Here is a 57,671-nt window from a genome sequence, read left to right as displayed (position 1 = left end):
TTATTAATGGTAGGAGATGGGCCAGAACGTACTTCAAATGAACAGCTTTGTAGACAATTGAATATCTGCGAAAACGTAAGGTTTTTAGGTAAACAAGATGCTGTTGAAGAAATTTTATCGGTTTCTGATTTATTTATCATGCCATCAGAATCTGAAAGTTTCGGTTTAGCTGCGTTAGAAGCTATGGCGTGTAAAGTTCCGGTAATTACATCTAATGCTGGTGGGTTACCAGAATTAAATATAGATGATTATTGCGGCTATATGTGCGAAGTAGGTGATATTGAAGATATGGCGAATAAAGCAATCACTATTTTAAGCAATGAAGATACGTTGAATTATTTTAAAGAAAACGCACTAAAAAGAGCTCAAGATTTTGATTTAAAGAAGATATTGCCAATGTACATTGATTACTATAAAGAAGTAATAGAAAAATCTTTAGTAGCTAATTAAGTTATTTGCTAAAAATCAAACAAACAGGTACACCTACACTAATTCTTTTGCTACTATCTTTTAAAGTGCCGGTAATTTTATTTCTATTAAAAATTACCACATCATTAGTGTATTGATGCGCCACCAATACATGGTTGCCGCTTGGGTCAATCGCGAAATTTCGAGGCCCTTTGCCTAATGTACTTACTCGTTCTATAAATTTTAGTATCCCAGTGGGAAGAATAGAAAATACAGCAATTGTATTTGCATCACCACGATTGGTTTCATACAAAAACTTGCCATCGGGAGATATATGAATATCTGCACCATCTATTTTGCCAGTAAAGTCTTTTGGAACAGTAGCAATTTCATGAAGTTTTTTCAAATTTCCATTTGCATAGCTAAATGCAGTAATGTTACCATTAAATTCATGAGCTAAATACGCAAACTTACCATTCGGACTAAATACTAAATGTCTTGGACCTGTACCTGCATTTGTTTTAATAACTATTTTTATGGTTAATATCTTGTCAATACTTGCAGCATTGTAATTGTAAATGTAAATAAGATCTTCTCCCAAATCATTGCTGATTAGATATTTATGATCTGGTGTAAATTGAACTTGGTGCACATGTGCACTTTCTTGTCTCTTCTTGGGGTCAATGCTTCTACCAGTATGCTGTATAATTTGTTTTGCATCAGATAATGATCCATCTGCATTGCGGCCAAAAACTGAAATTGTTCCGCCACTATAATTTGCTAAAATTACATTTTTATCATCAATAGCAATATAGCATGGATCAGCTCCTTCAGAAGATTTTTTATTTAAGAAGGACAAATCTCCACTTTGAGAATTAAAGCTAAATGCACTAACAGCACTATTTTTTCCATCTTCATTAACACTATAAACAAATTTTTTATTTCCGCTAACCGCTAAATAACTTGGGTTAACTACGTTTTTAGCAATGCTTTTTAAGCTCGTTTCTGCAGTTAAACCATTATAAGAATAAACATAAATTCCTTCGCTATTTCCCTTATTTGTATATGTTCCAATGAGTAAATTATAGTTTTGAGCTTGGGTTTGAAAAGTTAAAAAAATAGCTAATAAAATGAAGAAATATTTTTTCATGAGATTGGATTCAATTTTAATGCAAAGTACACAAAGAAAAAGACCTAAAGAAAAATTTTGGATTCCGCTAAAAAACAAAAAGTCGCTAGCATTAACTAACGACTTTTATAACTTTTATGCTTTGCAGCATTATTTGATCAAATGTTTAATTTGAATTAATTCATGTTCTTCTAAAAAACGCCATCTGCCTCTTGGCAAATCTTTTTTAGTTAAATTACCATATACTACACGATCAAGTTTAACCACATCGTAACCTAAATGTTCAAATATTCTACGTACAATACGGTTTTTACCACTATGAATTTGAATGCCAACCTCACGTTTTGATGCGCCCGCTACGTAAGAAACATTATCTGGCTTGATCAAACCATCTTCTAATTCTAAACCGAATTGAATTTTATTGAAATCGCCTTGGCTTAAACTTTTGTTTAATTCTACATGGTAAATTTTAGTAATGCCATTTTTAGGATGCGATAATTTATCTGCCAATTCTCCGTCATTAGTCATCAAAATTAACCCTGTTGTATTTCTGTCTAAGCGACCAACTGGGTAAATACGTTCACGACTTGCTTTCTCTACCAATTGCATTACCGTTCTGCGTTCTTGAGGATCATCTGTAGTAGTGATATAATCTTTAGGCTTGTTTAATAAAACGTAAACTTTCTTTTCACGTTTTAGCAATTCGCCATTGTAACGTACTTCGTCTTTGTAAGGATCAATTTTATGACCTAATTCAGAAACTGGAGATCCATTTACAGAAATTACACCTGCTTCAATCAATTCATCCGCCTTGCGACGAGAACAAATGCCAGAGTTTGCGATGTAACGATTTAAACGAATTAAGCCATCATCTTTCGGTTCTTGAGTTTTTCTTGCTCTAGTAGCAGGAGCTATCCTTTCGCCACGATATTCTTTACCTTTATAGCCTCCTTCATCGCGTTTTCGGTATGGGCGGCTATCTGTACTTCTAGATGTGCCACTTTTTTTATCAGCGAACTTCGATTTGTCGCCGTCTGTTATGAAATTATCTTTTTTAATGTAGCTACGTTTACCTTCCGTATTCTCATCTCTTGAGCTACCTTCTTTATATGCCCTTGGTTTATATCCGGCATTGCCACTTTCTTTCTTTTCCCAAGGTTTAAAACCGCCTTTACTATCACTTTTAGATTCGTCTCTATCGGTTCTAGGTTTGAAATCTTTTCCAGCTGATGTTCTAGCTTTAAAATCTTTCCCAGATGCTTGTTTTGAGTATGGCTTCGAATCGCCATCGCGAGATGTTCTTGGTTTGTATTCTTTTCTGTCGCCAGCCGCAAAACCAGATTTGCGTTTTTCTTTATCTTCTTTTTTGTCAAATCCAGAATTTTCTTTTCCGTCTTTGTCGTTAAATCTACTCTTAGGTTTATCAGTGCCTGCAGGTCTTCTGCTTGTACTTCTATCGCCCGATTTGGACTTGTCATCGCGACTGTTCCTGTTATTGTTTTTTATCATGATACGCTTTTAGCCACATAAAATATGCGGGTGCAAATTTAATAAAAATGTATCAATCTATTTCGTAAAAATTGAGCTAAAATCACAAAAATGGAATCTGTGTTTAAGTAGGTTTAAACCTTGATTTTAACAGAAAAATACGTAACTATTTGATAATTAACTAAATGTATTGTATCTTTGCCGAACCAATTATATTTGTTCACCAAAAAAAGGAGGAAGATGATAAAGAAACACCTCATTCCATGTACGGTAATTTTAACATTACTGGTTATGGCAAAAGTGTTTGCTTATAAGCTGCCAGAAGAAAAAACAAGTCGAAAAGAAGACAACAATACCACCATAAAAAAAGAAGCTGAAGAGCCAGCATTTACATTAGCTCAACTAGAATTTGCAGATGAAAATTTGCCCTTGGGCGATGCGAGGATTAACGGTAAAATGAAGAAAATTTTAGCTTCTTATGCCTACCAAAATTTGCAAACCAATCGTTTACACCGTAAAGCGGCAGAATGGTTCCCTATTATTGAACCGATTTTAGCAGCTTATGGTATCCCGAACGATTTTAAATACATGCCTTTAGTAGAATCAGGATTACAAAGTGGTACGTCTCCAAAAGGTGCATCGGGTTATTGGCAATTTATGCCAGGAACCGCTCGTACTTATGGATTGAAAGTAAATGGAAAGATAGATGAACGTCAAAACTTGAGGAAATCTACTATTGCAGCTTGTAAATACATTAGAGAGCTTTATAGTATTTTTGATAGCTGGACTTTAGTTGCGGCAGCTTATAATGTTGGCGATGTACACATGAAAAGACAAATTAACAAGCAAAATCAAGATAATTATTTTAAAATGAAATTGAATCGTGAAACAGGTGGATATGTTTACAAACTCATTTCAATGAAAGAAATTCTTGAAAATCCTGCTCGTAACGGTTACAAAAGTCAAAAAGCATTAATTGCATATACTGAATCTCAACCTACAACAATAGAATAAGATTTAGTAGTTAAAATTTATTAGCCATTCGTACAACACGAATGGCTTTTTTGATTCTCTTGAATGACAAATGTTTCCTATTTTAGTTGCATGTCGCTGCAAAAACTCCGTGTTATTTCTGTAATTAAACAAGCTTCTGAAGTTTTAAGTATAAATTTCGAAACCATAAATGGTGAAAAGTTGAATTACAAAGCAGGTCAGTTTTTGCCACTGGTTTTTCAAGTAAATGGGAGAGAGTTACGACGTTCGTATTCTTTTTGTAGTTCGCCAGATGTTGATGAACCTATTTCTATTGCAGTTAAATTAGTTGAAAATGGAGAGATATCAAGATTTATTCATCATCAAATAGCTATAGGCGATACTGTAGAAATAGCAAAACCAAATGGGCAATTTATTTATCAGCCAAATGCTAAAGCTAAAAGAACCGTTTTTTTATTTGCTGCTGGAGTTGGAATTACGCCTCTTTTATCCATTTTGAAAACAGCATTAATTACCGAAACAAACTCTAAAATTGTATTGATTTATAGTAGCCGCTCTGCGGAAGATACTTTGTTTATAGAGGAAATTGCTAAATGGCAAGTCGAACATTCTGCTAGATTGGAGGTTATTCATCTTTTTAGTAACTCGAAAAATTTATTTAGGGCAAGATTAAATGGTTTTCTCATCAACCAGTTGGTAAAAGAAAATATGGAATTTGATGCTAAAGATGCTTTGTTTTATACGTGTGGACCAGTAGATTATATGGATGTTTGTCGCATTACCTTATTAGGTGCAGGTTTTAAACCTAACCAAGTTAAACGCGAGACATTTGTTTTGCCGGAAGATGAGGCAGATGAAGACGATGCAACTGAAAAAGTTGTAGATAAAAATACGTATTCGGTTAATCTACATTTCAAAGGGAAAATACATCATTTGCTAGTTCCTTGGCCTAAAAGGATTTTAGAAATAGCGCTTGAAAATAAAATTAATTTGCCTTACAGTTGTAGTGGTGGAGTTTGTAGTACCTGTACGGCAACTTGCATTTCTGGTGGTGTTAGAATGGATTATAATGAGGTTTTAACGGATGATGAAGTTGCAAAAGGTAGAGTTTTAGTGTGTACAGGGCATCCGACAGTTAATGATACAACAATTACTTGGGGATAGTTTAACTACATAGTTAACATAGCAAACCAAAAACCATTAGATTCTTCTTTCAGGCAATGGTACAAAATCTGTTTCTCCAGGCACTGGTGGATATTCTTGATTTAACCATTTTGTTTTAGCTTCTCCAATTAATTCTTTGCTAGATGCTACGAAATTCCAATAAATAAACCGTTCTTCGGGAAAGGGTTCGCCGCCAAAAATGTAGATAGTGGTGTTTTCTTGCATGGTAAACTCACAAAGAGAACTGTCTTTTGCTACTAATAATTGTTTTGGTTGAAAAGTATTGCCATCGTTTTCAATAGCACCTTCTAAAATATAAATTCCGCTTTCGCCAAAAAGTTCCTCGCCAATTTTAACTGTGGTTCGAGTTGTACTTTTCAATTCCAATAAATATAAAGAACTATAAACTGGAATAGGAGATTTGTGTCCTAAAACTTCACCAGCAATTAATTTATAGTGGATGTTGTTATTTTTCCAAGTTGGAATTTCGTCCGCATCTGCGTGAAAAAATTCGGGTTCCATTTGTTCTAGATCTTTTGGTAGGGCAACCCAAATTTGTAAACCATGCAACATTTTAGTAGAGTGACGAAGATACTCAGGAGTTCTTTCTGAGTGAACAATTCCTTTTCCTGCTGTCATCCAGTTTACTTGACCTGGTTTAATTTCTACTTCGGTTCCTAAACTATCTTTGTGCATAATATTTCCCTGAAAAAGATAGGTGAGCGTAGATAAGCCAATATGTGGATGAGGTGGAATATCTAAATTTGCATGGTCGCTCATTATCGTTGGACCCATATGGTCTATAAAAGAAAAAGGGCCAACCATTCTTTTTTCTCTAAATGGCAACAATCTACCAACCATAAAATTCCCAATATCACTTGGTCTTTCTTCAATAATGAGCTTAATATTCGACATCAGATTATTTTTATTTAAAGATAATAATAATTTGGATGGTATAAATCTTTATCGTAATATTGCAATATTAAAATATAAATATGGGCGCATCTAAAACAGCACACTTTACACAAAAGCAAAATGAAATTGCGGCATTAATGAAAGCTTTAGGTCATCCGGCTAGGGTTGCAATAATTGATTATTTGTTAACGGTAGATACCTGTATTTGTGGAGATATTGTAAACGAATTGCCTTTAGCCCAACCAACTGTTTCTCAGCATTTAAAGGAGTTAAAGAACGCGGGGTTAATTAAAGGAAGTATTGAGGGAAATGCAATCTGTTACTGTATTGACGAAGAAACATTTAGTAAATTTCAAAATTTCCTGTCGGAGGTTTTTGGGAAAATTAAAGTACAAAAGAATAATTGTTGTTAATTAAATCGTAATAAAATGAAATTATCAGAAATTAAAACTATGCTAGCTACAGCTGAAACTGTAAATTTTATATTGGAAGATGGTACATCAGTACCTGAACATTTTCATGTAACTGAAATAGGTGTGGTAAGCAAACACTTTATAGATTGTGGTGGAACTGTTCGTACAGAAAAGAAGGCTAATTTTCAGTTGTGGGACGCTAATGATTTTGAGCATCGCCTAAAACCAGGTAAACTGTTAAACATTATTGGGCTATCAGAAAAGGTTTTGGGAATGGAAGATTTGGAGATAGAAGTAGAATATCAAAGTGATACCATTGGTAAATATGGATTGGACTTTAATGGAAAAGATTTTGTGCTAATAAATACTCAAACTGCTTGTTTAGCTAAAGATGCTTGTGGAATTCCGACAGAAAAACAAAAAATAAACTTGGTTCAATTGCCAACAGCAAATGCTTGTACACCTGGTGGCGGTTGCTGCTAATTAGGAAAATGAAGAAGATATTAGTGCTCTGTACAGGCAATAGTTGCCGTAGTCAGCTAGCAGAAGGTTATTTACGATATTTTGCAAAAGGTACTGCGGAAGTTTATAGTGCCGGAATTGAAACTCATGGTGTAAATCCAAAAGCTATAGCCACTATGGCGGAAGATGGAATTGATATTTCTAAACATACTTCAAGCCACGTTGATGAATATAGCAATATAGATTTTGATTACGTGATTACAGTTTGTGATAATGCTAAAGAAAACTGTCCATTTTTTTATAGCGAAGCGAAAAAGTTTCATTACAATTTTCCAGATCCTGCAAAGGCGAAAGGAACGGAAGAAGAAATTGAAGCGGAGTTTAACAGGGTTAGGGATTTAATTAAAAGCTATTGCTATCGTTTTATAAAAGAAAACCTCATTCAACTAATTTTGAATGAGGTTTTTTATTTTAGGCTAGATTCTTACTCTCCTTCTTCAGTCTCAACTAATCCTGGTATATCTACCATTTCGTTTACATCTGCTTTGTAATTTACGCCAGCTACATCAAAACCAAATAGGTTTAAGAAATCTGTTTTGTAACCTGCTAAATCGCCTATGGCTGGTAAATTTTCTGTAGTTGCTTGTTTCCATAAGGTAGCTACCTGATCTTGCACGTCATTACGCATTTCCCAATCGTCAATTCTGATACGCCCTTCATCGTCTACTGGAACATCACCATTGGTATATAATCTATCTTTAAACAATCTGCCAATTTGCTCAATACATCCTTCATGAATGCCTTCTTCTTTCATTATTTTATACAGTAATGAAATGTATAAAGGGATTACAGGAATTGCGGAGCTTGCTTGTGTAACTAAGGCTTTGTTTACTGAAACATAAGCTTTTCCGTTAAGATCGGCTAGTTTATCGCTAATGGTAAATGCGGTCGCTTCTAAGTGGTTTTTTGCCATGCCTATTGTTCCTTTGCGATAAACTGCTTCGGTAACAGCAGGGCCGATGTATGAATAAGCGACAGTTGTAAACCCATCAGCTAATAGGTTTTCTGCTTTTAATGCATCAATCCACATGCTCCAATCTTCACCTCCCATTACAGCTATTGTGTTTTCAATTTCTTCTTCATTAGCTGGCTCAATAGATACTTCAGAAACAATGCCAGTATGGAAATCGACTGTTTTATTGGTAAATGAACCGCCAATTGGTTTTAGAACAGAACGGTGTGTAATACCTGTATTTGGGTTAGTTCTAACTGGCGATGCTAAGCTATAGATGATTAAATCGATTTGACCTAAATCTGCTTTAATTAAATCGATGGTTTGTTGCTTTACTTCGTTTGAGAAAGCATCTCCATTAATACTTTTAGCATATAAACCAGCTTTTTGAGCTTCAGTTTCAAAGGCTGCGGTATTATACCAGCCTGGTGATGCAGTTTTGCCTTCTTTTGGTGGTTTTTCGAAATAAACACCAATTGTTGCTGCACCAGAGCCAAATGCACTAGTTATTCTTGACGCTAAACCAAAGCCTGTTGATGCACCAATTACAAGCACTTTTTTAGGTCCATCTATTTGGCCTTGAGATTTGATATAGTTAATTTGATTAATTACGTTTTGCTCACAACCTTTTGGGTGTGCGGTTAAACATATAAATCCTCGCATTCTAGGTTCAATAATCATAATTTTTTAAAGCTATTACTTAACTAATTAACGCTGGTTTAAATTACTGCGTTCTATTCTTCAAAACTATCCTTAATTTCTTTCCATTCCAAATATATAGTTCATTTGTTCAAATAGTACGCTATGTGCTGCTTAATCACACTCGGTTTTGATTTCCAGTTTTATATGATGTCAACCCAAGATAAGCGGGACTTAATAATAGTAAAATCCCCAGTATTTACTTAAAGTTTCAATTATGTTTTAAGGTAAATAGTTTGACAAAAAGCTGTGTTTTAACTATTGAAGATCAATAGCTTTTCTGCTTAAAATTTGTTATTTTTGCAGGCTGTTTTTTACTACCGAGAATTACAAAATTTATGAGCAAAAAGAACATTGACCTAGGTGAGCAAAAAGATGTTGAAGTGTATGGTGCTAGGGTGCATAATCTTAAAAATATTGATGTTAGTTTCCCTCGAAATAAGCTGGTAGTAATTACTGGTTTAAGCGGTAGCGGCAAGTCCTCGTTAGCTTTTGATACAATTTATGCCGAAGGACAACGTCGCTACATGGAAACATTTAGTGCATATTCTCGTCAGTTTATGGGAGGTATGGAACGCCCTGATGTTGATAAAGTTTCAGGCTTAAGTCCGGTTATAGCAATTGAGCAAAAAACTACCAGTAAAAACCCTCGCTCTACTGTAGGTACGATCACCGAAATTTATGATTTCATGCGTTTGCTTTATGCTCGTGTAGCAGATGCTTTTTCTTACAATACTGGTGAGAAAATGGAGCGAATGAGTGAGGATCAAATCCTTAAAAATATTTACAATAAGTTTAATACGATGCCGGTAAATATTCTGGCGCCTGTAGTAAAGGGTAGGAAAGGTCATTACCGTGAATTGTTTGAGCAAATTCGTAAACAAGGATATGTAAAAGTTCGTATTGATGGAGAAATACAAGATTTAACTGCTAAAATGCAGGTAGATCGCTATAAAATTCATGATATCGAGATTGTTGTTGATCGTTTAATAATTGATGAAAAGGATCATAAACGTTTATTAGATAGTATTCAAACTGCAATGCGTTTGGGTAAGGGAATTATTAAAATAAGTGATAAGGATAATAACGTAGCACATTTCAGTAAGTTTTTAATGTGCCCAACGACAGGTATTTCGTACGATGAACCCCAGCCAAATAGTTTTTCGTTTAATTCGCCCTATGGCGCATGTGAGCGTTGTGATGGTTTAGGTTATATTTTTGTGGTGGATAAGGAATCGGTGATGCCGAACATGAAATTGAGTATTTTAAATGGTGGTTTGGCTCCATTAGGTGAATATAGAGATGTTTGGATGTTTCAGGTGTTGAAAGCATTAGCTAAAAAGTATAATTTCTCACTTTCTACACCATTAGAAAAGTTAGGAGATGAAAATATTAATCTCATATTAAATGGTACACATGATTTATTGAGTGTAGCTGTTGAATATAATAAATGGAATGTCCAAAATTACCAAATCACTTTTGATGGCATTATTAAGTTATTAGAAGAACAGCAGGAGAAAAGAAGTGATACCGCAAATGCGGATGACATGGATGCTTTCCGCAAATTAAAAACTTGTCCAGAGTGTCATGGCGCTCGTTTAAAAAAAGAAAGCCTTCATTTTAAAGTAGATGGTAAGAATATTTTTGAGCTTGCCGAAATGGACATCTTTAGTTTAAAAACTTGGTTTACCGATGTTGAAAATCGCTTAAATGAGCGTCAAAATATAATTGCAAAAGAAATTTTAAAAGAGATTAGAGCTCGTATTGGTTTTTTAACTGATGTTGGTCTAAACTATTTATCGTTAGATAGAACTGCTAGAACACTTTCTGGTGGCGAGGCGCAACGTATTCGATTGGCTACTCAAATTGGTTCGCAGTTGATGAATGTAATGTACATTTTGGATGAGCCAAGTATTGGTTTGCATCAGCGTGATAACGAGCGTTTGATTGGTGCTTTGAAAAATCTTCGCGATTTAGGAAATACAGTTTTAGTGGTAGAGCACGATAAAGACATGATTTTAGAAGCCGACCATGTAATTGATATTGGTCCGGCGGCAGGTGTACATGGAGGAGAAGTTGTTGCTGAGGGAACACCTGCTCAGATTTTGAAATCGGGCACATTAACAGCTGCCTATTTGAATGGGAAGAAAGGAATTGAAGTTCCGAAGAAACGTAGAAAAGGAAATGGACATAAGTTATCTATCATTAAAGCAACTGGTCATAATTTAAAAGAGGTTTCGGTTGATTTCCCTTTGGGTAAATTTATTGCCGTTACTGGAGTTTCGGGTAGTGGAAAATCAAGTTTAATTACAGAAACACTATATCCAATTTTAAATCATCATTTTTTTAGAGCGAAAAAACATCCGCTTCCATACGAGAAAATTAATGGTTTAAAGGAAATTGATAAGGTAATAGAAATCGACCAAGCGCCAATTGGTCGTACACCAAGATCAAATCCATCTACCTATACAGGCGTTTTCTCTGACATTAGAAACTTGTTTGTGTTGTTGCCAGAAGCGAAAATTCGTGGTTACAAACCTGGTCGTTTTTCTTTCAATGTAAAAGGTGGCCGTTGTGAAACATGCCAAGGTGCAGGAATGAAGGTTATTGAAATGAATTTCTTGCCAGATGTTGCTGTACCGTGTGAAGAGTGTGGAGGTAGAAGATATAACCGTGAAACATTAGAGGTTCGTTATCGTGGTAAATCGATTAGCGATGTACTGGATATGAGTATTGAAGAGGCTTGTGCTTTTTTTGATCAGATGCCGGCGATTTACCGTAAAATAAAAACGTTAAATGATGTTGGGTTAGGGTATATCAGATTAGGGCAGTCTTCTACAACCTTATCTGGAGGGGAAGCGCAACGCGTAAAGTTGGCTACCGAACTTTCTAAAAAAGATACCGGAAAAACCTTTTATATTTTAGATGAACCTACAACTGGTTTGCACTTTGAAGACATTAATGTTTTATTGGGTGTGCTGAATGAGTTGGTTGAAAAGGGAAATACAGTTTTAGTAATTGAGCACAATTTGGATGTGGTAAAAGTTGCAGATTGGGTAATTGATTTAGGTGAAGAAGGTGGTGCTGGTGGTGGTCGGATTATTTTTGAAGGTACGCCTGAAGGGTTAATTCAAAATCCAATTAGCTTAACTGGTAAATTTTTGAAGAAGGAGATGGAAGGGTAGTTTAATCTAAGTGGTCGTCATGCTGAATTTATTTCAGCATCTGGCTTGCAACACAAACTTAGGTAGAAAAAAATATTCGAAAATCATATACAGAAGCCTGATTATTGTTAGTCGGGCTTTTTGCTGCAATCTTTTTGTACTTCGACAAGCTCAGCTTTACAAAAAGGATTTTCGCTTCAATCCCGTTTAGTTAACAATTGTCATTGCGAAGCATGAAGCAATCCTAAAGCGAATATTTAATATTTAGAAGTGTTTTAAGATTGCTTAGTCATTCTTCTTCTCAATGACGAACGAAACAATAGCTAAGTATTTTCCATGATGACTAATAGAAGCAAAATGCTTTTTCCCGTTAATTTTATCTACTAAATTCGGAACTCCATAGATGTCTTTCTCTAATACATAATGTTTAGAATTCGAATTAAAATCAGATAGGTAATTATGAGTATTTTCGAAATAGGTAGTTTGTATACTGCCAAGATCTTGGCTTGTTATTGAAGCAATGGTGTGAATGAAATCTAGATTGATGAGGCTTTTAGTATGAACTATTTTATCCTCAAAATTCACAAGCCCATTATTTCCATTAAATTTACAACTAAACCTTTTTGGGTTATAAAATCGTTCTTCAGTTTCTCTGTTGACGATTTTGTAAGCTGCTTCTTTCATGCTCCAAAATAACCAAACAGTTATTTCTGGATTTGTTGAAGTAAGAATTTGCTCTTGCTCATCTGCAGTAAAAAGTTTGTTTAAATATCCCTTTCTACGCCAATTACTTTCTAAACTTGCTTTTTGCAAGTCTACAATGTCATTACCCAGCATTTTGTGCTAGTTTTTCTTCTATTACAGCAATGGTTGCTTTTACAGTTAACATTTTATTCATAGATGCATCATCTATCGTTATTCCAAATTTCTCTTCAACATCTAAAACAATATCAACCAAGTTAGCTGAATTGATGTTGAGGTCTTTTAATAAATCGGTGTCTTCTGATATATTCTCTAGTGCAATTTTATTCTCTGTATAAGGTTTAATAATTTCTTTTAGATCGTTTATTATAGACATTTTATTAGTTTTTAAATTTTTTAAAGATAACACAAGCATTTACATCGCCAAAACCAAAATTGGCTTTCGCTAAAATAGTAAGTTCTTTATTTATTAATTGTGTAGGGATACAATGTGGATCAATTATAGTTGTTATTTCAGAATGTAAATCTTCACAATTAATATTTGGAAAGATAAAATCATCAGCTAATTGCAAAACCGAAGCCACACATTCCATACTTCCAGCTGCGCTCAGTGGATGACCAATCATACCTTTTAATGAATTTATAAGTGGAAAATCACTGCCAGATCGGCCAAGAGCATTTGCCCAATTTTCTATCTCGAATGCATCTTTTGTTGTTGCTGTTAAATGGCCGTTAATGATATCGATATCTTTTGATGATATTCCGGCATTTTTTATTGCATCCGTAATACATCTTTGAACAGCTAGCGGATTTGGAGCAGTCATTGTCCCTAACCCACGTTGTCCTCCAGAATTTACATTTCCACCTAAAACTTCAGCATAAATTTTAGCGCCTCTTTTTAAAGCGCTTTTTAAAGATTCGAGCACTAAAGCGCCAGCACCACTTGAAGGTACAAAGCCACTTGCAGAAGCACTCATTGGCCTACTTCCTTTTTCTGGTTCGTGGTTGTGCCTAAATGTACACACTTTCATAGCATCAAAACCTCCCCAAATGTAAGGTCCACTATCTGTTGTACTGCCAGCTAACATTCTGTTGGCTTGCCCTGATTTTATTCTATCGTAGGCCATCAATATACTTTCGGTTCCTGTTATGCAGGCTGATGAGTTAGTGGTCGTTTGATTCCCTAATCCTAATTTACCACCTATATAAGCACTTACCCCACTGGCCATAGTCTGTGCTACGGCGGTACTACCTAATCGTCTAACTTGTAAATCATCTAATTTATAAATAGATGATCTAACTTTTTCTATTCCTGATGTTCCAGTGCCGAAGATAGTGCCGCTTTCCCAATCTGGATTTTCATTGTTTTCTATCGATAAGCCTGCGTCTTTCCATGCTTCTAACGCTGCAATAACACCGTATAAAATTGCAGTACTTTCTAAAGATTTTAGTTCGAGTTCTGTAAAAGAAGCATGTATAATTTCATCCGTTAATTCGGGTTTGCCAGAAATCTGACAAGAAAACTTTAAGGCTTCTAATTGTTCATCGTGACGAATGCCAGAAATACCATTTTTTATCGCTTCCTTAAATTGTTTAAGATGTATGCCATTTGGCGAAACTATGCCTAAACCAGTAATTACAACACGATTATTCATGTGATTTTTCAGTTATCATTCCGGCAATAGTTCCCTTGCAAACAATTTCTCCAGCTTCGTTTTCCATCTTAACGTTACAACTTAATTTATTAAAGCGAAAATAAACTTTTTCACTGGTTACTATCACTTTTTCCAATGGGAAAACTGGTTTTAAAAAGTCTATATGATTTGAAGTCATCACAACAGCAGTTTTAGCGTGTGTATTTTGATCTCCTAGAAGGTAAATCCCTAAACATACTAGCCCTATTTGCGCCATTGTTTCAGTTAGAATGACCCCAGGAGTAATAGGGAAATCTCTAAAATGACCTTTATAAAAATCTAGCTCTTCAGCATAAGTGTAAGTTCCTTTAACACCATTCTCATCAATGTGTAGTAATTCATCTACAAAAAGAAATGGTTTACTATATGGGAGTTTTTCTAAAATTTGTTGTGCGTTCATATTACCATTGCAATATAATTCTTTGCGCTGAAAAACCTGGCCCAAAACTTAGCATTAATCCTTTTTCTCCAGCTTTTGGTTGGGTATCTATAAAACGTTCGAGTACATATAAAACTGTTGCACTCGACATATTTCCGTACAATCTTAATATATTTTTAGTTTCCTCTATGTTTTTTCCGAGCTCTCCAAAAAGGGATTCTACAATTTGCACTATTTTTTTTCCTCCGGGATGGAAGATTAGATGATCAATATCTTTAATTTCTAATTTTTGTTTAGCTAAAAACGGATGAATAATATTTGGAAAATGTTCGCTAATTGTGTCTGGAACAGCTATATCAAGTACCATTTGTAAACCCGTATTTCGAAGTTTAAAACCCATCATTTCTTCGGCATCATAAAAATGGTACATTTCTTCTGCTATTATCTCTGGCCCATCATCAGCTGAATCAGAACTTAATAATACACAAGCTGCACCATCACCAAAAATGGCGGCACTAACAATGTTTGTCATTGAGAAATCATTAAGCTGAAAAGTTGCAGTTGGTGATTCGACGGCAATTACCGCAGCTCTTTTACCAGGATTTGCTTTTAAAAAATTCTTGGCGTAAATGATGCCAGAAATACCAGCAGCACAACCCATTTCAGTTACGGGCAGTCTAACAATATCTTGTCGAAGTTTTAATGCATTGATTAAGTAAGAATCAAGAGAAGGAATCATAATGCCAGTACAACTTACGGTAATGATGAAATCTAAATCTTGAGGTTGCCACTGTGCTTTTTCTAATGCAGTTTGCAAACATTTTGTGCCTAGTTTAATTGCTTCTCGACAGTAGATGTCGTTTCTCTCTTCAAAACTTAAATCACTAAAAACTTCTTCTGGCGACATGATAGAATAGCGTCTATCCACAGCAGCATTTTCGAATATCTTTTTAACTTTTTTAACAAAACGCTCTTCTTTTCCATTTAACCAAATGTCTAAAAAAGGTATAATTTCACTCGTTGCTCTAGAATATTTTGGTAGGGCTTTGCTTACGGTCTTTATTTTTACGCTCATGCTGTTTGTATTATCCATTGGTAGCGGAATGCCCATTTCCAGTTTATAGAACAAAAATTTAAATTTAGTTGTTTTGAATATCGTTGCAAATCAGCTTTTTTAAAACCTCGTAGTATTGAAACTAATCCATCTTCTCTAGACATGTCATTTAATCGAAAAACAAAACATAGTACACTGAATAAATAATAGGCAATAGCACTTCTATGTAAATCATTAATTACAATACCGAGCTTTGCAGAATTTTTAAAATTTTGAATTAATCTGATAATATCTTCATCTGTAAAATGATGCAATGTTAAAGTACAAAGCATAATTTCACAGTCAGTTTTCTTGTCTAAATTTTCAAAAATGTCTTTGCATTCATAACTGATATTTTCATAATCCACCGATAAATTTCGAGCATGATCTACTGTGAAGTTATTCGCATCAATACCTATAAGTTCAAAATTTAAGTTATTGCTTTTGCCATAATCAGCTAACGCTCTCAACATATCGCCATTTCCACAACCTATATCTATTATACGAATAATTTCTTGGTTTGGTTTGTTTCTAATTAGTTCTTTAACACCATTTAAGGTAACCTTATTACCACCTAATAATCTATTTATACTAGCAATTTTATCAAGTGCATCTCTTAATATTTCACCCTCTAGTTTAAAATCATCCATTATTTCTGGAGCTGCACTTCTACGACTGGTATCTATCCACATTATTTATCAAAAATTAAAGGTTTTCCATGCGTTTTCTTTATGATTTGCTGAAGGAAAAAAGGTATTTTTATCACACTTGTCAACAACATATCAGTTAATTTATCTTTTCTTAAAATAGAAGATAAAATGCTCCCCATTTTTAAGCGTGATCGAAATTGTTCATTCCATAATGTGGTATATTTTTTTTCAAGTTCCGTTCTGGAAAATATAATCCCATCAAAAAATTGCAGTAGTAATTCCGAACATATTTTAGCACTATGAATTGCCATTGCCATACCATTACCGCACAGCGGATGAATAAGTCCGGCAGTATCACCTATAAATAAAATATGATCAGCAACGGCAGTTTTGGCTCCGAATGCCAATTGACTAATTGTCAAAGGAGCCTCGAATATTATCTCACTATTTTCAAAAATTTCTGCTAAATGTTTATTCCGATGGAGAACCTTTTGCTGATAGGTTTCTATATTCTTATATGCTTTAAAAGTCGCATAATTAGCCAAATAACAGATGTTAATGTGTTGATTTTCAACCTTAGAAACCCCACAGTATCCGCCGTTAAAATTGTGTACTGCTACCAAGTCATCTGGAAAATTACCTTTGTAATGTGCTTTTACAGCTAAATATGGAGATTTCTCTTTAATAAATGGACGATCTAATTTTACATCAATAGTGGATCGCTTACCATATGCACCAATAACTTGTTTTGAGATAAATTTTTTTCCAGTTAAAGTATTTACTAAGAAAGTACCGTTATCAAAAGTGATTTCATTTACTGTATCTTCTATAATTTCAATTCCTTTTTCCAACAGTTGCTGATAGAGGAAATTATCCAATTCATATCTGCTAATCCCAAAACCACCTAAAGGTAAATTAACACTTATACTTTTTCCTGAAACTGTAGTGAGTTGTAAACGATTAATGTGAGTTGGATATAATTTATTAATATCAATGTTTAGCCATTCAAAATAAGGGAGAACTTCATTTGAAACATATTCTCCACAAACTTTATGATGTGGATAGCTACTTTTTTCAATTAAAATAATTTTTAAACCAGCTTTATGAAGATGGAGAGCTGCAGTTAAACCAGCAAGTCCGCCACCAACTATTAAAACATCCGATTTAAAATCCATAATAATTGGTTTGTAGCGCAACTTTTTTATTTGCCTTCTTTTAAGCCTAATCCTTTTAGATAGCCATTATTAGTATAACAGTTTTGGAATTTACATTGTTCTAGTAAATTATTTAAAGCAGTTTCCATGAGGACTCTATCAGTTGGAGCGTATTTTCTTAAATCTGCAAAACTATTTTTTGGTTGATCTGCATATTTAATAATTAAATTATAATGTTCAGGTACAGGAAAAGAGACAATTCCAGCTTTTGCATCCATTTTTTTGTAAGGCCAAAAATGCCAGCTGATGTTGTGTTTTTCCATTAAAGTTCTAAACTCAAATATCCATTTGTCATTATTCTCTCCAGTTTCACCAACATAAATAGGTACGTTGTACTTATTGCTAAAATCTAAATATTCTTGTATCACATCTTGTGTAGTAGCGGTCCAATATTTATGAAATGTATAAACAAGCTTGCTATCAAAAGGCCGATTGAAAATTTTAAAATTAGAATCCCATTGTGCACCTCCTAAAAAGATCAAATGGTTTTTATCTACAGTTCTTACTGCAGCAGTAATTGCTTTATAAAGCGGTTCTAAATATGGGTTTAACTTTTTGGTATCGAAATAATGGGCAATAGGTTCATTTAATAAATCATAACCAATTATTGTTGGTTCATTTTTATAATGCGCTGCAATTTTTTTCCAAATAGAAATTGTTAATTTTTGGCTGGCTTCGTTTTCAAATAAAAATGGGTAACCATCACTGTCATCAATGTTATCTCCTGTCTGTCCACCAGGAGCACAATGCATGTCTAAAATAACAGGCAAATCTTCTTCTTTACACCATTTAATAACTCTATCCAATAACTCAAATCCACGATTTGCGTTATTAGTGCCTAAATAACTTTCTGTAGTAAACAATTTATAATGAAATGGAATACGAATAGAATTCATTCCAGAACTTTTTAAATAATGAATATCTTCTTTAGTTATATAATTTGTTAAATATTTTTGCCAAAATGCGGCAGTTTTATCTGGACCAATTAATTCTGTAAACACCTGATTGATCATTCTAGGTGAGCTTACATCTTTAAATTTAAACATGTATCCCTCTGGGATAAGCCAGTTACCTAAATTTGTTCCTTTTAAAACTATCGGTTTGCCATTTGGAGCAACAATATCTTTTCCTACTACATTAAAAAATTTTTGACTTTGTGCTTGTAATACGATGGGAAATAATAGAGCAATTAAAAATTTTAAATATTTCATGATAATAATGGGAATGAAATTTGAAGCTCTAAGTTAATTAAAGGATTAAATACATTCTCTTTATTAACTTCGTAAAAATGAAAAACTTACTTACTTCGTCTCAAATGCGAAATGCTGATGCTTATACAATTAAACATCAATCCATTTCTAGTATTAATTTAATGGAAAAGGCCGCAAAAGCATTTGTAAAAGTTTTTAAAAAAGAAGTTCCCAATAAAGAGGCTAGAATTTCTATTTTATGCGGACAAGGAAATAATGGAGGCGATGGTTTAGCCATTGCAAGACTTTTGTATGGTGAAAACTATAAAGAAATCGCTGTTTACTTAATAGATTTTTCTGAAAATCAGAGTGAGGATAACAAAAAAAATATAAAGCGATTGTTGAAGTTTAAAATTCCAGTTGTAATTATTAAAGGAATTGAGGAATTAAAGAACTTACAAGCAGATATAATAGTCGATGCAATTCTTGGATCTGGATTAAATAAACCTTTGCAAGGAAATTATGCAGATACAGCAAGTTTTGTAAATGACTTAAACGCAAAGGTTATAGCGGTTGATGTACCTACTGGATTTAACTCTGAGGGCGGAATAGCCGAAAAATATAGCGGTATTAAAGCAGATTTGACAATTTGTTTTCAAAGACCAAAAATTAATTTTTTCTTTCCTGAATCGGTAAAAGCGTTATCCCGATTTAAAGTTGTAGATATAGGTTTGGATGAAAACTTTATTGAAAATCAGAAAAGCGAGTGGAAATTAACAACAGAGCAAGGAATTAAGAAACTGATAAAACCTAGAAAGAATTTTAGTCATAAAGGAACTTATGGTCATGCTTTAATTGTTGCAGGAAATAATACTACAATGGGTGCCGCTTTATTAGCCGCAAGTGCTTGTATACATTCGGGTGCTGGATTAACTACCGTTTGTTTACCACAAAGTGGATTAATAGCTTTAAATACCTCTTTGCCAGAAGCAATGGCTTTGCCAAGAAATCAGCATTTAGCAATGGAAGCTTTTGATAAGTTGTCTGCTATTGCAGTTGGTCCGGGTTTGGGAATAGAGGAAGAAAATGAAGAAATTTTAGAAAAATTAGTCAACTTAAGAAAACCATTAGTATTGGATGCAGATGCACTTACACTTTTAAGTCAACGAGGAGATTTACTATATGAATTACCTGCCCAAAGTATTTTGACTCCTCATATGAAAGAATTCGATAGACTGTTTGGGGAACATAAAAATTGGTGGAAACGAGTTGAAACCGCCAGGAGAGAAGCAGTAGAGAGAGGGTTAATTTTTGTACTTAAAAACCAATATACTTTTGTGTGTTTGCCAGATGGAGATGTACATATTAATTCAACTGGTAATCCAGCAATGGCCTCTGGAGGCATGGGTGATGTTTTAACTGGAATAATCACAGGTTTAATGGCGCAATCTTATTCTTCGGCAGATGCAGCAATCTTGGGAGCGTATTTACATGGAAAAGCAGGTGACGAATTAGCAAAAAAGAGATTTACAGTAAGCGCTTCTCAGTTGGCTTTGCAAATTCCTAAAACAATAAAGAGAATAATTAAATAGTTGCGCCGCCCATTACAATCATTTTCTCCATGGTTGGGTTTTGACTTCCGCCCATTGGCTCAATTGTAACTGCAAAAGCTTGTGCTTTTTCAATGGTTTCCATTTGTTTAACAGCTTCCTTAGCGTTTTCGCTAAATACACCTAAACTCACAGGTTTGCCATCCACTAATGCCCATAATTGATATTCGTGCGATTGATCTGTTTTAGGCAAATCCATTGCGGCATAATTAATTAAGATGTTTTTGTTGTTTTTGTTCCAATACACTAGCATTTTAGCTTTTGGCGAATTTTTAACACCAGCTAATTTAACGGTGGCCCATTCGTCAGTTTCAGTCATCGCTATTCTGTTTTCCATACCAGCTTTAGTAAATTCCAATTTAGAAACTGTACTTGCAAATTGATCTCTTTGGGTACTTAAGCTAGCAATTTGATCATGGGCAGAATTTAATTTACTGTAAACTGAAATTAATGCAGCTACGCTAACCACTAATAATGCTAAACAAGCAACTAAAGCAAAGCGTAATGTTTTAATTTTTGCATCATTTGTGCCTTGATATAAAGAAACAATTTTAGGCTCAGCATTAATTTTTTCAGTTGTAGGTGAACTTAATTGTGACAGAATTTGATTTTCAAGTTCAGCAGACGGTGTTATTGCATTTTCTAAAGCGTAAGATTCCATTGCAAGTTCGATTGCCAAAATTTCTGCTTTTATTTCAGCATGTTTAGCAGCCATAGCTTCAACTTCGTAACATTCTTGAGCAGATAATTGCCCTAAAACGTAAAGTTCAAGTATGCCAGATTCGATATATGCTTTTACTTCTTCCACCTCAATTAAATTTTTTCCTCAATTCTAATATAGCCATTCGCACTCGAGTTTTTACGGTGCCCAAAGGTAAATTTAGTTCTTCTGCTGTTTCAACATGTGTATATCCTTTAAAATAAACCATATCTAACACATTTTTAAAATCAGGTTTAAGGGTTGTTACCATTTCTTTTAAACCTAAAGTATCTGCATTAAAACTAACCTTTTTTTGTTGGTCAATGAAATCTACGTTATTTTCTATATCTTGGTTTTTGTTGGAATTTTTAAAATCTTTTGATCGCAATTTATCTATAGATAAGTTACGAGCAACATTCATCATCCAGGTAAATAAACGCCCTTTTGAGGAGTCATAACTCTCTGCAGAATTCCAAATTTTCAAAAAAGTTTCTTGCAAAACATCTTCGGCAACTTCGGTATGTTGTATAATTCGAGAAATTACACCAAATAAAGCACTAGAATACATATCGTACAACGCTTTAATTGCGATAGTATCTTGCTTTTTTAAAGCATTCACTAACTCTTCTTCAGAAAGGGATATTTTTTTTGCTGTTGCCAAGATTGCTAATATACGGAAAGTATAACATCGAAATCAACAAATTGTTCGTTCACAACGTATAGCTCTAAAAATCAAATAAATGTTTTTCAGCATGATAAGATGAACGCACTAAAGGACCGCTTTCTACATATCGTAAACCTTTTGCTAAACCTATTTCTTTGTATTTCGCAAACTGATCTGGATGTATCCAATCTACCACAGGGTGATGATTTTTTGTAGGTTGCAAATACTGGCCCAATGTTAAAATATGTACGCCGTTTGCTACCAAATCATCCATTGCTTCCAAAACATCATCTTCAGTTTCACCCAAACCTAACATAATACCAGTTTTGGTTCTTAACCCAAATTCAGATATTCTTTTTAAAGCTTCTAAACTTCTATCGTATTTAGCTTGAATACGAACTTGTTTAGTAAGTCGTCTTACAGTCTCCACATTGTGAGACATAACTTCAGGTCTTTCTTCTAATACGCGGTATAAATTATCCCACTGACCTTTAAAATCTGGAATTAAAGTTTCTAAAGTAGTTTCAGGGCTTTCACGTCTGATTGCTTGCAAAGTTTCTGCCCAAATAATAGAACCTCCGTCCTTTAAATCATCACGATCTACCGAAGTAATAACGCAATGTTTAACTTTCATCAGTTTCACGGAATTAGCAACTCGAGCAGGTTCATCTGTATCAACAGCTAACGGTCTACCAGTAGCCACAGCACAAAATGAACAAGAGCGTGTACAAATATTACCTAAAATCATAAAAGTAGCAGTACCAGCGCCCCAGCATTCACCCATATTCGGACAATTGCCACTTTCGCAAATGGTGTGTAATTTATGCGTATCCACAAGACTTCGCACTTGCGCATATTCCTTACCAACAGGCAATTTAACTCGTAGCCAATCTGGTTTACGTGGTTTTTCTGTGGCAACAGGAACTACAGGAAGTTCAATCATGATACAAAGTTAAACAATCTTGCTGAAATGTTGTAGCAGGGAAATGTTTAAGGGTTGTAATTTTGCAGGATTGTTCAAAGTTTAGATTTCAATTTCAAAAATCTTTTGTTGTTTGTTCTGAGAAAAACCAATGTTCTCATAAAATTTATGGCTTTCAGTTCGAGTGACATTACACCGAACTCGAATTTTTTTTATCCCCATAGCATTGCTCCACTCTTTTACAGCTTCAATTAGGTTTTCGCCAATATTTTGTTTTTGCCATTGGCGATCAACAACTAAACCTGCAATTTCTACAAATAATGCAGATTCTATTCTGATTGCTCGAAATCCATGAATCCAACCCACAATAATTCCATTCTGTTTAGCAACAAAAAGACAATCATTCTTGCTTTTTACTACTTCTTGTGCTCTGTCTAAAAGATTTTCCATCTTGTTTTCGTAGCCGAGTTGAGTAGATAATGCTGTTATTTCTTCAGCATCCTTTAAAGTAATTGTTAAAAGTTGAGATATGATCTTTTCCAATTTGAATTTTTGAAACTAAGATAAAGAATAGCGTCATAAATATTCATTTCAATCTCAAATTGATAGGTTTATGTTTCTATCTTCTTCAAAATCTGTAAATTTGTGGTTCAAAATCACGGAAATGGCTACATCAAAAGTTACGTACACAGGCGATTTAAGAACTTCGTCCATCCATTTAAAATCTGGGAATGAAATTATAACCGATGCGCCTGTAGATAATCAGGGTAAAGGTGAAGCTTTTTCACCAACAGATTTACTGGCAACTTCTTTAGGTAATTGTATGTTGACTATTGTAGGAATTACTGCTAAGACACATCATTTTAATATTGATGGAACGACAGCTGAGATCACCAAAATTATGGCAGAAAACCCACGTCGTGTAGTAGAAATTAAAGTAAACCTACAATTCCCTTCAAATAATTATACAGAAAAGGAAAAAGCAATTATTGAACATGCGGCAAAAACTTGTCCTGTTTCGTATAGTCTTCATCCGGATATTAAACAAAATATAACTTTCAATTATTAGTACAAATGACCTTTATTGGCATTAATTATGCTTTGTAAATTTAAACCGCAATAGGTTTAGTTTTAGAAAATGAGTAGAAAAAATAAGACGGTTGTTGAAACCGACGCAGATGTAATTTTAATTGGCGCAGGAATAATGAGCGCTACACTTGGGTTGCTTTTAAAAGAATTGGAACCTAATTTAAGCATAGAAATTTACGAACGCTTAGATATCGCAGCAGCGGAAAGTTCTGATGCTTGGAATAACGCAGGAACAGGTCATTCGGCATTTTGTGAATTAAATTATACACCTCAAAAAGAAGATGGTTCTGTAGATATAAAAAAAGCAGTTCAAATTGCTGAATCTTATGAAGTTTCTAAACAATTTTGGGCTTATTTAGTCGAAAGGAATATTCTTTCAGATCCACACTTATTCATTAGAAATATTCCACATTTAAGTTTTGTTTGGGGTAAAGACAACGTGGATTTCTTGAAAACTCGCTTTACTAATTTGCAAAAATGTAATCTATTTGAAGACATGCAATACAGCGATGATCCAAAAGTAATTCAGGATTGGGTTCCACTAATTATGAATGGAAGAAAGAAAAACGAGAAGGTTGCAGCTACCAAAATGGATTTAGGTACAGATGTGAACTTCGGTTCTTTAACTCGCGAAATGTTTAGTTATCTAGGTAAACAAGCAAATGTGAAGTTGCATTTTCATCATGAGATACGTGAATTAGATAAAACTGATGAAGGTAATTGGAAAGTTAAAGTTAAGAATTTAGAATCGGGTAAAAAGAAAAAGCGATTGGCGAAGTTCGTATTTATTGGAGCTGGTGGTGGTTCTTTACCGTTATTAGAAAAATCTGATATCCCAGAAGGAAAAGGATTTGGTGGTTTTCCAGTAAGTGGACAATGGTTAAAATGTACAAATGAAGAAGTAATTGCAAAACACCATGCGAAAGTATATGGGAAAGCTGCAGTTGGTGCACCGCCAATGTCTGTTCCGCATTTAGATACTCGTATAATTAATGGTAAACAAGCTTTATTATTTGGGCCTTATGCTGGTTTTTCCACTAAATTTTTAAAACACGGATCATTCTTAGATTTACCTTTATCTATTAAGTTTGATAACATTAGACCGATGGTTTCTGCAGGATTAAAAAACCTCGATCTAACAAAATATCTAATTGAGCAAGTGCGCCAATCTCCTGAAGATAGATTTGAGGCTTTAAAAGAATATTTACCAAATGCTGATTTTAAAGATTGGGAATTGGAGTATGCTGGACAAAGAGTACAAGTAATCAAAAAGAAAGCAAGTGGTGGTGGTATATTAGAGTTTGGAACAGAGGTGGTTAGTGCTGCTGATGGATCGATTGCGGCTTTGCTAGGTGCTTCACCGGGTGCTTCAACTGCTGTTTCTATTATGCTCGATTTATTAGATCGTTGTTTCAAAAAGAAATTACAGACTGCCGAATGGCAAACAAAAATTAGAACAATGATTCCTACTTACGGGAAAAAATTAGCTGATAATACACAGCTTTGCAAAGACACTAGAACTCGTACTTCGACTGTGTTAAAATTGAATAGCTAGTAGGATACAATTTGATTCACATAAATATTAAATTCAGCTGATTTTAGGGCATAAAATCAGCTGAATTTTTAAACTGTAACCAATTCCGCAACTTCCTCTGCAGAAATATCACTATGCGATAAATCTAAAATGCATTCGCCATCTTTTATTAATAGTACTTGTGGCGATTCATGATGAACCTGAAATATTTCAGCAATTAATGAAGAAATATCTCTGTGCGCTATTAAATCTAAAAAATAAAGAGGTGTATTTTCGGGAATAGAATTCCAATCTAATTCGAAATTCTTTTTAGCCATTAAACTAATAGAACAACGGGTACTGTGTTTAAAAATTACACTGTATCCACTCGCTTCTTTTATTAATTTAACTTGTTCTTGGGTATTAAGATTTATCCACTGCATTTATCTTCTTCTTTTTCCTTCCGGATAAGAACTATAAGCAGGACACAAACGAGATGAACAAGATTCTAATACCGCTATTGCGCAAAATAAAAATAATAATAGAATAGCAATCTTTTTCATCGTTTTTTGTTTATAATTTCCTTGATTAAAGTTCTAATTTACAAATTTTTATGAATATCAAGCAAGCTTGTTAAATTGAGGCAGAAAAGTGTGCCATTTTTAAAGCAGTAATGGCAGCCTCATCTCCTTTATTACCATGTTTGCCGCCAGCTCTGTCAATTGCTTGTTGCTCATCATTGGTTGTTAAAACTCCAAAAATTACAGGTTTACTGTGTTTGATGCTAACATTGGTAACGCCATTTGCAACAGCATCGCAAATAAAATCGAAATGTTTAGTATCACCTTGAATTACACAACCTAAACAAATCACAGCATCTAAACCATTATTTTTAGTTAATAAAATTTCTGCTGCACTAGTTAATTCGAAGCTCCCTGGTACTGGCATAGAAATCACATTTTCTTCTTTCACACCATGTTTTATTAACGTGTCAAAAGCACCTTGATATAATGCTCCTGTAATTTTAGCATTCCATTCTGCTACAACAATAGCAATTTTGTAGTCTGCACCATTTGGAATAGTTGTGTGAGAAAAATCTGAAAGGTTTTTGAGATGTGTTGCCATGCTACAAAGGTAAACTTATTGTTTAAATGTTAAAAGATGATAAAGTTGTAAAGTTGTCATAAAAAAAAGACCCTGAATAAACAGGGTCTTTAATCTTAATCTGCGCAAATGCAGAAAATTATTTTGATGAGGCTTGCACACGAGCAATGTACTCATCAATCATGGCAGCTTCTTGGCTATCAGGATATTGAGTTTTGATTTTAGTGTATGCATCTTCAGCACTTTTTAAATCTTTAAGAGTTTCATAAACCAAACCTAGTTTTTTAAGGAACATTGGTGAGGTGAATTTATTACTTGCTTTATCAGCTGCTTTTTGATAGTATGTTGCAGCTTGTTTGTAATCTTTTAGTTCACTATATGCATCGCCTAATAAGCCTAATGCTAATGGGTCTGCAACTGGACTACCAGTAGCTGTATATTTTCCTAAAGCTTCAGTAGCTTTTTTGTATTCGCCTTTACGTAAATAAATGCCGCCTAAATAAAGGTTAGCTAAATTTGCAGATTTAGTATTGTCATACTCTTCAGCAATTTTTTCAAGACCAGGATAACCACCTTCACCATTAATAGCTTTGTTAGCTAATGAATCAACGCCAACATATTGTTCTGCTTTATACATTTCGCCAGCAGCTTTTTCTGCTCTATTTGGTAAGTACGAGTAGAAATAATAAGCTGCAATTGCTCCTAAAGCTAAAATTGCGACACCTATAAATAAAAAGCTTTTACCGTTCTCTTCTAAAAAACTACCTTTTCTAACTGGTTGATTCTCTGTTTTATCTGTTGTAGACATTTATTTAAATTATTAAGGATTGCAAAAATACGTTTTTCAATGAAAGTATCAAGTTCTTTCAACTATTTAATTAAACTTTAGTGGATTAGCATTGGTAAAAAAGGTAAATTGCAGCATATTTATGTGGTTAAAAAATATTACTCTACTCAATTTTAAAAATTATACATCTGCTGAACTTCGATTTTCAAAAACGGTAAATGCATTTGTTGGTAATAATGGCGCTGGTAAAACTAATTTATTAGATGCAATACATTATTTATGTCTTTGCAAAAGCTATTTTAATCCTATAGATAGCCAACAAATTAAAACAAATGAAGATCTTTTTTTAATACAAGGTGATTTTGATCGAAATGAAAAAAATGAAAAAATTACTTGCGGTTTAAAGCGAAATCAGAAAAAGCAGTTTAAAAGAAATAAGAAGGAATACGATAAATTGGCAAATCATATTGGGCTTTTTCCTTTGGTAATGATTTCTCCTTATGATGTTAATTTAATTATGGATGGAAGTGAGGAGCGACGTAAATTTATCGACAATGTTATTTCTCAAACCGATGCCAACTATTTAGATGAACTGATTACTTATAATAAACATCTTTTAAATCGTAATGCGTTATTAAAACAAGTTGCAGTTACCCGAAAACTAGATGTGACTTTATTGCAGATTTTAGATGAACAATTGATCCTATCAGGAAATAAGATTTTTGAAAAGCGTAAACAATTTTTAGCTGATTTTATCCCATTATTTAATAAGCATTACCAATATATTTCTGATAATGCTGAAGAAGTATCTTTAAATTACCAATCGCAATTAAATGAACAGAATTTTGAAGAATTGCTAGCTCAATCTATTGAAAAGGATAGAATTTTAGAGCGAACTACAACCGGTATTCATAAAGATGAACTGTTATTTACGATTGCTGATATGCCTTTAAAAAAGTTTGGTTCGCAAGGACAGCAAAAATCATTTTTAATAGCCTTAAAATTAGCTCAATATAGTTATTTGCAAAAGTTTAAAGGTTTTAAACCCTTACTTTTATTAGATGATATTTTTGATAAATTAGATGATTTAAGAGTTCGTAAACTAATGGAAATGGTTTCTCACCATGATTTTGGTCAGCTATTTATTACGGATACAGGAAAAGAAAGAGTAGTTTCTGTTTTTAATGAAATTAAAGTTGATGTAACTTTGTTTGAAGTAGCGAACGGAATAATTGAACATGCGTAAACCAAACGACATATCACTAAAGGATGCCATTACAAAAATGCTTTCAGTTTATAGATTGCGTGGAAAGTATGATGAAACAGGTGTTGTAGTGCATTGGCCAGAACTGATGGGTACTGCTGTAGCGAATCGCACTACGCAAATTTATGTAAGCAATAAAAAACTTTTTGTTAGAATAGAATCCTCAGTTATCAAAAATGAATTATTGATGGTTAGAACTGGCATTATTCAAAAGTTAAATGAAAGAGCAGGTTCAGAAGTAGTTACTGAAATTGTCTTTTTATAAAAAAATCAGTGCAACATGAATTGCACTGATTTTAATTTCTATTGCCAAATACTTTAGAAATTATCCAAATAATTAAAGCTAAAACAATTACTACAACAATTATTGCAGTCCAAAATCCTGCTTTAAAAATTCCTTCAACTAATTCGCAACTGCTTAATGTTGTTGCTAATAAGGCAATGAGAGCTAATGGGGTGTACTTTTTCATGTGATTTGATTTATTTAAATTAAAACACATCAAATCACAATTAGTTTGATTTTAATTACTCACCAATTTTAATCAGCTCTATTTCAAATATTAAAGTGCTAAATGGTGGAATACTTCCATCTGGAGTTTCTCTTCCGCCATAAGCCAAATTGTATGGAATAAAGAAACGGTATTTAGATCCTGTTTGCATTAATTGAACACCTTCTGTCCAACCAGAAATTACTTGGTTTAAACCAAAAGTTGCAGGTTCACCTCTTTTATAAGAACTATCAAATTCAAATCCATTAAGTAGTGTACCTTTATAATTTACAGTAACTACATCAGTTGCTGTAGGTTTAACTCCAGTTCCTTGTACAATAACCTCGTACTGCAAACCACTAGCTGTAGTTTTAATGCCAGGTTTAGTTTTGTTTTGTGCCAAAAAAGCCGCCCCAGCATTCACATTAGCAGCATATTTTTGTTTATCGACTTCTTCTCTTTGCTTACTAAAACTTGTAAAAAGGTTATTGATAACAGTTTGACATTGTTCTTGAGTTAGCGTCGGATTAGCTTTTGCAAAAACATCTTTAATGCCTTTATTAAACAATTCGTAATTGATAGTGTTTAATCCCCCATTTTTAAAGCTGCTTGCTACATTTATGCCAAGTGCATAACTAGCAGAATCTAATGTGTTTTTAAATTGTGGAGCTTTGTTTGGTACTATTTTACCAGTTGTGATTGGTTTTTTAGTTGTTGTAGTTTTTTTTGCAATAGTTTGAGCATTTGCGCTTAGTCCAACTAAGGTAACTAGCGATGCAAGCATTATTTTTTTCATAGATTATTTTTAAGGTCGAAATATAGATAAAAAAATAAGCACCCTAACTAAATAAAGTGCTTATACTAATCTTTTTAAGAATTTAATTAAAAACGCTCTGCAGCGGTAAAAAAGAAATCGCCTTCGATTTGCGCATTTTCATCAGAATCAGATCCATGAACAGCATTTGCATCAATAGATTTTGCATATTTCTGACGGATTGTTCCTTCAGCAGCTTCAGCTGGATTAGTAGCGCCAATTAAGGTTCTAAAATCTTCAATTGCATTTTCTTTCTCTAAAATAGCTGCAACGATAGGTCCAGAAGACATAAAGCTAACTAAGTCATTGTAAAATGGACGTGCTTTGTGTACAGCATAAAATTCGCCAGCAGTTTCTGCAGTTAATTTTGTGTATTTTAAAGCAATGATTTTAAAACCTGCGTTCGTGATATCATTTATGATTGCGCCAATATGCCCGTTTGCAACCGCATCAGGCTTAATCATTGTAAATGTTCTATTTGTACTCATTGTATATTTAATTCAAATTTTTTGCAAAAATACAATTCTTTACCTTAATATTAAAGCTATTGAATAAAAGCTATCAATTAAATGTAAAATTACTAGCTTTGCAGGCGAAAATTTATGATATCAATTTCAGAATTAAAAACACTTTTAGCGACGCCACAAAAGATCGTCATTACAACACATCATAAACCCGATGGTGATGCAATGGGTTCTTCTTTGGGATTATATGCATATTTAATTCAAAAGGGACATCATGTTAGTGTAATTACACCTACAGATTATCCTGATTTTTTACAGTGGTTACCTAATAACTCTAATGTAATTATATATACAGAATCGCCAGAAAAATCATTAGAATTAGTTAACGATGCTAATTTAATTTTCTGCTTGGATTTTAATACCTTAAGTAGGATTAACGAATTAGGTGAGCATATCCGCAATGCATCGGCTTTAAAATTAATGATTGATCATCATTTAGAGCCTGAAGACTTTGATGATTATCGCCATTGGAACATTAATGCATGTGCAGCTGCTCAGTTAGTTTATGATTTTATTCTAAACGAATTAAATGATGGCGAATTCATCAATAAAGATGTAGCTACTTGTTTATACACTGGTATCATGACGGATTCTGGTTCTTTCCGTTTTCCTTCAGCAACTTCATCAGTATATAGAATTGCGGCAGATTTAATTGATTTAGGAGCAGAGCATTGGCGCATTCATCAATTAGTATATGATAACGCTTCAGAAAATCGCTTACGTTTCTTAGGTCATTGTTTATCCAACAAATTGGAGATTCTTAGAGAGTTTAATGTGGCCATAATTACAGTAACTGCAGAAGAATTAAAAAAATATAACATTGTCACGGGCGATACAGAAGGAATTGTAAATTATGCACTTTCAATTAATGGCATTAAGCTAGCCGCATTTATTATTGAAAGAACTGATAAAGTTAAATTATCTTTGCGCTCTACTGGAGATTTCCCGGCAAACGAAATATGTAAAAAATATTTTAATGGTGGTGGGCATAGGAACGCTGCAGGTGGTGCTTCTGAGAAAAATTTGGCAGATACTATAGCAGAATTTAAATCGATTTTACCCGAATATAAAACACAATTATTACAATAATAACCAAAGAGTAAACACTCTAAATCAATCTAAAAAATAGAAAATATAATGAAAAAAAGTTTAGTAATTCTTTTTGCAGCTACATTAGGCTTAGCTGCTTGTAACACAGAGAAAAAAGGTCCAGGAGGTTTGATGTATACCATTCATCACTCAGAAGGTAAAGAAAAAATTAAAGAAGGTGATATTATTAAAATGAACTTTATTATTAAAAATGATAAAGATTCAGTTTTTTACAGTTCATTTGAAAATGGAGTTCCTCAAGTATTCCAAGCACAAAAGAAAATGTATGCGGGTGATCAGCAAGATGCTTTAACATTGGTAGGTGAAGGTGATAGCGCAACTTTTAAAATCAATTTAGATACTTTGGCTTTCTATACAAAACAGCCTAAAGGCGAGCAGTTTAAAAATGATAAATACCAAACATTTGTAGTTAAAATTGAAAAAGTATTTAAAAAGCAACCTAACGAGGCAGATTCTACTTTCCAAAAAAGAGCTGGCGAATTTTTCCAAGCAGATTATAAAGCTACTATGGATAAAATTAAAAATGCTGAACCTGCAAAAATCAAAACTTACATCGCAGATAATAGCTTAAAAACTAAAACTACTACAAGTGGCTTAAATTATATAATTTCTGCACCTGGTAATGCCGAAAGAGCAGCAGTAGGAGATACAGTTGAGGTAAATTATACTGGTAAATTGACCAAGAAAGATAAAGACGGTAAATACAAAGTATTTGATACTAGCGATCAGAAAATTGGTAAAGAATTTAAATTAGATCGTCCAGGAAAAGTTTATGGTCCAACTAAAATGGTAATGGGCGGTACAGTACCAGGCTTTACAGAAGCTTTAACCATGATTGGTAAAGGTGGTAAAATAATGGTAATTATTCCTTCTAACTTAGGTTGGGGCGAACAAGGTGCACCACAAGCAGGTATTGGCCCTTACGCTCCAGTTGTATTTGATGTTGAAATTGTGAACATTATTAAAGGTAAACCAGCTCCAGTTGCACCACCTGCACCTGTTCCAACAACAAAATAATATAATAAAATTATAAAATTTAACCCTATTCATTAATGAATGGGGTTTTTTTATGAATATACTTTAGCATTGCTGAAATAAAAATACCTTTGTATATGTTGTTAACTGATACTCACACCCATATTTATTACGAAACAGATGAGGCTAAACTAGCACAATTAATGGAGCGCTGTTTTGCTAATGATGTAAAACGTCTTTTTTTGCCAAATGTGGATGTGGCTTCAATTAAGATGATAGATGATTTGGTGAAACAATATCCCGAAAATTGTTTTGCTATGGCAGGTTTGCATCCATGTGATGTGAAGGAAGATTATCAAACTCAATTAGCCAGTATCTATAAAAGTATAGCGGATAGAAAGATTTATGCCATAGGCGAAATTGGTATCGATTTATATTGGGATAAAACAACATTAGGTATTCAGCAAGATGCCTTTAAAGAACAAATTAGGTGGGCAAAAGAATTAAGTTTACCAATTGTTATTCACTGTCGTGAAGCTTTTGATGAAGTTTTTGAAGTTTTAGAAGAATTGAATGATGATAAATTACGAGGTATTTTTCATTGCTTTACCGGAGATTTAGGGCAAGCAAGAAGAGCAATAGCATTAGGATTTTATTTAGGGATAGGTGGAGTAATAACTTACAAAAAAGCAGGTTTAGATTTAACGCTTGCAGAAATTTCAATCAATGATATTGTATTGGAAACAGATTCTCCATATTTAGCCCCTGTACCATATCGTGGTAAACCAAATGAAAGTAGCTACCTAATTCATATTGCTCAAAAAGTAGCTGATATTTACAATGTAAGTGTAAACAAAGTGGCCGAAGTCACAACGGAAAACTCTCGGAAAATATTCGATATATAGCTGAGCGATACCTTAAATTGCCCTTTTGTTTGCCTAAAACTTTGCATTAAAATCATTTATATTTGTTGCCAATGACAAAAATCCTAATCATATATACTGGTGGAACAATTGGAATGGTAAATGATGCTAAAACAGGCACTTTAATTCCTTTCGATTTTGAACAAATTCAAGAAAATGTACCAGAATTAGCAAGACTAGATTATCAGCTCTCTGTTCATTCTTTCGATCCAATCCTAGATTCTTCTAATATGGATCCCGGAATTTGGGCAGAATTAGCAAAGTTAATTCAACAGAAATATGAAGAGTTTGATGGTTTTGTAATTTTGCATGGTTCAGATACCATGTCATTTACAGCTTCGGCATTAAGTTTTATGTTGCAAAATTTAGCCAAGCCAGTTGTTTTAACAGGTTCTCAATTGCCAATTGGAGAGATTAGGACAGATGCCAAAGAGAATTTAATAACAGCATTAGAAATTGCTGCAACCAAAAAAGATGGTAAAGCAATGGTGCCAGAAGTTTGTATTTATTTCGACTATCAACTATTTCGTGGTAACAGATCTATCAAATATAATTCGGAGAAATTTGAAGCTTTTGCTTCACCAAATTATCCAATTTTAGCTGAGGCAGGAGTGAGCTTGGCTTTTTATCCTAATTATATTTTACCAATTCCGCATAAACCCTTTCAAATCCATACCAATTTTAATGCAAATATCGGTGTGTTAAAAATGTATCCAGGAATAACTGAAAATGCTGTAAAAGCAATAACCGAATCTGGTGTAGATGCCATTATTTTAGAAGCATTTGGATCTGGAAATACAACTACTGCACCATGGTTTATTGATTGTTTGCAAAAAGCTATCTCCGACAACAAAATTATCATAGATATATCACAATGTAAAGGTGGATCGGTTCAATTGGGGGTGTATGAAACCAGTAGAAAACTACAACAAATGGGTATTGTAAGCGGCTACGATTTAACGTTTGAAGCTGCTGTAACCAAATTAATGTACCTCATGGGGCAAGGTTTAAGTGTAGCTGAAATAAAGCGATTACTAGAAGTTTCTATTGCTGGTGAATTAACTGTGAGTAACTAAAACACAAAGTTTTTATTAATTTTGTGAAAACTTACCATGAAAATTCAACAAATATATACTGGATGCCTAGCCGAAGCAGCCTATTACATTGAAAGTAATGGCGAATCTGCTATTATTGATCCGCTGAGAGAAGTAACTCCCTATTTAAAAAAAGCAGAAGATGCTGGCGCAAAGATTAAATATATATTTGAAACTCATTTTCATGCAGACTTTGTTTCTGGACATATAGATTTAGCAGAAAAATCTGGAGCTACAATTGTTTATGGTCCAACAGCTAAAACCGATTTTAAATCACATATTGCTACCGACGGTGAACAGTTTAAAATTGGTGATATTACCATCACCACACTGCATACTCCAGGTCATACACCAGAATCTACTACCTATTTGTTAACCGATGCAAATGGTAAAGATCAATGTATTTTTACTGGCGATACCTTATTTATTGGAGATGTTGGTCGGCCAGATTTAGCGCAACAAGGCGAGCTAACGATGGAAGATATGGCGGGAACACTTTACGAATCACTGCACAACAAAATCCTAACATTAGCAGATGATGTTATTGTTTACCCAGCTCATGGTGCAGGCTCAGCTTGTGGTAAAAACATGAGCAAAGAGACGTTTGATACTTTAGGGCATCAAAAAGAGGTTAACTATGCGCTAAAAGCAAAATCTAAAACAGATTTCATTAAAGAAGTAACAGCGGGAATTTTGCCGCCTCCACAATATTTTGCTAAAAATGCAGCCATGAACAAAAGTGGTTACGATAGTATCGATGAGGTATATGAAAAAGGTTTAGTTGCGCTATCACCTGAAGAATTTGAATTAAAAGCTAATCAAACAGACGCTTTAATTTTAGATACTAGAGATCCACAAGTATTTGCAAAAGGTTTTATTCCAAAATCTATAAACATTGGTTTAAATGGTCAGTTTGCACCTTGGGTTGGTGCTTTAATCACCGATTTAAAGCAACAATTATTATTAGTTACTGAAGATGGCAAAGCCGAAGAAACCATTACGCGTTTAGCAAGAGTAGGTTACGATTATACAATTGGTTATTTAGCTGGTGGAATTAATGCATGGCAAGATGCAGGTAAAGAGATAGATCAGATCGAATCAATTTCTGCAAGCGAGTTTGAAACCATTTTAACAGCTAATGATTCTATAAATGCTTTAGATGTACGCAAGCCAGGAGAATATGAAGCCGAGCATTTAGAAGCAACGCTTGCTCGTCCGTTAGATTATATTAATGACTGGACTACAGAAGTGAATCCAGAAGAAACGTATTACATCCATTGCGCTGGCGGTTATCGCTCTATGATTGCAGCTTCAATTTTAAAAGCTCGTGGTATTAATAAGGTAATTGATATAGCTGGAGGTTATGGAGCAATAAAAGCTACGAGCTTAAAACGTACTGATTTTGCTTGCCCAAGTAAAGCGATGAAAGGTTGATTTAATATTAAGGCAAAAGTTCAGCAAGTTTCTTCTTTAAATCATCGCCCCGCAAATTTTTCGCTATGATAATTCCTTTATCATCTATTAAATAATTTGTAGGAAATGCATTAATGCCATAAATAACTACGGCTAAATTTCGATCTCCTTTTAAATCACTTACATTTTCCCAAGGAAGTTTGTCATCTTTAACAGCTTTTAGCCAATCTGCTTTATTGTCATCTGCAGAAACACCCAATACCTCAAAACCTTTGTTTTTGTAAGCATTGTAAGTGGTTACTAAATTTGGATTTTCTCCCCTACATGGTCCGCACCAAGAAGCCCAAAATTCTAGCAGTATATATTTTCCTTTAATAGATGAAAGTTTAACTTTTTTCCCATTGATATTTTCTTGTTCGAAATCTTCAAATTTATTCCCAATTTTTATTTCTTTATTTAACGCAAGATATTCATTAACTGCTTTGCCAAATTTCGATGATTTTTGCTCAGCACTAATGTTTTGGTATAATTCTCTTGTTTTTTCTTTTCCCCACGATGAAGCATATATCTGTAATACGTTAGCCGCAATTAGGGAGTTAGGATTGTCTTTGACATAGGTTTGATAAATTTTTTGTTCTTCAATACGAGAAGCTTTTATTTTATCCCAAATAGCTGTTGTTTCCGGACCATTTTTACCCTTGAGTAATTTAGTTAAGCTATCTTCTAGGTAATTTATCGTAATTAACTTCTTTCTTAAAATATCAGCTTCAATTTGAGTTTTGGAACCTGTTGTAATTGCATTTTTAAACTCCCCAGCTTTAACAGTTACTGTTATTTCTTTTGGCTCAATCCACAACATGGTGTAGTCTTTATAGTTTGCTGTGTATATGATCATTTCAACAGCCTTTTCTTCAATATTTCCCTTTAGATTAAATTTCCCATTTAAAACTCTACTCGAGTCAAGCTTTAATTCTGGATTAGCTTTCCTTAAAAAAATCCAAGTCCCATCATTTAAACCTGTTACAGTTCCATGTATGTTGAATTTTTGAGCAGATGCCGTAAGAAATAAAGTAAAGACCAAATAAAATAGAGTACACAGATTTTTCATGAAAATAAAGTTATGGATAAATATATTCATATCATTTGTTGATAGTAATTATTCTAATCTTCCAGCCGCTCTTTCCTGCCTCAAAAGTTTAGCTAAATCTATTTTTGGATCACTTAATAAGATAATTCTCGTCCCTTTCTCTCTAGCGAATTGACTTTTTATTTTACCAACTTCTTTAATGCCACCAAATAAAGAAAGGTCTCGAGTATTGCTTAAATTATCTTCTGTTTTAATTCTGATCACGGTTTTAATTTCCTTATTTAAATCTAACCAATTCACATAATCAGCAGTAAAGGCATCAGCTTTTAAACCTTTAATTTTTGTGTAATAATTAATAGCCCCCGCTTGTCCATAATTATCGCAAAGGATCATCACATGTTCTTTGTCAGCTGTATTTTTGTAGACAGAATCTGTTTTAATAGCTAATTCTTTCCAGCCTAACATATCCGCAAAATCTTGTTCAATAGGATATTTCTTGCCGTCTTCCCATGTATGCTCACTAAAAGGCTTCTTTTGTAATGATTTCTGAACATATGTGACTGGCGAATAAATTGGCAATGAAATTTTTATAACCAAGAAACCCAAGAATAATATGTGTGCCACTGCTACATAACGTAAATAAAATTTCCAACCATTTTGTAATAAGATACTTAAATAAACTGCTCCAAAAGCCAATAAAATTGGATATAAGCCAATAGCATAATAAGCTTTTGCCTTTAAGAAAATGAAAACAGCAATTGTAAATATATAAGACCAGAAAAGTAGTCGGTAGGGTTTAAATGGAGCGTAGCTGAAAAATGAGACGAATGCCACTATTAAAACAAAGAAAGAACCAACAAAAAAGAAGAACTGCTCTTTTACGAAATCTAGTCTATTTACATGAACCAATTGAGTAGCTGCTAATTCTTTCATGTGTTTGAGTACAGGAAAATCATTCTGAATTTGCCAGACTATGTTTGGACTTATAATGATAAATGCTAAAATAATTGCATAGTAAAATTGGGGAATAGTAAATAGTTTTCTTTGTTTACTCAACACTAAGGCAGGTAATAATCCTAATAAACAAAATGCGATGTTATATTTATTTAAAAAACCTAAAGCAAAGCTGATGGCAAGAAAATATAGCCATTTGTAGTTATTTGTTTGTATAAAACGGATTAGGTTGTAATAAACTAAAGTCCAGCATAAAATATCTAAGGAATTAGGCTGATAAAGAATATTTATTCTTAATAAAACGGAAAAAATTAATGCCAAGGAAGCTAAAATGCACGAAAATAAACTCCCTTTTAGGCTTTCTATAGTTTTCCAAACCACTAAAATAGTAAGCGCACCAAATAGTGCTGGAAAAAACTTAATCCAAAATAATGAATTGCCCAATTGTAAGATTAGCCAAGAAAGCCAAGAAGTTACAGGAGGAACCGAATGATAACCCCAAGCTAAATGTTTAGCTTGATCGAGATGTAAAAACTCATCACGATGCAATTCGTAAATTGGATTTACAACTACATACTGCAATATTATTTTAATAAGGATGAAAACAAATAGAAAGATGGTTCCTTTTTTCATACAGATTTTTGTTTGTGGTTTGTTTGGTTTAGAGCAGGAATGAAAGCTTATTGTTACGAATTAACCAAATTATGGAAAGGATTTAAGTAATACTAGTCTTTAAAGAAATTCAACTAAAAAATTTGAACAAAATGAAAGGATTGGATGTATCATTAGGTGAAGTTTTATTTGCTCTGGATATAATTGCTATTAAATCATAAGCGAAACGCTTGCGTTAGGTAGGTGAAGAATAACTGAATATAAATGTGCTTTTCGTCTCTCTTTTTCCGTTTTCCCAATGCGAAATGCCCTTTGCGTGATAGGAAAAGCTCTTTGCGTAACAGGAAATGTCCTTTGCGTGATAGGAAAAGCTCTTTGCGCAATGGGAAATGTCCTTTGCGTGATAGGAAAAGCTATTTGCGCAATGGGAAATGTCTTTTGCGCAATGGGAAATGTCTTTTGCGCAATAGGAAAAGCTCTTTGCGTAACGGGAAATGTCTTTTGCGTGATAGGAAAAGCTCTTTGCGTAATGGGAAATGTCCTTTGCGTGATAGGAAAAGCTCTTTGCGTAATGAGAAATTGACATTTTCCATTGGGAAATATCAATTTCCGTTATTACGCTTTACGATTCCCGCCTTCGCGGGAAAGACAATTACACCAAATTAATTCTCTAAAATCATAACCTTTTCTTTCTGATTCAATCTCTTAACAATAGATTACAAATTGTTACTTGGCCCAAATATGAATCTATTATTTCTTACCTGCTCTTTTGTTTAATTCTTCAATTGGCATATTCATCATTCTACCTACTGGAGTTTTACCTCTATAAGTAATTACTTTTAATACAGTAGCATCAATAGGAGGTACTAATGGCGCAGTGTATTTAGGATAGAAGCGATCTGGGAAAGAGTTATCGAAACTATAATAGATATCCAAACCTTCAACTTCAGTACTTAAACTTATTGATAATTGTCTATCAGCACTGCGTTTTACAGAGAAAATAGGATCATATACGCTTGGTGCATATTTGGTTTCAGCAATATCTAAACGTTTAAAATGTTGTTCTGTACGAGCAAAAAAGTTAGTCCAATTCTTCTTTTCTTTTGGGGACCATACCGATTCTGCAATGGCAAAACCACGTGGCCAAGTCATGTATTCTGCCTGACGAATGTTATATACTTGTTCTGTCCACAGATTAGCTTGTCCACCTTTGATATAAATTGGATTTACGCCTTCGGGTATAGGATCGAATTCATACGCTTTACTTAATCTAAGTGATGCATAAACTTTAGGTTCTGTAATGGCATCTGCTTGCATATAATCTATGTACGCATATTGTGTTGGACTCATTACTACTTCGTGACCAGCTTTTGCAGCTTCTGTACCATGTTGCATATTACGCCAACTCATTACTGCAGCAGTTGGAGATACACCGCCTTCTAAAACCTCATCCCATGCCATAAATTTTTTGCCTTTAGAAACGATTATCTGCTCTACTCTTTTTTCAAAATAGCCTTGTACTTCTGGAATGGTCTTTAAACCCTCACGCTTCATCAATTCTTTTATTTGATCATTCTTTTCCCAAAAATTACGAGCAACTTCATCTCCACCTACGTGTATATATGGAAAAGGAAACAATTTTGCAATTTGAGTAAATACGGTATCTAAAAAAACATATACTTTTTCATTAGCTGGGCACAATGTATTATCTACTAAGCCCAATGGAGGTGCACCACGGCTCCAGTCCATAATTTTTTCGCCACTGCGAACTTTATAGTTTACTGCTTCTGGTGTACAAGATAGTTCTGGATAAGAGGCTATTGCCGCCAAGCTATGGCCAGGAACATCTATTTCTGGCATAATATCTACAAAACGTTCTTTAGCATACGCTACCAATTCTTTAATATCTTCTTGTGTATAAAAACCTCCATAATTACGAGGCTCATCAGCAGTTGGTGGAATAAAATCTCCGAAAGAACCAACGCGTTTTACATTCCAAGCGCCTACTTCGGTTAGTTTAGGTAAGCCTTTAATTTCGATTCTCCATCCCTCATCATCCGCTAAGTGTAAATGCAAAACGTTGTATTTATAGCGCACCATTGCGTCTATATATTGCTTTACTTCTTGTTTAGTAAAGAAGTGCCTAGCTACGTCGAACATTAATCCTCTCCAACCTAAACGAGGATAATCGGTTATTTCTACGCAAGGCATCGTCCATTTGATACCTTTTACTTCTTCTTTGCTTTCTATTTCCTTTGGTAATAATTGCAACACTGTCTGTACGCCATAAAATAAACCTGCAGGCTTATTTGCTCTAATAGTTACTTGCTTTAAGCCTACAGTTACGTTGTAACCTTCAGCACCTAAAGTTGCATCTTGCTTTTCATTTAAAATTAACTTGAAAGTAGCGGTTGTAGTTGGTGTACTAATGGTACTTATATAATATCCAGTTGGAGTTGACAAACGCTCTTGCAAAAAAGCAACAGTTTGTTTTAACTCTGGAGATTTACTTGCTTGAATAACAATGTTTGCTGGCAAAACAAAATGCCCGGTTTGTTTAATAACTGAAACAGGCTCTGGAATAATAGCAATTTCACTATTAGTTATAGGTTCATTATTGGCAAAAGTTTCTGAATTACTTTCTATTGATTGGGCGAAAATGTTAATATTAACGAATAAAAGCAATAAAAACGGGACGGTAAATTTCATGTATGCTATAATTGGGATTAAACTTAAAACTGCAATTTATTAAATTCTTTTGTCATTCCGACTTTGGAGGAACCCTTTAATGAGATTCTTCGTTGCACTCAGAATGACAAATGTTGTTGATTATATATTAATAGGCTTTCTAACGGCATAGATTAATTCATCATAAACTGTTCCGTTTTTGTAAAAGGTTTCTTTAAGTTCTGCCTCTAATGTAAAACCAGTTTTTTCTAAAACACGTTGAGATTTGATATTGGTATCGAAGGTTCTAGCGTAAATTCGGGTAATATCAAATGTTTTAAAACCGTAATTGACCATTAATTTTATCGCTTCAGGAACAATTCCCTGCCCCCAATAATCTTCTGCAATCCAGTAGCCCATTTCTGCATTTTTACAATAGAAATCTGCTTGTGGATGAACGCCAATTGAACCAACAGCCTGACCTTTAATTACAATAGCAAATATTTGTAATGGATTAGCTGATAAAGCTAAATTAATAAAAGCTACACCATGATCTTGCGTATATGGGAATGGGAATTTGTTGCTTAAGTTTTTAGCGATGTTGTAATTATTAGCATGTTTTACTAAACTACTTAAATCGTTAAGATGGAAAGGCCGAAGTTCGAATTGCATACTTAAAACTTCATTTTACTTTCGCCAGCATCAACACCTTTCATGAATTTAATAATTCCTTTCATATAAGTTTGCTGATCATCATATAAACTCATATGACTTCCGTTTTTACAATACAAGTAACTACCATTTTTAAAGGCAGAAGCCATCCACTCCATATGCTTTGGATCCATAGTGTCATATTGTGCACCAATACTTAATGCAGGAACAGAAATATTTTTAAGTTGATCTTTTACATCCCATTTTAACAATTTTCCTGCAACACCAAATTCACTTGGCCCTTGCATTGTTACATATAATGATTGGTTCATTTTGCTGAAAGACCTTGTGATTGGCTCAGGCCATTTATCCAATGGAATACGGCAAATGTGTTTTGCATAAAAGTTTGGCATTAAAAGCCCCATGTATTCTGGATTTTCAAAATCATTTTTGGCTTCTAAATCTTTGATTTTTTTAACTACTTGAGGATCCATTTGCTTGGCCAATACTTCATCTGCATATTTACCATAATCTGGAACGCTAGACATCATATTGCTTATAATTAAGCCTTTTATATGTTGTTGGTATTTTAACGCATATTGCATGGCTAAAACTCCACCCCAAGAATGGCCAAGGATATAAAAATTATCTTTATCTAAATTTAGTGCAGTCCTTACTTGCTCTACTTCTTCAACGTAACGGCTCAAATCCCACATTGAAGTGTCTTTGGGATTATCAGAGTTGCCGCAACCCAACTGATCGTAATAAATAAATTCAATGCCTTCTTTTGGAAGAAAACTTTCCATGCACTCGAAATATTCATGCGTAGCACCTGGACCACCATTTAAAAGCAATAGTTTTATTTTAGGGTTATTGCCTACACGTTTTGTCCAAACGTTAAATTTGCCTTTAGGCGTTTGAATAGGAATAATTTTAACACCACCATCTAAAACGCCAGTATCTGTAGTGGAAAAATAAGAAAGTGTTTTATTTTCTTCAGTATTTTCTTCAGTATTTTTTGAAGTACATGAGCTAATTGCAAAACATAAACTTGCAGCTGCAAAATAGAGTAAGTTTTTGAAATTCATGATGTTGAGCATTAATTTAAAAGATGAAGATATAAAATCTAATTCTTAATACATCATCAAATTTTTATTTCAAGGCATCTAAAACTTTAAATAGCTTTTTGCTAATGCCACCACCGTTATAGTTATTGATATTAATTACAGCGATGTATTTGTTGCTATTTTTATCAGTGTAATATCCAGCATAAGCTGAAACATCATTGATGCTGCCACTTTTTAATTTCATACCATTATTCTCTGGAAATGAATTGTAATAAGCCGAAAACCAATCTTCTTTTTGCGCTTGAAACAGGATGGAAGCCATTGCTGAAGTAGTAACTCTAGTTCCAGGAGAAAGGCCGCTACCATCTAAAATATTTAAGGCATTTTTATCAATTCCTTTAGCTGCCCAAAAATTAATAACTGATGATGCACCATTTCTTGTGCTTGGTGTTTTTCCTAATTTCCAGGCAATAGTTTTAAGTAATTGTTCGCCGTAAAGATTTATACTTTTTTTGTTAAACCAATACACAATCTCACTTAAATCTGGCGAACTAATCGTTGCTAATTTTTGAGCTATTGTTGGTACAGCGCCACCTTCTAAGTTTAATCGTCTTGCAGTTGTAGCTTCTTTAGTACTTGTAATATTTAATCTTGATAAGGTATCTTGTAAACGATATGCCGCATCATAAGCAGGGTCAGGTAGGGCCAATGAAATTCCAGCTTTACTGATACCCATTCCCCAAGTGCCACGCAGATAAGCTAAATTACTGTATGGAGGTAAAAAAGCATAAGCATTGTCTCCAGAACCTGATGAGCCAGTTTTAAGTTCGTTTACTATTTTTAAATATGGCATTGCTGGAACAACTTTTTGAATACTAACTTCTGATCCAGTACTTCCGCCAGGCTTTAAATGAATATCAAATTGATTTTCTCTCCAAGCCAGTGCCGAACTTCCTGCTCCATAATAGTTGCCCATATCTTGCCAAATCCAACCTTCGGGCATAGTTTGGGTGCCAAATAAACTATCATCTCCAATTACTGATCCATCTATTTTTTTAATTCCAGCAGCTTTAATTGCATTTACCCAAGCAGTTAAAACTACATTCTCTTTAGTTTGTTCGTAACGCCATGAACCTAAAGTTGGGTCGCCACTACCTGTAATAATTAAATCACCTTGTAAAGTTCCATCTGCTGTAATTTTACCACTGTAAGCTAATGTAGTTTGATATTTGAAATCTTTTCCCAAAACACTAAATGCAGTAGCCGATGTAATCGTTTTTAAAGTAGAAGCGGTAGCTAAACCAATGTTTTCATTTTTAGCAAAAATTACTTTTCCAGTTTGTGCATCAAGTACGCAAAGCGATGTAATGGCATATTTTGCTTGGGGATCATCTACTAAATTTTGGTAAGCCTGTTCTAATTTTGCAATTGGAAATTGAGCAAAGCTTGCTATTGAACAAAATAAAAGAAGGAGCTGGAGCTTAAAAATTTTCATACTATAAGGATTAATCAGTTATCAAACGAAGTTATACTAAAAAAGTGATGCATAAATACATCACTTCTAAATAAATTCACTGTTGAATTATATTATACCAATTCTTTTCTCACCAGATATTCGGCAATTTGAACAGCATTTGTAGCTGCACCTTTACGCAAATTATCAGCAACAATCCACATGTTTAAAGTATTTGGCATCGATTCGTCTCTACGAATACGACCTACAAAAACTTCATCTTTTTCATGTGCATCTTTTGGCATTGGATATTTTAAGTTGGCAATATCGTCTACCACAATAATGCCTTCTGTTTTTTCTAATAAAGAAGTCACTTCAGCTAAATCAAATTCATTTTCAAATTCGATGTTTACTGATTCTGAGTGACCACCCATTACCGGAATACGAACGGTTGTAGCAGTTAAACGAATATTTTCATCGCCCATAATTTTACGGGTTTCGTTTATCATTTTCATTTCCTCTTTTGTGTATCCATTTTCTGTAAATACATCAATTTGAGGAATAACATTTAAATCGATTTGGTATGGATAAGCCATTTCGCCATCAAAATTACCACTACGCTCATTCATCATTTGGTCAACAGCCTTAACACCTGTTCCTGTAACTGATTGATACGTAGAAACAACTACACGTTTAATTTTATATTTATCGTGTAATGGTTTTAAAGCAACTACCATCTGAATAGTGGAGCAATTTGGATTCGCAATAATTTTATTATCCAATGATAAAATATTTGCATTAACTTCTGGCACAACTAACGGAATGTTTGGATCCATTCTCCAAGCGGAAGAATTATCAATGACTGTTGTACCTGCTTCTTTAAAACGAGGAGCATGTTCTAAAGATGTATTTCCACCAGCAGAAAACAAAGCAATATCCGGGCGCATTCCAATCGCAGTATCCATGCTAACGATTGGAAACTGTTTACCCTTAAACGTAATTAACTTACCAACGCTCTTTTCAGAAGCAACTGGGATTAACTCTGTCAATGGGAAATTTCTTTCTTCCAATACTTTTAACATTACGGTACCTACCAACCCGGTGGCACCTACTACTGCAACTTTCATTTTTTCTCTGTTTTTTATTATATTTAGTAAATTCTTAATATCTACCAAATATGAGAAAAAGTTTACTTTTTTTAATGTTGCTGAGTGTTAAACTTACATTCGGCCAAGTTTCTGATGACTTTAGTGATGGAAATTTCACTGCAAACCCAAGTTGGCTAGGAAGTACATCACTGTTTAATATTAATGCTGCAAAGCAATTAAAGTCTTCGTTAAGTTCTACTGCTCAAACAGTTACCTTGTTTACTGCAAACACGTATGCCACAAATACGAAGTGGGAATGTACTGTACAATTGAGTTTTGACCCTTCGGCAACTAACCAGGCAAGAATTTATTTAATTTCTGATCAGCAGGATTTAAATGGGCCTTTAAATGGATATTTTGTCCAAATTGGAGAAAGCGGAAACATGGATAGTTATGATTTGTACAAACAAACGGGTACAACCATCAGCAAAATTATTGATGGCCCTTCAAAAATGAGAGTGGATGCAAATAATCTTTTAGCTCGTATTCGTGTAACCAGAAATGATGCTGGAAAATGGGAATTGTACACAGACATAACTGGAGGAACAACTTATGTGCTGGAAGGAAGTGCTACTGATTTAACGTTTACCAATTCGGACTGGTTTGGTGTATTTTGTAAATATACAGCCACAAGATCGAGTGGTTTTACCTTTGATGATTTTAGCATTACGGAATTAGTTCCAGATACCACACCACCGACTTTACTAAGTGCAAAAGTACTAGATGAACTAACTGTTGAAGCTATTTTTTCTGAACGATTGGAATCTTCTTCAGCCTTGATGGCTAGCAACTATGCGATTGCTAATTTGGGCAATCCAATTTCAATAACCGCTTCAACCTTGCCAAATGCTTACAATTTAACCTATGCTTCAGCTTTGCCAACTGGCGATTACAAGTTAGAAGTTAACAATGTAAAGGATTTGAAAGGAAATGCAATTGGCGCTAATAACAAAACTTCATTCTTTTATTTGAAACCATATACGCTAAAAAAAGGAGATATATTAATAAGTGAAATTTTAGTTAATCCTAGAGTGGGAGGTGTTGATTATATAGAAATTTACAATAACACAAATCAAATTTTAGATTTAGCAACACTACAATTAGCTAATGCTGATGTAAGCGGTAATCCGGCTAATATTAAAAACGTGAGTGCAACATCTTTATATATGCCTGCCAAAACATATTGGGTTTTAACGACTAAACCTGATGTAGTAAAGGAGCAATATAATGCAAAATTTCCTAACCAGTTTGTACAAATGAGCAGCTTGCCATCTTATAATAATGATAAAGGTGCTGTAATTGTAATGATATCTCAGGAAATCTTGGATCAATTGGATTATACTGAAAAAATGCACATTGCTCTTTTACAAAATGCAGATGGTGTGGCTTTGGAAAGAGTATCGTTTACTAAATCGTCTTCAGCAATGGGTAATTTTAAATCTGCAGCAGCCACAATTGGTTTTGGTACTCCAACTTATCGAAACTCACAAGAAGAAGATCTTACACATATTAAAAATAACGTAAGTTTAGCTAGTAAAACTTTTTCTCCAGATGGCGACGGCTTTGAAGATGCATTGCAAATTGATTACCAGTTTGTGAGCAATGGAAACTTAGCCAGCGTTAACATTTACTCAGATAAAGGAGTGCTGATTCGCAAATTAGAAAGAAATGCAACTATTGCAACTGCTGGAAGTTTTACGTGGGATGGAATGAACGATAATGGCCAACAAAGTAAGGTGGGTATTTACGTGATTAAGTTTGATGCTTTTGCCTTAGATGGTAAGGTAGAACACTTTAAGCAAACTTGTGTTTTAGCAGCAAAGCTAAATTAGCCGCTTAATAATCATAAATTTTTTTAAACAATATGAAAACGTGTTTGTTGTTTTTAAAAAAAGAGGTGATTATGAAATATGGAAAATTAATAGGGAAAATTCTTTCTCAAAAATCAAATAATAATGGCCAAGTGGCCGTAGCAATTGTTGCAGGTTTAGCTGCAGGAGCAATAATAAGTATGTTATTTGCGCCAGAAAGTGGTAAAGATGCACGTAAATTAATTGGTGATAGAGCTAAAGGCTTAGGAAGCAGTGCTAGAGATACTTACGCTGCATTAAGAAATAAAATTGTAGGTAACGATTTCGAAGAGCACAAAGATGGTGTTGCACCAGAAGTTCCACATTTTGTTCGTACACCAGTTAAAAAACGTAAATCAGATATTAGAGATATCATTCACGAAAGTCATGTTGAAGAACAACATACTAACCAATCAACAAACTAATTATTGGTTGATTAGTATGTAACTATTAGTTCACAATCAATTGATTTTATAACAATTGATTGTGAACGTAATTGAAACTAGTTTTGATGGAGCCTAATTCATCAGGCTTATAGTTAAATTCGTGTTCTACAAAATAATGTTTAACACCCGCCATTTTTGCACCACTAAATATCGATTTAAAATCAACAGCTCCTTGTCCAACTTCTGTATTTAAATCGTTTTTGGTTTTATCCATATCCTTTATGTGCCACATTGTAAAACGATGTTGGTGAGTTTTAAAAAGTGATAATGGATCAACTCCAGATCTTGCTACCCAATATAAATCCATCTCAAAATCGACAAGATTTTTATCTGTTTCAGTTAACAAAATTTCATATCCAGTAGTGTTACCAAATTTTGTAAATTCAAAATTGTGATTGTGGTAAGCCAATCTTAATCCAGATGCTTTACATAGAACGGCAGCCTCATTAAGTTTAGCAGCAATTTTCTTATAATCATCTGCTGATTTTCTCAACGAATCTCCTAAATACGGAACTGTTACATATTCACCTCCAGTAATATTTGCTGCTTCGATATATGATTTTAATTCATCGCTATTTTTACCTGCAATAAAATTATCCATTCCATAATGTCCGCTTGGAGCTACCATGCCATTAGCTTTTAATAAATTACTAAAAGCTTTTGCATCTAATCCCCAAAATTTATCTTTCACAGAATAACCATACGTTTCTACTTCTTTATATCCAATTGCGGCAACTTTTTCAATTATTCCTTTGATATCGTTTTTAATGATATCCCTTAAACTGTATAACTGCAAACCTACAGGATGCTTAGCAACAGGTGTACATGCAAATGATGGCGCTACCGCAACTGCAGCAGCTATTAATCCTGTTTGTTTGATAAAGGTTCTTCTTGAATTCATGAGGTTTACAATTAAATTTTAATTAGGCAGTAGCTTCTGGTTTAGTTTTATCATTAAATAAAACGGCGAATAATATAAATACAACAAATGCAATTCCGGCAGGGATAATCCAGATCATTTTCCAATTTTCCTCGCCACCAACTTTATACATTTCTGTAATTTGCCCTGCAACCATAAAGCCAATAAGCATGCCAATACCGTAGGTGGCTAGTGTAATTAAACCTTGTGCAGAACTTTTAAATCTCTCTCCAGCTTTAGAATTAGTATAAATTTGACCAGATACAAAGAAAAAGTCATAACAAATTCCATGTAATGCTATTCCAATTAATAACATAAAACTTAATTCCCCTGCATTACCATAAGCAAATAAAATGTATCTAACTGCCCATGCAAGCATACCTACAAGGATAGTTTTTTTAAACCCGAATTTTTTAAAGAAAATAGGAATAAACAAGAGAAAAATCACTTCAGAAGCCTGTCCGATTGTCATTTTTCCAGTTGGATTATCCACGCCTATTTTAGATAAAAACAAATTCGCATTTTGATAGTAAAATGCCAATGGAATACAGATTAAAATAGAGGAAACAAAAAAGATTAAGAAGTTTTTATCTTTTAAAAGTTTCAAAGCATCAAGTCCTAAAATATCAGATACGGTTACTTTTTCGCCTTTTGCAACTTTAGGTGGAGTTTTAGGAAGCATAAAACTAAATAACCCTAGTACTAAAGAAGCAATTCCAGCCATAAGGAAAGTATTTCTTAACAATCCAGCGGTAGTATTTTCTTGAGAATCCCAATGGAAAAAATAGCTAATTAATAATCCTGCTGCAATCCAGCCTAAAGTTCCCCAAATTCTAATGGTAGAAAACTCTTTTTCTGGATCCTGCATCTGATTAAAAGAGACAGAATTTACTAATGCCAATGTTGGCATATATAAAATCATATAACCAAGCACATAAGGATAAAATACTGCTATATCAGTTGCATTATACATCTGATACATTAAAATGGCTCCAACAATATGCAAAACACCTAAGATTTTTTCGGCATTAAAATATCGATCTGCAATTAATCCAATAATAAAAGGAGCAATGATAGCTCCCCACGATTGAGTTGAAAAAACCGAACCAGTTTCTGGACCAGATGCTTTTAAATTTGTTGCTAAAAATGTGCCTAGTGTTACAAACCATGCTCCCCAGATAAAAAATTCTAGGAACATCATGAAAGATAATTTAATGCGGGTTGTTGAGTTCATTTCTATGTTTGGTTAGATTTAGTTTTATAATTCTTTAATTGATATGTTTCTATACCACACTTCATCTCCGTGATCTTGCAACGAAATTTTTCCAGTTTTATAGGTTCCAAAACCTTCCCACTTAGCAAATTTACTTCCAGCAATTAAGGCTTTCCAATTGTCATCCCACATGGTGGTGTTTACTACTTTTACACCATTTAAAATGAAAGTTAATTTTCCATTATCACTAATAATTTCTGATTTATTCCATTCACCAACTGGTTTTACTGGTTCTACATCGCTTTTAACCATGTCATATAAATTTCCAGCCCTGTGTTTAGTTATTTTCCCATCAGGATGGCCGTCATTATCTAACACTTGCATTTCTGGACCTGTACTATACGTTTGACCGTATTTTGGGTCTTCGTGAATATAAAATATAACTCCGCTATTAGATTTTGGAGCAACTTTCCATTCTAATTTTAGATGAAAATTGGTATATTCTTTATTAGTTACTAAATCACCACCTCCATCTTTACCTTTTGTTTTTGGGTCTAAATGTATAGCGCCATCTTGAACTTGCCAAGCACTTCCAACTGTGGTTTTTCCATAGGTATGCCAACCCGATGTGGTTTTTCCATCAAAAAGTGGAGTAAAACCTTTTTTTGCTTTTGTGGTTTGAGCAGTAGAACTGCAACCCATAACCACTAATACTAATCCCGATATGATATACTGTTTCATTTTATTAAATTTAATGTTCCGCAATTAAGCACCTAACGTCCAACCTTTACGGTACTCTCTTTTTACAAATTGGTTTACTTCATCAAAGTTGGTTACTTTCATATTGTCATTATCCCACAATAATTTTTTGTACCTGCCAGGATAAATTGTTTTACCTTCTGCATTTTTACCTTGAATATCTGCTGCACGTATAGCAAGATTAGCCATTAACAACGCTTCAGTTAATGGACCAGCAATTTCAAATGGCGAACTCAATTCATTTTTACCATAACCTGCAATAGCAGCTTCAACCCATTGTGCGTAATGTCCATCCGCTTCGCCTTTAACACGAGCAAATTTCTCTTTTACTTTGATATCTGCATTTTTAGATAAAGGCAACAAGCGTGGGTTTGCACTATACGTGCTACTCATCATTTTACCTTTTGTGCCGATAAATAAAGTTCCGTTTCCACCATCGCCAAAAACTTCATTTGCACCTAATTCTTCTGGCCTCTCAGGTTGTATACCTCCATCCATCCAATGTACTGTGACTTCACCTTTGGTTTTAGGAGTTTTAGGAAATTTTAAAGTTACATGGCTAGAAGGAGGGCAGCTATCAGGGAAATATCCACGTTTAAATTCATCAACATACACCGAACCTACGCTCGCTTGAACTTCAGTTGCATATTTTAATCCTAAAACACTGAATGGAGCTTCTAGTAAGTGACAGCCCATATCGCCCAATGCACCAGTTCCGTAATCCCACCATCCACGCCAGTTAAATGGCACTAATTTATCTACATAATCTTTATAAGGAGCAGTTCCTAACCATAAATCCCAATCTAGTTCTTTAGGAATGTCGGCTTTATTTGCCGACCATGGAATACCTTGTGGCCAAACAGGTCTGTCCGTCCAAGCGTAAATTGTATGTACATCACCAATTAAACCAGCATCGTACCACTCTTTCATTTGTCGCGGGCCATTATTTGAAGCACCCTGATTACCCATTTGAGTAACCACTTTATATTGTTTAGCTGCAGCTGTTAAAGTGCGAGCTTCAAAAATATCGTGTGTAAGTGGTTTTTGTACATATACGTGTTTGCCCAATTGCATTGCGGCAAGTGTTTGTATGGCATGATTATGATCAGGAGTTGAAACGGTAACCGCATCAAAATTTTTATGCTCTTTATCGAACATTTCTCTCCAATCTTTATAGAATTTAGCTTTAGGAAAACGTTTAACACTATTTGCCGCCCGACGAGTATCTACATCACATAAATAAGCAATATCAGCTTTGCCACTTTCAGATATTAAACGAAGATCTGAATCACCTTTACCGCCAACGCCTACACCAGCAACAATTAGCCGATCACTTGGTGCTAAAAATCCTTTACCGCCCAAAACATGACGAGGAACGATCATAAATGCAGCTGATGCAATTGCTGTGGTTTTTAAAAAACTACGTCTACTGCTTGCTTCTGACTCTTTTTTTGCCTTATCCATTTTAAAATTTTTAAAGGTTAATCTTATTTTTTCAGCGTTAAAATATATTTTACCATTGATTTGGCTTCGTCATTTGTTATTTTAGTGTGTGGTGTCATTGGAATATTTCCCCAAACACCTTTACCGCCTTTCACAATTTTATCGGCTAATAAATTTATATTTTCATCTGTAGAAGGATATTTTGCTGCAATTTCTTGGTAAGCTGGACCGATTAATTTATCTTCTTTATGATGACAACCGATACAATCTGATTTCACAATCAATAATTCTCCTGGTTCCATTGCTGGCTTAGATTCGCTTGAAGCAGGAGTGGTGGTCGAAGCTGTTTCTGAATTAGAAGTTGAGCCACCACATGCAGCTAATAAAAAGGTAATTGCGCTTAAAAATAAAAGTGTTTTTTTCATCTGTGTTAGTATTATATGCCTAAAATATTCTTGTTAAAATTTGCGTCCCCACCTGCCGATGCGAAATCATCAAATGCTTTATTGGTAACTGGTATGATGTGATTTTTGATAAATTGAGCACCTTCTCTTGCGCCAGTTTCCGAATCTTTAATACAACATTCCCATTCCATTACTGCCCAGCCTTTGTAATCGTATTGAGCTAATTTGCTAAAAATGCGTTTAAAATCTACTTGTCCATCGCCAGGAGAACGGTATCTACCAGCTCTGTTTGCCCAACTTTGGTAACCGCCAAACGTTCCTTGTTTACCTGTCGGATTAAATTCTGCATCCTTAACATGAAATGCTTTTATTCTTTCATGATAAAAATCGATGTATTGAATATAATCTAATTGTTGTAATACAAAGTGCGAAGGATCGTACAATAAGCAGGCTCTTGCATGGTTATTTACTTTGGCTAAGAACATTTCGTAAGTTTCCCCATCAAATAAATCTTCTCCCGGGTGAATTTCATAACAAACATCCACGCCACAATTATCAAACTCATTTAAAATTGGTAACCAACGTTTTGCTAATTCTGTAAATCCATCCTCAACCAATCCCTCTGGCCGTTGTGGCCATGGGTGAAAAGTATGCCATAATAAAGAACCGCTAAAAGTTGCATGCGCTTTTAAACCCAAATTTTGAGAAGCTTTAGCAGCATATTTTAATTGCTGCACCGCCCATTCTGTTCTTGCTTTGGGGTTGTTTTTAACCTCATCTGCCGCAAAAGCATCAAATAATTGATCATATGCTGGATTAACAGCTACTAATTGTCCTTGTAAATGTGTAGAAAGCTCGGTAATTACTAGCCCATAAGAAGCTACTTTTGCAGTCAATTCATCAGCATAGGTTTTACTTTCCGCAGCTAATTTTAGATCAATAAATCTCTTGTCAAGAGTTGGCATTTGAATGCCTTTAAAACCTAAGTTAGCGGCCCATTTGCATATTCCATCTAACGAATTAAATGGGGCTTCATCTCCAATAAATTGGGCTAAAAATACGGCTGGTCCTTGTATTGTTGTCATTCTTTTTAAATTTTAAAATCGTACCATTTCTGATCAGATTTACTTGAAGCTACCACATTTTCTATAAAAGCCATTCCACGAACACCATCTTCTGCATTAGGAAAATCAAGCATTTCTGCTGAAGGCTTTTCTCCATTTTGTTTAGCCATTAAGGTTAATGCAAAATTCTTATAGATATTGGCAAATGCTTCTAAATATCCCTCTGGATGACCTGAAGGTGTTCTTGTATTAAATTTAGCAACGGCTGATAAATAATTGTTGCCCGTTTTATAAACTTGTGTTGGTTGGTCAAGCCATTTAATAAGTAAGGTATTTGGCTCTGCCTGATGCCACTCTAGTCCACCTTTTTCGCCATAAATTTTAATTTTTAGAGCATTTTCTTCTCCAGCGGCGATTTGAGATGCCATTAATGTTCCGTTTGCACCATTGTTAAATCTCAATAGTACATTTCCATCATCATCCAACGCTCTGCCTTCTACAACACAATTTAAATCGGCACAAATTTTTTCAATTTGTAATCCCGAAATATATTCTGCTAAATGAGCTGCATGTGTACCAACATCAGCCATGCAACCGCTAATGCCACTTTTTTTTGGATCAGCTCGCCAAGCTGCCTGTTTATTATCAGCAGATGCTGGCATACTTAACCAACCCTGCGGATACTCTACACAAACTTTTCTGATTTTACCAAACGCCCCATCTTTTACCATTTGTTTTGCATGTTTCACCAATGGATAACCAGAATAGGTGTGAGTTAAGCAGACCAATAATCCAGTTTCTGTAGCTTTTTGCTGTAATGCTTTTGCTTCTGCTAATGTTAAGGTAATAGGTTTATCAATTACCACATGAAATCCATTTTCGAGCGCTAACATAGCTGGTTCGAAATGAACATTATTTGGCGTAACAATGCTTACAAAATGCATTCTTTCCGATTGAGGAAGTTTGCTTTCTGCTTTAATCATTTCTTGATAGTTGATATATATTCTATCTTCTGGCAAGAATAGTTCTTTTCCAGAGGAAATTGCATTTTCAGGATTAGCACTTAACGCACCGCAAGACAACTCAATTAAACCATCCAAACCTGCAGCCATGCGATGAACGGCGCCAATGAAAGCACCTTTTCCACCGCCAATCATCCCCATTCTTATTTTTCCTGTAGTCATTAAATATTGCCTTTTTTCAATTCAGTAACCGCAAAATCACATGCTCTTGCAGTTAAAGCCATATAAGTTAATGAAGGATTTTGACAAGCTGTTGAAGGCATACATGAACCATCAGTTACAAATACATTTTTAACTTCATGCATCTGATTCCATTTATTTAGCACTGAAGTTTTAGGATCTAAACCCATTCTTGCTGTTCCCATTTCGTGAATAGCCATACCTGGCATAGAACCATTATCGTATGTTTTAACATTTTTAATCCCGGCATCTTCTAACATTTCAGCCGCGTCGTTCATCATATCTATACGCATTTTAGCTTCATTGTCTTTAAACTCACAGTCGATAGCCAACACCGGTTGACCCCATTTGTCTTTTTTAGATTTGTCGATATACACTCGGTTTTCGTGGTATGGAAGTGATTCTCCAAAACCGCCTAAACCCATACTCCAAATTCCAGGTGTACTAATTAAATCTTTAAAATCTCCACCAAAAGCTAATTCAGCAATATCATTATGCCATCCAGAACGACTTGCACCTCCTTGATATCCAAAACCACGAACATAATCGCGTTTATCGTTACCTACATTTCTATAACGTGGAATGTAAACACCATTTGCTCTTTTTCCATAGGTATATTTATCATCAAAACCTTCTGCTTGGCCAGAAGCTCCGCAACGGAAATGATGATCCATTAAATTATGACCTAATTCGCCACTACCATTCCCTAATCCATTTGGATGTTCTGGTGATGTTGAATTTAATAACAAGAATGTACTACCTAAAGTAGAACCATTCACAAAAACTATTTTGGCAAAATATTCAATATGCTCATTAGTTTCCGAATCGATAATTCTAACCCCTTTCGCTTTTTGCGTTTCCTTGTCGTAAATAATTTCGTTTACTAAAGAAAAAGGCCTCAATGTTAAATTCCCCGTAGCTACTGCTGCTGGTAAAGTAGATGATTGTGTGCTAAAGTAAGCTCCAAAAGGGCAACCGCGACTACATAAATTTCTATACTGACAACTTCCTCTTCCACCATGTTCTACTGTTAAATTTGCAGTGCGACCCATGGTCATAATACGACCTCTGTTGTATTTTTTTTCTATGCGTTCTTTTACAGATTTTTCCACGCAATTCATTTCCATTGGAGGTAGAAAATGTCCATCTGGGAAATGTGGATAGTTTTCATTTGAACCGCTAATCCCAGCAAATTTCTCTACATAATCATACCATGGAGCAATGTCTTTATAGCGAATTGGCCAATCTACACCATGTCCGTCTTTTGCATTTTCTTCAAAATTAAGGTCACTTAAACGGTAACTCTGACGGCCCCACATTAATGATTTTCCACCGACGTGAAAACCACGATACCAATCGAACCTTTTTATCTCAGTATAAGGGCAATCTAAATCATTTACCCAAAAACTTTCATTAAATTCTTGGTAAGGATAATCTCTTTTTTGTACAGGGTGAGATGCTTTTTGCGCTTCTGTTAACCTTCCGCGGTGCTCAAATTCCCAAGGCTTTTTCATTGCCGTGGTATAATCTTTAATATGTTCTATATTTCTACCACGTTCTAGTAGGAGCACTTTTAACCCTTTTTCTGTTAATTCTTTTGCTGCCCATCCACCACTAATCCCAGATCCTACAACAATTGCATCATATGTGTTTTGTGCGGTTGCTTTTGTATTTAAATTCATTATAAAATGATAATAAGGTTTATGCCCAAACTCTTTGACCAGGTTTAAGGTCTACACATCCATCGTAACGACCAGGTATTTGTACATATTCATAAGCTTGCGTAGCGCCAACTTCTGATGTAAAATAACCTAGCATCGTTAAATCTCTTGCAATGGCAAAAAACTGTGGTGTAGTTTTCTGAGGGTCTTTAACAGCGGTTGGATTAGCTCTCTCTTTCTCTGGCTTATTTCTTTCGATATCCATTTCTAGTTTCATAGCTTTTTCATTAGCGTCACTTTCTACTTTTTGAGCAGCTACAGTTTCATCTCTAACTTTAGTAATTAGTTGCTCTCTTTCTTTCACTGAAATTTCAAGAAATGATTTTCCGAAGTCCTTTTTAGATCTTGTTTCAATATTTTCTAAACCTTTTACAAAAGCTTTCTGTGCATCTTCAGGATAACATTCTTTTATCATCATTGAAATGAATGGTCCGACGTTGGCAGCTTTTGCACCTGGAGATTTTGCAGTTGTAGGGATGATGATATCAGCTATCTCTGAAATTAGTTTTTCTTGGTCTGAGGTAAATAAGTTTTCACTATTTTTTCCAGGTTCATTGCAGCTATCAAATAAAGTGGCAATTGTTGTGGCTGATAGGGCTCCACCAATTAAAAAAGCTACACTTTTTACGGCTTCTCTTCTGTCCATATGATTTGGTTAGGTTTTTATGTTCCAAAGGAACTCCATTGGAGCAATTAAATTAAGTAAAATATATCAACATAAAGAACCTCATCTTAAAATATATAAAGATTTTAGCTTTTAATATTGTACAAAATACACTTAGGGGTACTGTAAGGCAAATAAGACTTTGTAAAAATTAGTTTACATAATAAAACGTTTTACTTATTAACACATTTGCAGATTTTTTTACCTTTGCTGCATTACCCACATTTTATGATCGAAAAAATATTAGTACTTGGCTCTAATGGGCAAATTGGTACCGAATTAGTTACAGCTTTACGTAAGGGTTATGGAAATGATAATGTTGTTGCATGCGATATCCGTAGGCCTGATTATGAAACAAAAAATGCCGGTCCTTTTGAATTTGTAAATGTATTAGACAAGGAAATTTTAAAAGAGATTTTTCAAAAATATAAACCAACGCAAGTTTATTTGCTAGCTGCACTTTTATCAGCCACAGGCGAGCAGAATCCAAAATTAGCTTGGGATTTGAATATGAATGGTTTGCTAAATGTGTTGGATTTAGCACTGATATATAAAACGGCTAAAGTATACTGGCCAAGTTCAAT

The 57,671-nt window shown here is 34.2% G+C and carries 57 protein-coding genes and 1 pseudogene (2 of these 58 cut by a window edge); 20 read left to right on the top strand and 38 right to left on the bottom strand.

The window, feature by feature from the left end; genetic code table 11:
• Positions 1–450, top strand: partial view of an N-acetyl-alpha-D-glucosaminyl L-malate synthase BshA gene (bshA, locus tag HQN85_RS12655; RefSeq protein WP_173272792.1) — the final stretch only. 690 nt of this gene lie to the left of the window's left edge; only the last 450 of its 1,140 coding nucleotides appear in the window; its start codon lies off the left edge, out of view; its stop codon occupies positions 448–450.
• Between the two features lies 1 nt (position 451).
• On the opposite strand, the gene HQN85_RS12650 is transcribed toward bshA, so the two are convergent.
• Both HQN85_RS12650 and HQN85_RS12645 read right to left on the bottom strand, forming a co-directional pair.
• Positions 452–1,558 (bottom strand): lactonase family protein, encoded by a 1,107-nt coding sequence (locus HQN85_RS12650; RefSeq protein ID WP_173272790.1) that lies wholly within the window; start codon positions 1,556–1,558, stop codon positions 452–454.
• Positions 1,559–1,687: 129 nt separating this feature from the next.
• A complete protein-coding gene (locus HQN85_RS12645) occupies positions 1,688–3,046 on the bottom strand; it encodes a pseudouridine synthase (protein ID WP_173272788.1) in 1,359 nt (452 codons plus the stop codon).
• Positions 3,047–3,265: 219 nt separating this feature from the next.
• Here HQN85_RS12645 and HQN85_RS12640 point away from each other — a divergent pair, with 219 nt between their 5' ends.
• On the top strand, positions 3,266–4,039 hold the full coding sequence (locus HQN85_RS12640; protein WP_173272786.1) for a lytic transglycosylase domain-containing protein: 774 nt from the start codon (positions 3,266–3,268) through the stop codon (positions 4,037–4,039).
• Between the two features lie 90 nt (positions 4,040–4,129).
• Entirely contained in the window at positions 4,130–5,182 is a 1,053-nt protein-coding gene (locus HQN85_RS12635; protein WP_173272784.1) for a ferredoxin--NADP reductase, read from the top strand.
• Positions 5,183–5,218: 36 nt separating this feature from the next.
• Here HQN85_RS12635 and HQN85_RS12630 read toward each other — a convergent pair whose 3' ends face one another.
• The gene (locus HQN85_RS12630; RefSeq protein WP_173272782.1) at positions 5,219–6,097 is read right to left on the bottom strand and encodes a pirin family protein; all 879 of its coding nucleotides are present in this window, start codon (positions 6,095–6,097) and stop codon (positions 5,219–5,221) included.
• A gap of 80 nt (positions 6,098–6,177) precedes the next feature.
• Between HQN85_RS12630 and HQN85_RS12625 the strand changes: the two genes are divergently transcribed.
• The 3 genes and pseudogenes from HQN85_RS12625 to HQN85_RS12615 all read left to right on the top strand — a co-directional run.
• Positions 6,178–6,510 carry an ArsR/SmtB family transcription factor gene (locus tag HQN85_RS12625; protein WP_173272780.1) on the top strand — a complete coding sequence of 111 codons (333 nt, stop codon included), beginning with the start codon at positions 6,178–6,180 and terminating at the stop codon, positions 6,508–6,510.
• 15 nt (positions 6,511–6,525) lie between these two features.
• Complete coding sequence (locus HQN85_RS12620) at positions 6,526–6,993, top strand: DUF6428 family protein (RefSeq protein WP_173272778.1); 468 nt, start codon at positions 6,526–6,528, stop codon at positions 6,991–6,993.
• Positions 6,994–7,001: 8 nt separating this feature from the next.
• Positions 7,002–7,412, top strand: a pseudogene (locus HQN85_RS12615) (arsenate reductase ArsC); the annotation flags it as partial.
• 44 nt (positions 7,413–7,456) lie between these two features.
• On the opposite strand, the gene fabV reads toward HQN85_RS12615, so the two are convergent.
• Positions 7,457–8,665: an enoyl-ACP reductase FabV gene (gene fabV / locus HQN85_RS12610; RefSeq protein ID WP_173272774.1), complete on the bottom strand. Its 1,209-nt coding sequence runs from the start codon at positions 8,663–8,665 to the stop codon at positions 7,457–7,459.
• 356 nt (positions 8,666–9,021) lie between these two features.
• Between fabV and uvrA the strand changes: the two genes are divergently transcribed.
• Positions 9,022–11,868, top strand: a complete 2,847-nt coding sequence (gene uvrA, locus HQN85_RS12605; RefSeq protein ID WP_173272772.1) for an excinuclease ABC subunit UvrA — start codon at positions 9,022–9,024, stop codon at positions 11,866–11,868.
• A 264-nt stretch (positions 11,869–12,132) separates the two neighbouring features.
• Here uvrA and HQN85_RS12600 read toward each other — a convergent pair whose 3' ends face one another.
• From HQN85_RS12600 to HQN85_RS12565, 8 genes are read right to left on the bottom strand one after another with little or no spacing between them, the layout of a single operon-like run.
• On the bottom strand, positions 12,133–12,684 hold the full coding sequence (locus tag HQN85_RS12600; protein WP_173272770.1) for a 4'-phosphopantetheinyl transferase family protein: 552 nt from the start codon (positions 12,682–12,684) through the stop codon (positions 12,133–12,135).
• Positions 12,674–12,925 carry an acyl carrier protein gene (locus HQN85_RS12595; RefSeq protein ID WP_173272768.1) on the bottom strand — a complete coding sequence of 84 codons (252 nt, stop codon included), beginning with the start codon at positions 12,923–12,925 and terminating at the stop codon, positions 12,674–12,676. The genes HQN85_RS12600 and HQN85_RS12595 overlap by 11 nt, the downstream gene beginning before the upstream one ends.
• 4 nt (positions 12,926–12,929) lie before the next feature.
• Entirely contained in the window at positions 12,930–14,204 is a 1,275-nt protein-coding gene (locus HQN85_RS12590; RefSeq protein WP_173272765.1) for a beta-ketoacyl-[acyl-carrier-protein] synthase family protein, read from the bottom strand.
• Positions 14,197–14,643 carry a 3-hydroxyacyl-ACP dehydratase FabZ family protein gene (locus HQN85_RS12585; protein ID WP_173272763.1) on the bottom strand — a complete coding sequence of 149 codons (447 nt, stop codon included), beginning with the start codon at positions 14,641–14,643 and terminating at the stop codon, positions 14,197–14,199. The genes HQN85_RS12590 and HQN85_RS12585 overlap by 8 nt, the downstream gene beginning before the upstream one ends.
• Position 14,644: 1 nt before the next feature.
• On the bottom strand, positions 14,645–15,697 hold the full coding sequence (locus HQN85_RS12580) for a type III polyketide synthase (protein WP_173272761.1): 1,053 nt from the start codon (positions 15,695–15,697) through the stop codon (positions 14,645–14,647).
• Positions 15,694–16,407 (bottom strand): methyltransferase domain-containing protein, encoded by a 714-nt coding sequence (locus tag HQN85_RS12575; protein ID WP_173272759.1) that lies wholly within the window; start codon positions 16,405–16,407, stop codon positions 15,694–15,696. Before HQN85_RS12575 ends, HQN85_RS12580 begins: the two co-directional genes overlap by 4 nt.
• Positions 16,407–17,540 carry an NAD(P)/FAD-dependent oxidoreductase gene (locus HQN85_RS12570; protein ID WP_173272756.1) on the bottom strand — a complete coding sequence of 378 codons (1,134 nt, stop codon included), beginning with the start codon at positions 17,538–17,540 and terminating at the stop codon, positions 16,407–16,409. The genes HQN85_RS12575 and HQN85_RS12570 overlap by 1 nt, the downstream gene beginning before the upstream one ends.
• Before the next feature lie 26 nt (positions 17,541–17,566).
• Entirely contained in the window at positions 17,567–18,790 is a 1,224-nt protein-coding gene (locus tag HQN85_RS12565; RefSeq protein ID WP_173272754.1) for a glycoside hydrolase family 5 protein, read from the bottom strand.
• Between the two features lie 77 nt (positions 18,791–18,867).
• Here HQN85_RS12565 and HQN85_RS12560 point away from each other — a divergent pair, with 77 nt between their 5' ends.
• Positions 18,868–20,361, top strand: coding sequence for an NAD(P)H-hydrate dehydratase (locus tag HQN85_RS12560; protein WP_173272752.1), 1,494 nt, complete (start codon positions 18,868–18,870; stop codon positions 20,359–20,361).
• Here the strand turns inward: HQN85_RS12560 and HQN85_RS12555 are convergent.
• The 4 genes from HQN85_RS12555 to HQN85_RS12540 form a co-directional block, all read right to left on the bottom strand.
• Positions 20,354–21,187 (bottom strand): anti-sigma factor, encoded by an 834-nt coding sequence (locus HQN85_RS12555; RefSeq protein ID WP_173272750.1) that lies wholly within the window; start codon positions 21,185–21,187, stop codon positions 20,354–20,356. The genes HQN85_RS12560 and HQN85_RS12555 overlap by 8 nt on opposite strands.
• A gap of 1 nt (position 21,188) precedes the next feature.
• Positions 21,189–21,740 carry an RNA polymerase sigma factor gene (locus tag HQN85_RS12550; protein ID WP_173272748.1) on the bottom strand — a complete coding sequence of 184 codons (552 nt, stop codon included), beginning with the start codon at positions 21,738–21,740 and terminating at the stop codon, positions 21,189–21,191.
• A 64-nt stretch (positions 21,741–21,804) separates the two neighbouring features.
• Positions 21,805–22,686, bottom strand: a complete 882-nt coding sequence (gene lipA / locus HQN85_RS12545) for a lipoyl synthase (protein WP_173272746.1) — start codon at positions 22,684–22,686, stop codon at positions 21,805–21,807.
• Between the two features lie 81 nt (positions 22,687–22,767).
• Positions 22,768–23,208 carry a GNAT family N-acetyltransferase gene (locus HQN85_RS12540; protein ID WP_173272744.1) on the bottom strand — a complete coding sequence of 147 codons (441 nt, stop codon included), beginning with the start codon at positions 23,206–23,208 and terminating at the stop codon, positions 22,768–22,770.
• A 121-nt stretch (positions 23,209–23,329) separates the two neighbouring features.
• Between HQN85_RS12540 and HQN85_RS12535 the strand changes: the two genes are divergently transcribed.
• Both HQN85_RS12535 and HQN85_RS12530 read left to right on the top strand, forming a co-directional pair.
• On the top strand, positions 23,330–23,734 hold the full coding sequence (locus HQN85_RS12535; protein ID WP_173272743.1) for an OsmC family protein: 405 nt from the start codon (positions 23,330–23,332) through the stop codon (positions 23,732–23,734).
• 69 nt (positions 23,735–23,803) lie between these two features.
• Complete coding sequence (locus tag HQN85_RS12530; RefSeq protein ID WP_173272742.1) at positions 23,804–25,309, top strand: malate:quinone oxidoreductase; 1,506 nt, start codon at positions 23,804–23,806, stop codon at positions 25,307–25,309.
• Between the two features lie 68 nt (positions 25,310–25,377).
• Here HQN85_RS12530 and ytxJ read toward each other — a convergent pair whose 3' ends face one another.
• The 3 genes from ytxJ to HQN85_RS12515 form a co-directional block, all read right to left on the bottom strand.
• The gene (gene ytxJ / locus HQN85_RS12525) at positions 25,378–25,710 is read right to left on the bottom strand and encodes a bacillithiol system redox-active protein YtxJ (RefSeq protein WP_173272741.1); all 333 of its coding nucleotides are present in this window, start codon (positions 25,708–25,710) and stop codon (positions 25,378–25,380) included.
• Positions 25,711–25,900: 190 nt separating this feature from the next.
• Positions 25,901–26,392 carry a 6,7-dimethyl-8-ribityllumazine synthase gene (gene ribH, locus HQN85_RS12520; protein WP_173272740.1) on the bottom strand — a complete coding sequence of 164 codons (492 nt, stop codon included), beginning with the start codon at positions 26,390–26,392 and terminating at the stop codon, positions 25,901–25,903.
• A gap of 118 nt (positions 26,393–26,510) precedes the next feature.
• Positions 26,511–27,179 (bottom strand): tetratricopeptide repeat protein, encoded by a 669-nt coding sequence (locus HQN85_RS12515; protein ID WP_173272739.1) that lies wholly within the window; start codon positions 27,177–27,179, stop codon positions 26,511–26,513.
• Positions 27,180–27,300: 121 nt separating this feature from the next.
• On the opposite strand from HQN85_RS12515, the gene recF reads away from it, so the two are divergent.
• Positions 27,301–28,404: a DNA replication/repair protein RecF gene (recF, locus tag HQN85_RS12510; protein ID WP_173272738.1), complete on the top strand. Its 1,104-nt coding sequence runs from the start codon at positions 27,301–27,303 to the stop codon at positions 28,402–28,404.
• Positions 28,397–28,687, top strand: a complete 291-nt coding sequence (locus HQN85_RS12505) for a DUF721 domain-containing protein (RefSeq protein ID WP_173272736.1) — start codon at positions 28,397–28,399, stop codon at positions 28,685–28,687. Before recF ends, HQN85_RS12505 begins: the two co-directional genes overlap by 8 nt.
• A gap of 31 nt (positions 28,688–28,718) precedes the next feature.
• Here the strand turns inward: HQN85_RS12505 and HQN85_RS12500 are convergent, their stop codons facing one another.
• The 3 genes from HQN85_RS12500 to HQN85_RS12490 form a co-directional block, all read right to left on the bottom strand.
• Complete coding sequence (locus HQN85_RS12500; RefSeq protein ID WP_173272734.1) at positions 28,719–28,892, bottom strand: hypothetical protein; 174 nt, start codon at positions 28,890–28,892, stop codon at positions 28,719–28,721.
• 55 nt (positions 28,893–28,947) lie between these two features.
• Positions 28,948–29,706 carry an FKBP-type peptidyl-prolyl cis-trans isomerase gene (locus HQN85_RS12495; RefSeq protein WP_173272732.1) on the bottom strand — a complete coding sequence of 253 codons (759 nt, stop codon included), beginning with the start codon at positions 29,704–29,706 and terminating at the stop codon, positions 28,948–28,950.
• 86 nt (positions 29,707–29,792) lie between these two features.
• Positions 29,793–30,212, bottom strand: coding sequence for a nucleoside-diphosphate kinase (locus HQN85_RS12490; RefSeq protein WP_173272729.1), 420 nt, complete (start codon positions 30,210–30,212; stop codon positions 29,793–29,795).
• Between the two features lie 114 nt (positions 30,213–30,326).
• Here HQN85_RS12490 and HQN85_RS12485 point away from each other — a divergent pair, with 114 nt between their 5' ends.
• From HQN85_RS12485 to HQN85_RS12465, 5 genes are all read left to right on the top strand, one after another.
• Positions 30,327–31,337, top strand: a complete 1,011-nt coding sequence (locus HQN85_RS12485) for a DHH family phosphoesterase (protein ID WP_173272727.1) — start codon at positions 30,327–30,329, stop codon at positions 31,335–31,337.
• 48 nt (positions 31,338–31,385) lie between these two features.
• Positions 31,386–32,375: an FKBP-type peptidyl-prolyl cis-trans isomerase gene (locus HQN85_RS12480; RefSeq protein ID WP_173272725.1), complete on the top strand. Its 990-nt coding sequence runs from the start codon at positions 31,386–31,388 to the stop codon at positions 32,373–32,375.
• A 95-nt stretch (positions 32,376–32,470) separates the two neighbouring features.
• Entirely contained in the window at positions 32,471–33,238 is a 768-nt protein-coding gene (locus HQN85_RS12475) for a TatD family hydrolase (protein WP_173272723.1), read from the top strand.
• Positions 33,239–33,309: 71 nt separating this feature from the next.
• Positions 33,310–34,332 carry an asparaginase gene (locus HQN85_RS12470; RefSeq protein ID WP_173272721.1) on the top strand — a complete coding sequence of 341 codons (1,023 nt, stop codon included), beginning with the start codon at positions 33,310–33,312 and terminating at the stop codon, positions 34,330–34,332.
• Positions 34,333–34,368: 36 nt separating this feature from the next.
• The gene (locus HQN85_RS12465) at positions 34,369–35,784 is read left to right on the top strand and encodes an MBL fold metallo-hydrolase (RefSeq protein ID WP_173272719.1); all 1,416 of its coding nucleotides are present in this window, start codon (positions 34,369–34,371) and stop codon (positions 35,782–35,784) included.
• 7 nt (positions 35,785–35,791) lie between these two features.
• On the opposite strand, the gene HQN85_RS12460 is transcribed toward HQN85_RS12465, so the two are convergent.
• From HQN85_RS12460 to HQN85_RS12430, 7 genes are all read right to left on the bottom strand, one after another.
• Positions 35,792–36,901 carry an AhpC/TSA family protein gene (locus HQN85_RS12460; RefSeq protein ID WP_216847281.1) on the bottom strand — a complete coding sequence of 370 codons (1,110 nt, stop codon included), beginning with the start codon at positions 36,899–36,901 and terminating at the stop codon, positions 35,792–35,794.
• An 18-nt stretch (positions 36,902–36,919) separates the two neighbouring features.
• On the bottom strand, positions 36,920–38,437 hold the full coding sequence (locus tag HQN85_RS12455; protein WP_173272715.1) for a glycosyltransferase family 39 protein: 1,518 nt from the start codon (positions 38,435–38,437) through the stop codon (positions 36,920–36,922).
• 729 nt (positions 38,438–39,166) lie between these two features.
• Positions 39,167–41,125 (bottom strand): beta-N-acetylhexosaminidase, encoded by a 1,959-nt coding sequence (locus HQN85_RS12450; protein ID WP_173272713.1) that lies wholly within the window; start codon positions 41,123–41,125, stop codon positions 39,167–39,169.
• Positions 41,126–41,245: 120 nt separating this feature from the next.
• Entirely contained in the window at positions 41,246–41,755 is a 510-nt protein-coding gene (locus tag HQN85_RS12445; RefSeq protein WP_173272711.1) for a GNAT family N-acetyltransferase, read from the bottom strand.
• Positions 41,756–41,757: 2 nt separating this feature from the next.
• On the bottom strand, positions 41,758–42,822 hold the full coding sequence (locus HQN85_RS12440; protein WP_173272709.1) for a proline iminopeptidase-family hydrolase: 1,065 nt from the start codon (positions 42,820–42,822) through the stop codon (positions 41,758–41,760).
• Positions 42,823–42,886: 64 nt separating this feature from the next.
• Positions 42,887–44,296, bottom strand: a complete 1,410-nt coding sequence (dacB, locus tag HQN85_RS12435) for a D-alanyl-D-alanine carboxypeptidase/D-alanyl-D-alanine endopeptidase (protein ID WP_173272707.1) — start codon at positions 44,294–44,296, stop codon at positions 42,887–42,889.
• A gap of 92 nt (positions 44,297–44,388) precedes the next feature.
• A complete protein-coding gene (locus tag HQN85_RS12430; protein WP_173272705.1) occupies positions 44,389–45,381 on the bottom strand; it encodes an aspartate-semialdehyde dehydrogenase in 993 nt (330 codons plus the stop codon).
• Positions 45,382–45,431: 50 nt separating this feature from the next.
• Here HQN85_RS12430 and HQN85_RS12425 point away from each other — a divergent pair, with 50 nt between their 5' ends.
• Both HQN85_RS12425 and HQN85_RS12420 read left to right on the top strand, forming a co-directional pair.
• A complete protein-coding gene (locus HQN85_RS12425; protein WP_173272703.1) occupies positions 45,432–47,234 on the top strand; it encodes a FlgD immunoglobulin-like domain containing protein in 1,803 nt (600 codons plus the stop codon).
• A gap of 71 nt (positions 47,235–47,305) precedes the next feature.
• Entirely contained in the window at positions 47,306–47,677 is a 372-nt protein-coding gene (locus tag HQN85_RS12420; RefSeq protein ID WP_216847280.1) for a YtxH domain-containing protein, read from the top strand.
• 46 nt (positions 47,678–47,723) lie between these two features.
• Here the strand turns inward: HQN85_RS12420 and HQN85_RS12415 are convergent, their stop codons facing one another.
• From HQN85_RS12415 to HQN85_RS12375, 9 genes are read right to left on the bottom strand one after another with little or no spacing between them, the layout of a single operon-like run.
• The gene (locus HQN85_RS12415) at positions 47,724–48,599 is read right to left on the bottom strand and encodes a sugar phosphate isomerase/epimerase family protein (RefSeq protein ID WP_173272699.1); all 876 of its coding nucleotides are present in this window, start codon (positions 48,597–48,599) and stop codon (positions 47,724–47,726) included.
• 22 nt (positions 48,600–48,621) lie between these two features.
• Positions 48,622–49,851, bottom strand: a complete 1,230-nt coding sequence (locus tag HQN85_RS12410; RefSeq protein ID WP_173272697.1) for a nucleoside permease — start codon at positions 49,849–49,851, stop codon at positions 48,622–48,624.
• A gap of 24 nt (positions 49,852–49,875) precedes the next feature.
• Positions 49,876–50,571 (bottom strand): 3-keto-disaccharide hydrolase, encoded by a 696-nt coding sequence (locus tag HQN85_RS12405; protein ID WP_173272695.1) that lies wholly within the window; start codon positions 50,569–50,571, stop codon positions 49,876–49,878.
• Positions 50,572–50,595: 24 nt separating this feature from the next.
• The gene (locus HQN85_RS12400; RefSeq protein WP_173272693.1) at positions 50,596–52,053 is read right to left on the bottom strand and encodes a Gfo/Idh/MocA family protein; all 1,458 of its coding nucleotides are present in this window, start codon (positions 52,051–52,053) and stop codon (positions 50,596–50,598) included.
• A gap of 23 nt (positions 52,054–52,076) precedes the next feature.
• The gene (locus HQN85_RS12395; protein ID WP_173272691.1) at positions 52,077–52,457 is read right to left on the bottom strand and encodes a c-type cytochrome; all 381 of its coding nucleotides are present in this window, start codon (positions 52,455–52,457) and stop codon (positions 52,077–52,079) included.
• An 11-nt stretch (positions 52,458–52,468) separates the two neighbouring features.
• The gene (locus HQN85_RS12390; protein WP_173272690.1) at positions 52,469–53,521 is read right to left on the bottom strand and encodes a sugar phosphate isomerase/epimerase family protein; all 1,053 of its coding nucleotides are present in this window, start codon (positions 53,519–53,521) and stop codon (positions 52,469–52,471) included.
• Positions 53,522–53,526: 5 nt separating this feature from the next.
• Complete coding sequence (locus HQN85_RS12385; protein ID WP_173272688.1) at positions 53,527–54,684, bottom strand: Gfo/Idh/MocA family protein; 1,158 nt, start codon at positions 54,682–54,684, stop codon at positions 53,527–53,529.
• The gene (locus HQN85_RS12380; protein WP_173272686.1) at positions 54,684–56,384 is read right to left on the bottom strand and encodes a GMC oxidoreductase; all 1,701 of its coding nucleotides are present in this window, start codon (positions 56,382–56,384) and stop codon (positions 54,684–54,686) included. Before HQN85_RS12380 ends, HQN85_RS12385 begins: the two co-directional genes overlap by 1 nt.
• Before the next feature lie 19 nt (positions 56,385–56,403).
• Positions 56,404–57,069, bottom strand: coding sequence for a gluconate 2-dehydrogenase subunit 3 family protein (locus HQN85_RS12375; protein ID WP_173272685.1), 666 nt, complete (start codon positions 57,067–57,069; stop codon positions 56,404–56,406).
• A gap of 246 nt (positions 57,070–57,315) precedes the next feature.
• On the opposite strand from HQN85_RS12375, the gene HQN85_RS12370 reads away from it, so the two are divergent.
• A protein-coding gene (locus HQN85_RS12370; protein ID WP_173272684.1) for an NAD-dependent epimerase/dehydratase family protein crosses the window boundary here: on the top strand, positions 57,316–57,671 show its 5' portion. The gene runs 592 nt beyond the window's last position; the window shows 356 of its 948 coding nt (coding positions 1–356); it begins with the start codon at positions 57,316–57,318; its stop codon lies beyond the right edge, outside the window.

It is taken from the genome of Pedobacter boryungensis (genome assembly GCF_013204825.1).
Taxonomy (GTDB): Bacteria; Bacteroidota; Bacteroidia; order Sphingobacteriales; family Sphingobacteriaceae; genus Pedobacter; species Pedobacter boryungensis.
Note: the sequence above shows the minus strand (reverse complement) of the source record. Positions and strands in the feature narration are given on the sequence as shown.

Excerpts from the sequence above, each read along its gene's own strand:
- HQN85_RS12650 (WP_173272790.1), bottom strand. The coding sequence starts at position 1,558 with ATGAAAAAATATTTCTTCATTTTATTAGCTATTTTTTTAACTTTTCAA.
- HQN85_RS12645 (WP_173272788.1), bottom strand. The coding sequence starts at position 3,046 with ATGATAAAAAACAATAACAGGAACAGTCGCGATGACAAGTCCAAATCG.
- HQN85_RS12640 (WP_173272786.1), top strand. The coding sequence starts at position 3,266 with ATGATAAAGAAACACCTCATTCCATGTACGGTAATTTTAACATTACTG.
- HQN85_RS12635 (WP_173272784.1), top strand. The coding sequence starts at position 4,130 with ATGTCGCTGCAAAAACTCCGTGTTATTTCTGTAATTAAACAAGCTTCT.
- HQN85_RS12630 (WP_173272782.1), bottom strand. The coding sequence starts at position 6,097 with ATGTCGAATATTAAGCTCATTATTGAAGAAAGACCAAGTGATATTGGG.
- HQN85_RS12625 (WP_173272780.1), top strand. The coding sequence starts at position 6,178 with ATGGGCGCATCTAAAACAGCACACTTTACACAAAAGCAAAATGAAATT.
- HQN85_RS12620 (WP_173272778.1), top strand. The coding sequence starts at position 6,526 with ATGAAATTATCAGAAATTAAAACTATGCTAGCTACAGCTGAAACTGTA.
- fabV (WP_173272774.1), bottom strand. The coding sequence starts at position 8,665 with ATGATTATTGAACCTAGAATGCGAGGATTTATATGTTTAACCGCACAC.
- uvrA (WP_173272772.1), top strand. The coding sequence starts at position 9,022 with ATGAGCAAAAAGAACATTGACCTAGGTGAGCAAAAAGATGTTGAAGTG.
- HQN85_RS12600 (WP_173272770.1), bottom strand. The coding sequence starts at position 12,684 with ATGCTGGGTAATGACATTGTAGACTTGCAAAAAGCAAGTTTAGAAAGT.
- HQN85_RS12595 (WP_173272768.1), bottom strand. The coding sequence starts at position 12,925 with ATGTCTATAATAAACGATCTAAAAGAAATTATTAAACCTTATACAGAG.
- HQN85_RS12590 (WP_173272765.1), bottom strand. The coding sequence starts at position 14,204 with ATGAATAATCGTGTTGTAATTACTGGTTTAGGCATAGTTTCGCCAAAT.
- HQN85_RS12585 (WP_173272763.1), bottom strand. The coding sequence starts at position 14,643 with ATGAACGCACAACAAATTTTAGAAAAACTCCCATATAGTAAACCATTT.
- HQN85_RS12580 (WP_173272761.1), bottom strand. The coding sequence starts at position 15,697 with ATGAGCGTAAAAATAAAGACCGTAAGCAAAGCCCTACCAAAATATTCT.
- HQN85_RS12575 (WP_173272759.1), bottom strand. The coding sequence starts at position 16,407 with ATGTGGATAGATACCAGTCGTAGAAGTGCAGCTCCAGAAATAATGGAT.
- HQN85_RS12570 (WP_173272756.1), bottom strand. The coding sequence starts at position 17,540 with ATGGATTTTAAATCGGATGTTTTAATAGTTGGTGGCGGACTTGCTGGT.
- HQN85_RS12565 (WP_173272754.1), bottom strand. The coding sequence starts at position 18,790 with ATGAAATATTTAAAATTTTTAATTGCTCTATTATTTCCCATCGTATTA.
- HQN85_RS12560 (WP_173272752.1), top strand. The coding sequence starts at position 18,868 with ATGAAAAACTTACTTACTTCGTCTCAAATGCGAAATGCTGATGCTTAT.
- lipA (WP_173272746.1), bottom strand. The coding sequence starts at position 22,686 with ATGATTGAACTTCCTGTAGTTCCTGTTGCCACAGAAAAACCACGTAAA.
- HQN85_RS12535 (WP_173272743.1), top strand. The coding sequence starts at position 23,330 with ATGGCTACATCAAAAGTTACGTACACAGGCGATTTAAGAACTTCGTCC.
- HQN85_RS12530 (WP_173272742.1), top strand. The coding sequence starts at position 23,804 with ATGAGTAGAAAAAATAAGACGGTTGTTGAAACCGACGCAGATGTAATT.
- ytxJ (WP_173272741.1), bottom strand. The coding sequence starts at position 25,710 with ATGCAGTGGATAAATCTTAATACCCAAGAACAAGTTAAATTAATAAAA.
- ribH (WP_173272740.1), bottom strand. The coding sequence starts at position 26,392 with ATGGCAACACATCTCAAAAACCTTTCAGATTTTTCTCACACAACTATT.
- HQN85_RS12515 (WP_173272739.1), bottom strand. The coding sequence starts at position 27,179 with ATGTCTACAACAGATAAAACAGAGAATCAACCAGTTAGAAAAGGTAGT.
- recF (WP_173272738.1), top strand. The coding sequence starts at position 27,301 with ATGTGGTTAAAAAATATTACTCTACTCAATTTTAAAAATTATACATCT.
- HQN85_RS12505 (WP_173272736.1), top strand. The coding sequence starts at position 28,397 with ATGCGTAAACCAAACGACATATCACTAAAGGATGCCATTACAAAAATG.
- HQN85_RS12500 (WP_173272734.1), bottom strand. The coding sequence starts at position 28,892 with ATGAAAAAGTACACCCCATTAGCTCTCATTGCCTTATTAGCAACAACA.
- HQN85_RS12495 (WP_173272732.1), bottom strand. The coding sequence starts at position 29,706 with ATGAAAAAAATAATGCTTGCATCGCTAGTTACCTTAGTTGGACTAAGC.
- HQN85_RS12490 (WP_173272729.1), bottom strand. The coding sequence starts at position 30,212 with ATGAGTACAAATAGAACATTTACAATGATTAAGCCTGATGCGGTTGCA.
- HQN85_RS12485 (WP_173272727.1), top strand. The coding sequence starts at position 30,327 with ATGATATCAATTTCAGAATTAAAAACACTTTTAGCGACGCCACAAAAG.
- HQN85_RS12480 (WP_173272725.1), top strand. The coding sequence starts at position 31,386 with ATGAAAAAAAGTTTAGTAATTCTTTTTGCAGCTACATTAGGCTTAGCT.
- HQN85_RS12475 (WP_173272723.1), top strand. The coding sequence starts at position 32,471 with ATGTTGTTAACTGATACTCACACCCATATTTATTACGAAACAGATGAG.
- HQN85_RS12470 (WP_173272721.1), top strand. The coding sequence starts at position 33,310 with ATGACAAAAATCCTAATCATATATACTGGTGGAACAATTGGAATGGTA.
- HQN85_RS12465 (WP_173272719.1), top strand. The coding sequence starts at position 34,369 with ATGAAAATTCAACAAATATATACTGGATGCCTAGCCGAAGCAGCCTAT.
- HQN85_RS12460 (WP_216847281.1), bottom strand. The coding sequence starts at position 36,901 with ATGAATATATTTATCCATAACTTTATTTTCATGAAAAATCTGTGTACT.
- HQN85_RS12455 (WP_173272715.1), bottom strand. The coding sequence starts at position 38,437 with ATGAAAAAAGGAACCATCTTTCTATTTGTTTTCATCCTTATTAAAATA.
- HQN85_RS12450 (WP_173272713.1), bottom strand. The coding sequence starts at position 41,125 with ATGAAATTTACCGTCCCGTTTTTATTGCTTTTATTCGTTAATATTAAC.
- HQN85_RS12445 (WP_173272711.1), bottom strand. The coding sequence starts at position 41,755 with ATGCAATTCGAACTTCGGCCTTTCCATCTTAACGATTTAAGTAGTTTA.
- HQN85_RS12440 (WP_173272709.1), bottom strand. The coding sequence starts at position 42,822 with ATGAATTTCAAAAACTTACTCTATTTTGCAGCTGCAAGTTTATGTTTT.
- dacB (WP_173272707.1), bottom strand. The coding sequence starts at position 44,296 with ATGAAAATTTTTAAGCTCCAGCTCCTTCTTTTATTTTGTTCAATAGCA.
- HQN85_RS12430 (WP_173272705.1), bottom strand. The coding sequence starts at position 45,381 with ATGAAAGTTGCAGTAGTAGGTGCCACCGGGTTGGTAGGTACCGTAATG.
- HQN85_RS12425 (WP_173272703.1), top strand. The coding sequence starts at position 45,432 with ATGAGAAAAAGTTTACTTTTTTTAATGTTGCTGAGTGTTAAACTTACA.
- HQN85_RS12420 (WP_216847280.1), top strand. The coding sequence starts at position 47,306 with ATGAAATATGGAAAATTAATAGGGAAAATTCTTTCTCAAAAATCAAAT.
- HQN85_RS12415 (WP_173272699.1), bottom strand. The coding sequence starts at position 48,599 with ATGAATTCAAGAAGAACCTTTATCAAACAAACAGGATTAATAGCTGCT.
- HQN85_RS12410 (WP_173272697.1), bottom strand. The coding sequence starts at position 49,851 with ATGAACTCAACAACCCGCATTAAATTATCTTTCATGATGTTCCTAGAA.
- HQN85_RS12405 (WP_173272695.1), bottom strand. The coding sequence starts at position 50,571 with ATGAAACAGTATATCATATCGGGATTAGTATTAGTGGTTATGGGTTGC.
- HQN85_RS12400 (WP_173272693.1), bottom strand. The coding sequence starts at position 52,053 with ATGGATAAGGCAAAAAAAGAGTCAGAAGCAAGCAGTAGACGTAGTTTT.
- HQN85_RS12395 (WP_173272691.1), bottom strand. The coding sequence starts at position 52,457 with ATGAAAAAAACACTTTTATTTTTAAGCGCAATTACCTTTTTATTAGCT.
- HQN85_RS12390 (WP_173272690.1), bottom strand. The coding sequence starts at position 53,521 with ATGACAACAATACAAGGACCAGCCGTATTTTTAGCCCAATTTATTGGA.
- HQN85_RS12385 (WP_173272688.1), bottom strand. The coding sequence starts at position 54,684 with ATGACTACAGGAAAAATAAGAATGGGGATGATTGGCGGTGGAAAAGGT.
- HQN85_RS12380 (WP_173272686.1), bottom strand. The coding sequence starts at position 56,384 with ATGAATTTAAATACAAAAGCAACCGCACAAAACACATATGATGCAATT.
- HQN85_RS12375 (WP_173272685.1), bottom strand. The coding sequence starts at position 57,069 with ATGGACAGAAGAGAAGCCGTAAAAAGTGTAGCTTTTTTAATTGGTGGA.